Origin of the sequence: Bacillus sp. EKM206B (genome assembly GCF_011066015.1) — a bacterium.
In the GTDB taxonomy this organism is placed as follows: Bacteria; Bacillota; Bacilli; order Bacillales; family Bacillaceae; genus Bacillus; species Bacillus velezensis.
Window position 1 is genome coordinate 1 of record NZ_JAAMNL010000006.1, and the last position, 56,273, is coordinate 56,273.

The 56,273-nt window shown below is 45.4% G+C and carries 64 protein-coding genes, 1 tRNA gene, 2 riboswitches and 1 other annotated feature (1 of these 68 running past the window's edge); of the genes, 22 read left to right on the forward strand and 43 right to left on the reverse strand.

Annotated elements, in window-relative coordinates; all coding sequences use genetic code 11:
• A partial coding sequence (locus G9F50_RS12305) for an EndoU domain-containing protein (protein ID WP_260398087.1) occupies positions 1-486 on the forward strand: 486 nt, incomplete at its 5' end.
• Positions 487-507: 21 nt separating this feature from the next.
• Positions 508-843, forward strand: coding sequence for a hypothetical protein (locus G9F50_RS12310; RefSeq protein ID WP_060562175.1), 336 nt, complete (start codon positions 508-510; stop codon positions 841-843).
• A 514-nt stretch (positions 844-1,357) separates the two neighbouring features.
• Here G9F50_RS12310 and G9F50_RS12315 read toward each other — a convergent pair.
• From G9F50_RS12315 to G9F50_RS12325, 3 genes are all read right to left on the reverse strand, one after another.
• Positions 1,358-1,430 (reverse strand) — tRNA-Val (locus tag G9F50_RS12315).
• A gap of 138 nt (positions 1,431-1,568) precedes the next feature.
• Positions 1,569-2,744 (reverse strand): cystathionine beta-lyase, encoded by a 1,176-nt coding sequence (metC, locus tag G9F50_RS12320; RefSeq protein ID WP_025649595.1) that lies wholly within the window; start codon positions 2,742-2,744, stop codon positions 1,569-1,571.
• Complete coding sequence (locus G9F50_RS12325) at positions 2,737-3,858, reverse strand: methionine biosynthesis PLP-dependent protein (protein ID WP_060562174.1); 1,122 nt, start codon at positions 3,856-3,858, stop codon at positions 2,737-2,739. The genes metC and G9F50_RS12325 overlap by 8 nt, the downstream gene beginning before the upstream one ends.
• 69 nt (positions 3,859-3,927) lie before the next feature.
• A riboswitch (SAM riboswitch) is annotated at positions 3,928-4,053 on the reverse strand.
• A 174-nt stretch (positions 4,054-4,227) separates the two neighbouring features.
• Here G9F50_RS12325 and G9F50_RS12330 point away from each other — a divergent pair.
• The 6 genes from G9F50_RS12330 to G9F50_RS12355 all read left to right on the forward strand — a co-directional run bounded on the left by G9F50_RS12330 (position 4,228) and on the right by G9F50_RS12355 (position 7,774).
• On the forward strand, positions 4,228-4,950 hold the full coding sequence (locus G9F50_RS12330; RefSeq protein WP_007409075.1) for an esterase family protein: 723 nt from the start codon (positions 4,228-4,230) through the stop codon (positions 4,948-4,950).
• 25 nt (positions 4,951-4,975) lie between these two features.
• Positions 4,976-5,491, forward strand: a complete 516-nt coding sequence (locus tag G9F50_RS12335) for a YjcG family protein (RefSeq protein ID WP_003154969.1) — start codon at positions 4,976-4,978, stop codon at positions 5,489-5,491.
• Between the two features lie 4 nt (positions 5,492-5,495).
• Positions 5,496-5,927 carry a GNAT family N-acetyltransferase gene (locus G9F50_RS12340; protein WP_060562173.1) on the forward strand — a complete coding sequence of 144 codons (432 nt, stop codon included), beginning with the start codon at positions 5,496-5,498 and terminating at the stop codon, positions 5,925-5,927.
• A 160-nt stretch (positions 5,928-6,087) separates the two neighbouring features.
• Positions 6,088-6,321 carry an AbrB/MazE/SpoVT family DNA-binding domain-containing protein gene (locus tag G9F50_RS12345; protein ID WP_007409078.1) on the forward strand — a complete coding sequence of 78 codons (234 nt, stop codon included), beginning with the start codon at positions 6,088-6,090 and terminating at the stop codon, positions 6,319-6,321.
• Positions 6,322-7,059 carry an ABC transporter ATP-binding protein gene (locus tag G9F50_RS12350; RefSeq protein WP_007409079.1) on the forward strand — a complete coding sequence of 246 codons (738 nt, stop codon included), beginning with the start codon at positions 6,322-6,324 and terminating at the stop codon, positions 7,057-7,059.
• Entirely contained in the window at positions 7,052-7,774 is a 723-nt protein-coding gene (locus G9F50_RS12355; RefSeq protein ID WP_060562172.1) for an ABC transporter permease, read from the forward strand. Before G9F50_RS12350 ends, G9F50_RS12355 begins: the two co-directional genes overlap by 8 nt.
• Before the next feature lie 41 nt (positions 7,775-7,815).
• Here G9F50_RS12355 and bla read toward each other — a convergent pair whose 3' ends face one another.
• Complete coding sequence (gene bla / locus G9F50_RS12360; protein WP_060562171.1) at positions 7,816-8,565, reverse strand: subclass B1 metallo-beta-lactamase; 750 nt, start codon at positions 8,563-8,565, stop codon at positions 7,816-7,818.
• A gap of 67 nt (positions 8,566-8,632) precedes the next feature.
• A complete protein-coding gene (locus G9F50_RS12365; RefSeq protein ID WP_060562170.1) occupies positions 8,633-8,887 on the reverse strand; it encodes a hypothetical protein in 255 nt (84 codons plus the stop codon).
• A gap of 119 nt (positions 8,888-9,006) precedes the next feature.
• On the opposite strand from G9F50_RS12365, the gene G9F50_RS12370 reads away from it, so the two are divergent.
• On the forward strand, positions 9,007-11,292 hold the full coding sequence (locus G9F50_RS12370; protein WP_032874483.1) for an ATP-dependent helicase: 2,286 nt from the start codon (positions 9,007-9,009) through the stop codon (positions 11,290-11,292).
• 68 nt (positions 11,293-11,360) lie between these two features.
• On the opposite strand, the gene spoVIF is transcribed toward G9F50_RS12370, so the two are convergent.
• The 4 genes from spoVIF to G9F50_RS12390 form a co-directional block, all read right to left on the reverse strand.
• On the reverse strand, positions 11,361-11,615 hold the full coding sequence (spoVIF, locus tag G9F50_RS12375) for a sporulation-specific transcription regulator SpoVIF (protein WP_003154986.1): 255 nt from the start codon (positions 11,613-11,615) through the stop codon (positions 11,361-11,363).
• A 166-nt stretch (positions 11,616-11,781) separates the two neighbouring features.
• A complete protein-coding gene (locus G9F50_RS12380) occupies positions 11,782-11,943 on the reverse strand; it encodes a YjcZ family sporulation protein (RefSeq protein WP_007610678.1) in 162 nt (53 codons plus the stop codon).
• A 91-nt stretch (positions 11,944-12,034) separates the two neighbouring features.
• Entirely contained in the window at positions 12,035-12,232 is a 198-nt protein-coding gene (locus tag G9F50_RS12385) for a hypothetical protein (RefSeq protein WP_012117306.1), read from the reverse strand.
• 286 nt (positions 12,233-12,518) lie between these two features.
• The gene (locus G9F50_RS12390) at positions 12,519-12,875 is read right to left on the reverse strand and encodes a DUF1360 domain-containing protein (RefSeq protein ID WP_015239585.1); all 357 of its coding nucleotides are present in this window, start codon (positions 12,873-12,875) and stop codon (positions 12,519-12,521) included.
• A 170-nt stretch (positions 12,876-13,045) separates the two neighbouring features.
• Here G9F50_RS12390 and G9F50_RS12395 point away from each other — a divergent pair, with 170 nt between their 5' ends.
• The 5 genes from G9F50_RS12395 to cotZ all read left to right on the forward strand — a co-directional run bounded on the left by G9F50_RS12395 (position 13,046) and on the right by cotZ (position 15,599).
• Complete coding sequence (locus G9F50_RS12395) at positions 13,046-13,432, forward strand: spore coat protein (RefSeq protein WP_003154992.1); 387 nt, start codon at positions 13,046-13,048, stop codon at positions 13,430-13,432.
• A gap of 37 nt (positions 13,433-13,469) precedes the next feature.
• On the forward strand, positions 13,470-13,784 hold the full coding sequence (locus tag G9F50_RS12400; RefSeq protein ID WP_015239584.1) for a hypothetical protein: 315 nt from the start codon (positions 13,470-13,472) through the stop codon (positions 13,782-13,784).
• Between the two features lie 92 nt (positions 13,785-13,876).
• Positions 13,877-14,377 carry a spore coat protein gene (locus tag G9F50_RS12405; RefSeq protein ID WP_015239583.1) on the forward strand — a complete coding sequence of 167 codons (501 nt, stop codon included), beginning with the start codon at positions 13,877-13,879 and terminating at the stop codon, positions 14,375-14,377.
• 150 nt (positions 14,378-14,527) lie between these two features.
• Positions 14,528-15,010 (forward strand): CotY/CotZ family spore coat protein, encoded by a 483-nt coding sequence (locus G9F50_RS12410; RefSeq protein ID WP_060562169.1) that lies wholly within the window; start codon positions 14,528-14,530, stop codon positions 15,008-15,010.
• Between the two features lie 145 nt (positions 15,011-15,155).
• A complete protein-coding gene (gene cotZ, locus G9F50_RS12415) occupies positions 15,156-15,599 on the forward strand; it encodes a spore coat protein CotZ (RefSeq protein ID WP_003154997.1) in 444 nt (147 codons plus the stop codon).
• A 57-nt stretch (positions 15,600-15,656) separates the two neighbouring features.
• Here cotZ and G9F50_RS12420 read toward each other — a convergent pair whose 3' ends face one another.
• From G9F50_RS12420 to G9F50_RS12465, 10 genes are all read right to left on the reverse strand, one after another.
• Positions 15,657-16,265 carry a CotO family spore coat protein gene (locus G9F50_RS12420; RefSeq protein WP_060562168.1) on the reverse strand — a complete coding sequence of 203 codons (609 nt, stop codon included), beginning with the start codon at positions 16,263-16,265 and terminating at the stop codon, positions 15,657-15,659.
• Positions 16,266-16,362: 97 nt separating this feature from the next.
• The gene (gene fabI, locus G9F50_RS12425) at positions 16,363-17,139 is read right to left on the reverse strand and encodes an enoyl-ACP reductase FabI (RefSeq protein ID WP_003155001.1); all 777 of its coding nucleotides are present in this window, start codon (positions 17,137-17,139) and stop codon (positions 16,363-16,365) included.
• Positions 17,140-17,269: 130 nt separating this feature from the next.
• Positions 17,270-18,082 carry a bifunctional hydroxymethylpyrimidine kinase/phosphomethylpyrimidine kinase gene (gene thiD / locus G9F50_RS12430; RefSeq protein WP_052827264.1) on the reverse strand — a complete coding sequence of 271 codons (813 nt, stop codon included), beginning with the start codon at positions 18,080-18,082 and terminating at the stop codon, positions 17,270-17,272.
• Between the two features lie 22 nt (positions 18,083-18,104).
• Positions 18,105-19,115: a thiazole biosynthesis adenylyltransferase ThiF gene (gene thiF, locus G9F50_RS12435; RefSeq protein ID WP_060562167.1), complete on the reverse strand. Its 1,011-nt coding sequence runs from the start codon at positions 19,113-19,115 to the stop codon at positions 18,105-18,107.
• Entirely contained in the window at positions 19,112-19,882 is a 771-nt protein-coding gene (thiG, locus tag G9F50_RS12440) for a thiazole synthase (RefSeq protein WP_007610655.1), read from the reverse strand. The genes thiF and thiG overlap by 4 nt, the downstream gene beginning before the upstream one ends.
• Positions 19,879-20,082, reverse strand: coding sequence for a sulfur carrier protein ThiS (thiS, locus tag G9F50_RS12445; protein WP_060562166.1), 204 nt, complete (start codon positions 20,080-20,082; stop codon positions 19,879-19,881). The genes thiG and thiS overlap by 4 nt, the downstream gene beginning before the upstream one ends.
• The gene (gene thiO / locus G9F50_RS12450) at positions 20,079-21,188 is read right to left on the reverse strand and encodes a glycine oxidase ThiO (protein ID WP_060562165.1); all 1,110 of its coding nucleotides are present in this window, start codon (positions 21,186-21,188) and stop codon (positions 20,079-20,081) included. The genes thiS and thiO overlap by 4 nt, the downstream gene beginning before the upstream one ends.
• On the reverse strand, positions 21,172-21,789 hold the full coding sequence (tenI, locus tag G9F50_RS12455; RefSeq protein WP_060562183.1) for a thiazole tautomerase TenI: 618 nt from the start codon (positions 21,787-21,789) through the stop codon (positions 21,172-21,174). Before tenI ends, thiO begins: the two co-directional genes overlap by 17 nt.
• On the reverse strand, positions 21,767-22,474 hold the full coding sequence (tenA, locus tag G9F50_RS12460; protein ID WP_007409099.1) for a thiaminase II: 708 nt from the start codon (positions 22,472-22,474) through the stop codon (positions 21,767-21,769). Before tenA ends, tenI begins: the two co-directional genes overlap by 23 nt.
• Before the next feature lie 87 nt (positions 22,475-22,561).
• A riboswitch (TPP riboswitch) is annotated at positions 22,562-22,670 on the reverse strand.
• A 53-nt stretch (positions 22,671-22,723) separates the two neighbouring features.
• Positions 22,724-24,568: a monovalent cation:proton antiporter family protein gene (locus tag G9F50_RS12465; protein WP_060562164.1), complete on the reverse strand. Its 1,845-nt coding sequence runs from the start codon at positions 24,566-24,568 to the stop codon at positions 22,724-22,726.
• Positions 24,569-24,796: 228 nt separating this feature from the next.
• Between G9F50_RS12465 and prpE the strand changes: the two genes are divergently transcribed.
• Complete coding sequence (gene prpE / locus G9F50_RS12470; RefSeq protein ID WP_060562163.1) at positions 24,797-25,546, forward strand: bis(5'-nucleosyl)-tetraphosphatase PrpE; 750 nt, start codon at positions 24,797-24,799, stop codon at positions 25,544-25,546.
• A gap of 33 nt (positions 25,547-25,579) precedes the next feature.
• On the opposite strand, the gene G9F50_RS12475 is transcribed toward prpE, so the two are convergent.
• Genes G9F50_RS12475 through G9F50_RS12490 form a run of 4 tightly spaced genes read right to left on the reverse strand, consistent with a single transcriptional unit; the run spans position 25,580 to position 28,334 of the window.
• Complete coding sequence (locus tag G9F50_RS12475; protein WP_060562162.1) at positions 25,580-26,473, reverse strand: RluA family pseudouridine synthase; 894 nt, start codon at positions 26,471-26,473, stop codon at positions 25,580-25,582.
• Positions 26,474-26,487: 14 nt separating this feature from the next.
• Complete coding sequence (locus tag G9F50_RS12480; protein ID WP_003155018.1) at positions 26,488-27,288, reverse strand: NAD kinase; 801 nt, start codon at positions 27,286-27,288, stop codon at positions 26,488-26,490.
• A 17-nt stretch (positions 27,289-27,305) separates the two neighbouring features.
• Positions 27,306-27,941, reverse strand: a complete 636-nt coding sequence (yjbM, locus tag G9F50_RS12485) for a GTP diphosphokinase (RefSeq protein WP_007610625.1) — start codon at positions 27,939-27,941, stop codon at positions 27,306-27,308.
• Positions 27,942-27,968: 27 nt separating this feature from the next.
• Positions 27,969-28,334, reverse strand: a complete 366-nt coding sequence (locus G9F50_RS12490; protein WP_012117290.1) for a UPF0738 family protein — start codon at positions 28,332-28,334, stop codon at positions 27,969-27,971.
• A 124-nt stretch (positions 28,335-28,458) separates the two neighbouring features.
• Between G9F50_RS12490 and G9F50_RS12495 the strand changes: the two genes are divergently transcribed.
• From G9F50_RS12495 to G9F50_RS12515, 5 genes are all read left to right on the forward strand, one after another.
• Entirely contained in the window at positions 28,459-29,037 is a 579-nt protein-coding gene (locus tag G9F50_RS12495) for a CYTH domain-containing protein (protein ID WP_060562161.1), read from the forward strand.
• Complete coding sequence (locus G9F50_RS12500) at positions 29,034-29,720, forward strand: lytic transglycosylase domain-containing protein (protein ID WP_060562160.1); 687 nt, start codon at positions 29,034-29,036, stop codon at positions 29,718-29,720. The genes G9F50_RS12495 and G9F50_RS12500 overlap by 4 nt, the downstream gene beginning before the upstream one ends.
• 228 nt (positions 29,721-29,948) lie before the next feature.
• Positions 29,949-30,347 carry a globin domain-containing protein gene (locus tag G9F50_RS12505; RefSeq protein WP_003155023.1) on the forward strand — a complete coding sequence of 133 codons (399 nt, stop codon included), beginning with the start codon at positions 29,949-29,951 and terminating at the stop codon, positions 30,345-30,347.
• Positions 30,344-31,246 (forward strand): protease adaptor protein SpxH, encoded by a 903-nt coding sequence (gene spxH, locus G9F50_RS12510; protein WP_003155024.1) that lies wholly within the window; start codon positions 30,344-30,346, stop codon positions 31,244-31,246. The genes G9F50_RS12505 and spxH overlap by 4 nt, the downstream gene beginning before the upstream one ends.
• 285 nt (positions 31,247-31,531) lie before the next feature.
• Positions 31,532-31,699 (forward strand): hypothetical protein, encoded by a 168-nt coding sequence (locus tag G9F50_RS12515; RefSeq protein ID WP_003155026.1) that lies wholly within the window; start codon positions 31,532-31,534, stop codon positions 31,697-31,699.
• A 37-nt stretch (positions 31,700-31,736) separates the two neighbouring features.
• On the opposite strand, the gene pepF is transcribed toward G9F50_RS12515, so the two are convergent.
• The 3 genes from pepF to mecA all read right to left on the reverse strand — a co-directional run bounded on the left by pepF (position 31,737) and on the right by mecA (position 35,761).
• Positions 31,737-33,566, reverse strand: coding sequence for an oligoendopeptidase F (gene pepF, locus G9F50_RS12520; RefSeq protein WP_007409107.1), 1,830 nt, complete (start codon positions 33,564-33,566; stop codon positions 31,737-31,739).
• Between the two features lie 227 nt (positions 33,567-33,793).
• Positions 33,794-34,954: a competence protein CoiA family protein gene (locus G9F50_RS12525; protein WP_060562159.1), complete on the reverse strand. Its 1,161-nt coding sequence runs from the start codon at positions 34,952-34,954 to the stop codon at positions 33,794-33,796.
• Positions 34,955-35,104: 150 nt separating this feature from the next.
• A complete protein-coding gene (gene mecA, locus G9F50_RS12530; RefSeq protein WP_003155032.1) occupies positions 35,105-35,761 on the reverse strand; it encodes an adaptor protein MecA in 657 nt (218 codons plus the stop codon).
• A 275-nt stretch (positions 35,762-36,036) separates the two neighbouring features.
• On the opposite strand from mecA, the gene G9F50_RS12535 reads away from it, so the two are divergent.
• Positions 36,037-36,693: a TerC family protein gene (locus G9F50_RS12535; protein ID WP_060562158.1), complete on the forward strand. Its 657-nt coding sequence runs from the start codon at positions 36,037-36,039 to the stop codon at positions 36,691-36,693.
• Positions 36,694-36,749: 56 nt separating this feature from the next.
• Here G9F50_RS12535 and spx read toward each other — a convergent pair whose 3' ends face one another.
• The 8 genes from spx to G9F50_RS12575 all read right to left on the reverse strand — a co-directional run bounded on the left by spx (position 36,750) and on the right by G9F50_RS12575 (position 44,910).
• The gene (spx, locus tag G9F50_RS12540) at positions 36,750-37,145 is read right to left on the reverse strand and encodes a transcriptional regulator Spx (RefSeq protein ID WP_003155034.1); all 396 of its coding nucleotides are present in this window, start codon (positions 37,143-37,145) and stop codon (positions 36,750-36,752) included.
• Between the two features lie 178 nt (positions 37,146-37,323).
• Positions 37,324-37,902, reverse strand: a complete 579-nt coding sequence (locus tag G9F50_RS12545; protein WP_007409110.1) for a GNAT family N-acetyltransferase — start codon at positions 37,900-37,902, stop codon at positions 37,324-37,326.
• A 117-nt stretch (positions 37,903-38,019) separates the two neighbouring features.
• The gene (locus tag G9F50_RS12550; protein WP_079891086.1) at positions 38,020-39,207 is read right to left on the reverse strand and encodes a putative glycoside hydrolase; all 1,188 of its coding nucleotides are present in this window, start codon (positions 39,205-39,207) and stop codon (positions 38,020-38,022) included.
• A 106-nt stretch (positions 39,208-39,313) separates the two neighbouring features.
• Complete coding sequence (gene oppF, locus G9F50_RS12555; protein ID WP_012117283.1) at positions 39,314-40,231, reverse strand: oligopeptide ABC transporter ATP-binding protein OppF; 918 nt, start codon at positions 40,229-40,231, stop codon at positions 39,314-39,316.
• Positions 40,224-41,300: an ABC transporter ATP-binding protein gene (locus G9F50_RS12560; protein WP_003155039.1), complete on the reverse strand. Its 1,077-nt coding sequence runs from the start codon at positions 41,298-41,300 to the stop codon at positions 40,224-40,226. Before G9F50_RS12560 ends, oppF begins: the two co-directional genes overlap by 8 nt.
• Positions 41,301-41,312: 12 nt before the next feature.
• Positions 41,313-42,230 (reverse strand): oligopeptide ABC transporter permease OppC, encoded by a 918-nt coding sequence (oppC, locus tag G9F50_RS12565; RefSeq protein WP_033574516.1) that lies wholly within the window; start codon positions 42,228-42,230, stop codon positions 41,313-41,315.
• Positions 42,231-42,233: 3 nt separating this feature from the next.
• A complete protein-coding gene (locus G9F50_RS12570; RefSeq protein ID WP_003155043.1) occupies positions 42,234-43,169 on the reverse strand; it encodes an ABC transporter permease in 936 nt (311 codons plus the stop codon).
• A gap of 106 nt (positions 43,170-43,275) precedes the next feature.
• Positions 43,276-44,910, reverse strand: a complete 1,635-nt coding sequence (locus tag G9F50_RS12575) for a peptide ABC transporter substrate-binding protein (RefSeq protein ID WP_025284554.1) — start codon at positions 44,908-44,910, stop codon at positions 43,276-43,278.
• 476 nt (positions 44,911-45,386) lie between these two features.
• Positions 45,387-45,598, forward strand: a binding site (T-box leader).
• 55 nt (positions 45,599-45,653) lie between these two features.
• Here G9F50_RS12575 and trpS point away from each other — a divergent pair.
• Positions 45,654-46,646, forward strand: a complete 993-nt coding sequence (trpS, locus tag G9F50_RS12580) for a tryptophan--tRNA ligase (RefSeq protein WP_014304785.1) — start codon at positions 45,654-45,656, stop codon at positions 46,644-46,646.
• A 32-nt stretch (positions 46,647-46,678) separates the two neighbouring features.
• On the opposite strand, the gene G9F50_RS12585 is transcribed toward trpS, so the two are convergent.
• From G9F50_RS12585 to G9F50_RS12625, 9 genes are all read right to left on the reverse strand, one after another.
• Positions 46,679-47,431: a YjbA family protein gene (locus G9F50_RS12585; protein WP_007409116.1), complete on the reverse strand. Its 753-nt coding sequence runs from the start codon at positions 47,429-47,431 to the stop codon at positions 46,679-46,681.
• Positions 47,432-47,489: 58 nt separating this feature from the next.
• Positions 47,490-48,782: an MFS transporter gene (locus G9F50_RS12590; RefSeq protein WP_043021303.1), complete on the reverse strand. Its 1,293-nt coding sequence runs from the start codon at positions 48,780-48,782 to the stop codon at positions 47,490-47,492.
• Between the two features lie 192 nt (positions 48,783-48,974).
• Entirely contained in the window at positions 48,975-49,727 is a 753-nt protein-coding gene (locus G9F50_RS12595; protein WP_044053099.1) for a class I SAM-dependent methyltransferase, read from the reverse strand.
• Between the two features lie 165 nt (positions 49,728-49,892).
• Positions 49,893-50,804 (reverse strand): oligopeptide ABC transporter permease, encoded by a 912-nt coding sequence (gene opp4C / locus G9F50_RS12600; RefSeq protein ID WP_060562156.1) that lies wholly within the window; start codon positions 50,802-50,804, stop codon positions 49,893-49,895.
• Positions 50,805-50,818: 14 nt separating this feature from the next.
• Positions 50,819-51,769, reverse strand: coding sequence for an oligopeptide ABC transporter permease AppB (gene appB / locus G9F50_RS12605; RefSeq protein WP_043021305.1), 951 nt, complete (start codon positions 51,767-51,769; stop codon positions 50,819-50,821).
• 75 nt (positions 51,770-51,844) lie between these two features.
• Complete coding sequence (locus tag G9F50_RS12610) at positions 51,845-53,473, reverse strand: peptide-binding protein (RefSeq protein WP_043021306.1); 1,629 nt, start codon at positions 53,471-53,473, stop codon at positions 51,845-51,847.
• 77 nt (positions 53,474-53,550) lie between these two features.
• Positions 53,551-54,540, reverse strand: a complete 990-nt coding sequence (locus G9F50_RS12615) for an ABC transporter ATP-binding protein (protein WP_060562155.1) — start codon at positions 54,538-54,540, stop codon at positions 53,551-53,553.
• Positions 54,537-55,523, reverse strand: a complete 987-nt coding sequence (locus G9F50_RS12620) for an ABC transporter ATP-binding protein (protein WP_033574515.1) — start codon at positions 55,521-55,523, stop codon at positions 54,537-54,539. Before G9F50_RS12620 ends, G9F50_RS12615 begins: the two co-directional genes overlap by 4 nt.
• A gap of 173 nt (positions 55,524-55,696) precedes the next feature.
• A protein-coding gene (locus G9F50_RS12625; RefSeq protein ID WP_060562154.1) for a DUF2268 domain-containing putative Zn-dependent protease crosses the window boundary here: on the reverse strand, positions 55,697-56,273 show its 3' portion. It continues 209 nt past the right edge of the window; 577 of the gene's 786 nt are visible here — the last part of the coding sequence; its start codon lies off the right edge, out of view; it ends in the stop codon at positions 55,697-55,699.

A 56,273-nucleotide genomic window follows, 5' to 3' on the forward strand; every position in this document is an offset into this window, starting at 1 on the left:
ATTGAAAATACTCACAATGTGAAGAATACGCCTTTGTTGAAAAGTATTATTGAAGATCAGAAAGAGAGTGTTCTCAGAAAATCTGTGTCTTCAAATTTTAGTACAGGAAAAAGCAAGTATACCGCCGGTACAATGAAACATATTTATCATGGAGAAGTTAATAAACGCGGTAAAGCAGTTGGCTACCACCATGAAAGCATGATGGGTGGGAAGATTATACCAGGTACAGAAAAGAAACCTGACAAAAATGGAGTGTATATGGCGAAAGTTGAAGTCGGGTCTGTAAAAAAGATAGCGGATTCAAGTTTCTTTCCAAGAGAATGGAACCGCGCCGATGTTTTAAAAGCAATTGACGAAGCTTATCATACTAGAAAACAAGTACGTTCAAATAAGTATAGGGGAATCACTTCAACAGGAATTAAAATTGAAATGTATTTAAATAGTGACGGAACAATAGCAACTGCATATCCGTTATATAAAAAATAATCTTAAAGGTGACCGTGACACATGAAATATTCATACAGGTTTGATAAAGATCCATTTGGTGATATAAAAATAGTTTTACCAGAAGAAATCAGTCTTTTCTCTGACTTCATTGAAAATATTACAACAATAGAACAAACTGATGAGTATATAGAATACATTCAGAATGTTTTAAATGGGATACATGAGGATTTTGAAATTGATTTAAATGGCATAAATGTATTGATAAAAAAAGATGTTACCGATGTTGAAAACCCTTTTTTGATCGACGACCCTTATAAAAACTCAATAGAAACAGACCAATTTAAAGAGCTGTTATTAATATGGAGAAATAAAATTCCTGAGATATTCAAAGGTTAAGTACATTCATTATTCTACGCGGTGAAATTTGAGTGACATGTCAGACACCACTTGCCGAAAAGGTCGGAAAGTATAGTTCTGTTCTGAGTGATCCAAAAAACATTAGTAAAATAAAAAAATGGCTCTCTAATTCTGATAGTAGACCTCCTAATGCCTTAAACAAGTTACAGACAAATAAAACAACACATTGAATTCCTCAAGATAAAAGAAAGCCCTTCTCTTACGAGAAGGGCTTTATCTATGTTTTCAATAGGATAGACTGTCTTCAGTCCGTAGAAAAGCCATCGAGATTGCTCATAGTATTCCGTAAAGTACGTTCCTTTTTGACGCGTTTTCCTGTTCTATTTGCGGACATATTACCGCCTCCATTCGGTTAAGTACACCGAAATAAAAACCGCTACCTTGTCGTTGGTAGGACCGCTTCCCTGCGCCTTAATACGCCTAAGTCATCGACTAAGTCAACGCAATAAAAAACGGCTAGAAACGTTGATATAACGCCTCTAACCGCCGTGGATGATTCCGACTGGGCTCGAACCAGCGACCTCTACCCTGTCAAGGTAGCGCTCTCCCAGCTGAGCTACGGAATCATGATATGTATGTGTTGCTGGGTATGTTGTTGTCTCTCTGACATTTATAATTATATATCCTGATTTCTCATTCGTCAACACTTTTTTTATCTAAAATAAAAAAAGGGCGCGTCGCAAAATTGACGGCGCCCTTTTCGTTTATGATCTCACTTGGGCGGGGGTTATTTTTTTCAATGCCTGTTCGAAGTCCCGCTCTAAATCTTCGGCGTTTTCGACTCCGACGCTCAAGCGCAGAAGGCCGTCTGTGATGCCGCGTTTCTCCCTCTCTGCTTTTGGCATGGCGGCATGCGACATGGCTGCAGGGTATGAGAGAATGGATTCGACGGCGCCGAGGCTGACGGCAAATACCGGAAGCGATACGTTTTCGACCAGCTTTTTGACGGCTTCTTTGCTTTCCAATTCAAAGGACAGGACGGCGCCCGCTCCGCTCGCTTGCCGTTTATGGGTATCGGCTCCCGGGTGTCCGGCAAGGCCGGGATAGTAAACGTTTTTGATGGCGGGATGCCCGTCAAAATAGGCAGCCAGCCGCTCAGCCGTCCGGCTCGCTTTTTCCAGTCTGACCTGCAATGTTTTTAAGCCTCTCAATACGAGCCAGCAGTCCTGAACGCCGAGCACCGCTCCAAATGAGTTTTGCAGCTTATACAGCTGATTGCCGAGCTCTTCATCTTTTACGGCGGCAAGGCCTGACAGCACATCACTGTGTCCGCTCAGGAATTTTGTTGCGCTGTGAAGCACAATATCAACGCCGAGATCAAGCGGACGCTGCAGTGCAGGTGTCATGAATGTATTATCCAGAAAGGTCAGACAGCCGTTTTCTTTTGCAAGCTGGACAACCGCTTTAATATCAGTAATTCCAAGTGTCGGATTTGACGGTGTTTCCATATAAATGACCTTTGTGTTCGGCTGGATATTCCGCGCCACTTCGTTGATATCCGTCATATCAACAAAGGTATGTTCGATTCCGAAACGGGACAGAACCTCAGTCACCATGCGGAATGTTCCGCCGTACACATCCTCCGTGACGAGGACATGGTCGCCTTGGGATAAGAGCAGAAATGCCGTCGAAATCGCCGCCATACCGGAGCTGAAAGCAAAACCTCTCGTTCCGCCTTCAAGACCTGCGATCGTTTCCTCAAGCGCTGTTCTTGTCGGTGTGCCCGAGCGGCTGTAGTCATATGTCCCGAATTCTTCAAATGAAGACTGATGGAATGTGGAAGCATGCTGGATCGGGACGCTGACGGCTCCGGTGGCTCCGTCTGTTTTAAATGGATTGTGCACGAGCTGGGTTTCCAGCGTCCAATTTTGATTACTCATATGACACGGCCTCCTCTTTTACTTGCTGTAATGCCTGCTTGACATCCCGCTTCAAATCTTCTGCATGTTCAATGCCCACTGAAAATCTCAGCAGACGGTTGCAGACGCCGTTTGCGATACGGATGTCTTCCGGAATGTCCATGTGCGTCTGCGTCGCGGGATATGTAATAAAGCTTTCCACCCCGCCGAGACTTTCTGCGAAACAGATCGTTTTCAGCGCCTTTAAAAACGGATTGACCCATTCCTCTTTTTGCAGCCGGAAAGACAGCATCCCGCCTTTTCCGGGATATAACACGTCGGCGATTTCTTTTTCCTGTTCTAAAAATTCTGCAAGTTCACGGGCGTTTTCTTCATGACGGCGCATTCTGAGTCCGAGTGTTTTCATCCCTCTCATTAAAAGCCACGAATCAAACGGCGGGAGAACCGCGCCGATCGCATTTTGGTGATTAAACATGATCTCGCCGAGCTCTTCATCCTTAACGACAGCCAGACCGGCAAGGAGATCATTGTGCCCGGCTAAATATTTTGTGGCGCTGTGAATGACGATGTCCGCTCCCAGTTCAAGCGGGCGCTGGAGCACCGGGGTATAAAACGTATTATCCACAATTAAAAGCAGGCCGGCTTCTTTCGTAATCCGGGCAATTTTTTCAATGTCCGCCTCCTGCATTAACGGGTTTGTCGGCGTTTCAACAAATACCGCTTTCGTGTTTTCCGTTATTTTGGAGCGTAAACAGTCTTCATCGCTGAAATCATCGTAAATAAAGCTTAAGCCGTATTTTCTCCATTCGTTTTCAAACAAACGATACGTGCCTCCGTATAAATCGGAGGATACAATCAATTCATCCCCGCTTTTAAACAAAGCCATAATGGTTTGAATGGCTGCCATTCCCGAGCTGAAGGCAAATCCTCTCGCACCGTTTTCCAACACGGCGATGGCGTCTTCGACGAGCTGGCGTGTCGGGTTTTTCGTGCGCACGTAATCAAAACCTGTAGATTCTCCTATTCCTCTATGGCGGTAAGCGGTGGACAGATAAATCGGCGGACTGACCGTACCCGTTGCTTCTTCGCTTCTATTTCCGATTTGGGCTAATTTTGTATCAACATGCTGCGTCATCAGTAAGCACCATCCTTTTTCAAAAATAAAAAAGCCCCCTCTTCATAAGAAGAAGGAGCTTTTCTCTTCCTCTTATCTTCCAAGCATGTGAATCGCTTGCTGGATTTAGCACCTTGGCACTTTGCCTTCCCGCGGCAAAGCAAACCGGTTGCTGAGGTTTCAAAGGGCCAGTCCCTCCACCTCTCGTGATAAGAATATTGTTTTGTATTTTCTGATTGTTCTATATTAACGCACAATAAAATGGATTTCAACAACTTTTTATTTATCTGAACTCTCGCAAGAAGTGCATCTGAAGAAAGAAATTTCTAATAATTCATGGTACAATAGGAAAAAACCATCAAGACAAGAAGCGGCCTGGAGGAATGCGAAGTGGCATCAAAAAACGGAATCATTCATGAGAAAAAACTTTTCTCCCATGAGCTTGAAGAGGAAATGACCGTTTTGGTCTACCTGCCCGCCACCTTCTCCCCCCTGTATAAATATCATACGGTCATCGCTCAGGACGGCCATGATTATTTCAGATTAGGGAGAATCGGGCGGCAGGCGGAAGAGCTTATGTCAAAAGGGGAAATTGACCGCTGCATCATTATCGGCGTCCCTTATAAAAATGTGCGGGAGCGAAGAAACACATACCATCCAGAAGGCTCTAAGTTCGCCTCATATAAGCGGTTTATCGCCAATGAGCTCGTTCCTTTTATCGACAAAGAATACCCGACTTATCAAGTCGGATACGGCCGCACCATGATCGGGGATTCCCTCGGCGGAACCGTTTCGCTCATGACGGCGATTGACTATCCGAACATGTTTGGAAACGTCATCATGCAGTCTCCGTATGTTGACGGGCACGTGCTGGATGCCGTCCGGCAGTCGGAGGATCTCAAACAGATTTCCGTTTATCATCAAATCGGAGAAAAAGAAACCGGCGTTCACACGACGGACGGCCAGGTTCTTGATTTCACCGCGCCGAACGAAGAGCTCAAACAGCTGCTGGAAAGCAAACAGTCCGAATACACGTATGAAACCTTCGACGGGGATCATAAATGGACCTACTGGCAGCCGCTCATCACGCCGGCGCTGAAAAAAATGCTGTAACCATTCATTTAAGGAGGGAACTTTCATGAAATACGGTATTGTTTTATTTCCATCAAAAAAATTACAGGATCTCGCAAATTCGTACCGGAAACGCTACGACCCGAGCTACGCGCTCATTCCGCCGCATCTGACGGTAAGAGATCCGTTTGAAGCGACAGAACAGGAAATCGAGCAGGTCGTATCACAGCTGAGACAGACGGCGAAAGAGTCGCATCCGCTCGTTCTGAAAATCACAAAATACAGCTCGTTTTCTCCTGTGAATAATGTGATATATATGAAAGCAGAACCGACGGAGGAATTAAAATCTCTGAGTGAGAAATGCTACTCAGGAGCATTATCCGGCGAGCCGGAATACAGCTTCGTTCCGCATGTCACGGTCGGCCAGAAGCTGTCGTCAGATGAACATTCCGACGTACTCGGACAGCTGAAAATGCAGGACATTTCCCACGAAGAAGTCATCGACCGTTTTCACCTGCTCTATCAGCTGGATAACGGCTCATGGACTGTGTACGAAACATTTTTATTAGGCGGAGGAGAATAACTGCTTGGAATCCATCATCGCAAAAACTGAAAAACAGCTAAACGACGCTTTTTTCGTCAGAAAAGAGGTCTTTGTTAAAGAACAGCACGTTCCGGAAGAAGAAGAGATTGATCAATTCGAGGACACGTCAGAACATATAGTCATATATGACGGCGGCCAGCCGGTCGGAGCCGGCAGATGGCGCATAAAAGACGGGCATGGAAAATTAGAACGCATCTGCGTGATGAAAAGCCATCGTTCTTTAGGCGTCGGAGCCGTCATTATGCAGGCGCTTGAAAAAGCGGCGGCAGCCAAGGACGCCGACAGCTTTCTCTTACATGCGCAGACGCAGGCGGTTCCGTTTTACGAAAAACAAGGCTACCGCGTCACATCCGGCGAAGAATTTCTCGATGCGGGCATCCCCCATCTGGAAATGGTAAAGGAACACAAACGATAAAATCAAAAGCACTCCTGTTGATATGGCAGGAGTGCTTTTTTTATGAAAATAATACTATTTCATGAATTTTATTGAATTTTATGGAAGGTTAATGTATGTTTAGTATACGAAGTATTACAATTCATACAAAAAATACAATTCATATTTCGGAGGGATAAACATGACGGCACCAAAAGGAAAGCATATATTCGGGACTGTTAAAGTGGGCACAAAAGGACAGATTGTCATTCCTAAAGAAGCAAGAGATGTTTTCGATATAAATCCGGGGGACTCACTGCTTATGCTCGGGGATGACCAGCAAGGTATCGCACTTGTAAAACAAGAACTCTTTTTCGAATTTGCAAAAGATATTTTAAACGCTAAGCAAATCGATGAAGATAGCGAGGATGAGTAAATGCACGCGATTGAGCTGAAGCAATTAACGAAACATTATAAAGAAACCGCCGCCGTTGACCGTCTTGAGTTCTCAGTTGAGAAAGGAGAATTTTTCGCTTTACTCGGTGAGAACGGAGCCGGAAAAACGACATTAATCAGTATGCTTTGCGGACTCCTTTCTCCGGATGACGGTGATGCATCAGTGCTTGGACACAGTATTTTGACTGATTTGGATAAAATAAAACCGAAATTGAATATGTCCCCGCAGGAAACAGCCATCGCTCCTCATCTAACCGTACGGGAAAACTTAGAATTTATAGCGGGAGTCTACGGAATACCGAAAAAAGAAGCAAAAAAAAGAACGGATGAGATGCTCGAATTGTTTCAATTAAAAGAGAAAGAAAGAGCAAAAACAAAAACATTATCAGGAGGAATGCAGCGCCGCCTCAGCATCGCAATGGGAATGATCACCAAGCCGGATATTTATTTCTTAGATGAACCGACATTAGGGCTGGACGTCCGTTCACGCCGCGAGTTGTGGAAAAATCTTGAGGCATTAAAGGGAGACATGACGATTATATTAACGACACACTATTTAGAAGAGGCTGAAGCCCTGGCAGATCGTATTTGCATTTTAGAAAATGGGACTTTAAAAGCACTGGGCACGGCGGAGGCTCTGAAAAAGCAAACTCATTCAGCCACATTTGAAGATGCCTTTTTAGCGATTTGTGACGGGGAGGCGGGTCTTTATGCTTGATTTCGCCATTCGCAACCGCAAAGAAATTTTTCGTGACCCCCTGTCTATTATCCTTGGAATCGCACTGCCTGTTATTCTATTGTTTCTGTTTACGGCGATTGAAAAAAATGCGCCGCTTGATACCTTTAAAATTCAGCATTTAGCACCCGGACTCATTGTTTTCGGTTTCGCTTTCCTTACGATGTTCTCTGCATTGCTGATCGCAAAAGACAAACAGACCGCCCTTTTGACCCGTTTGTTTGCTTCCCCTTTAAAAACAGCCGATTATGTCATCGGTTATGCAATGCCGATGCTGCCGTTAGCCATTTTACAAATCGTCATTTGTTTTATCGCAGCAGCGGCTGCCGGTTTATCCGCCGAGTGGATGAATCTTCTCGCAGGTATCGCTGTCTTGCTGCCGATTGCGATGATGTCCGTTTTCTTCGGTTTATGTTTAGGGGCTGTGTTTACGGACAAACAAATTTCAGGTATCGGAACGATTTATATTACACTCGTGCAATTTCTGGGCGGGGCTTGGATGGAGGTGAGCCTGCTCGGTGACACATTCAAACATATCGCTTATGCCTTACCGTTTATTCACTCGATCGAGCTGGCCCAGGAAGTCATATCCGGAGAGTATTCTTCCTTTCATCAGCATATTTGGCCGATAGCGGGATATACCGTTTTGGCGCTTGCACTTGCTTTCCTCAGTTTTATGAAAATCAGGAAGAGATAAAAAAAGCCGGCACTCCGTAATGGGAGCGCCGGTCTTCTTTATTACGTTTCTTTCAGAAGGTTTATTGTATGCGGCAGAAGACGGGCATCCCCCGGACTGCCATGCCCCGGAACGACAATGCTGATGTCCTGATATCTTTTCATGACTTTGCGGACGGCGCGCGGCCACTGATCCGGATAAAAACCCCGAGTAGGCACGATTTCCTTTGTTTCTAAAGCCTTGATTAAGCAACCGCCGAATAAGAGCTTATCCTTAGGCAGCCAGACGGTAATATTGTCTTCCGTATGCCCTTTTCCCGGATAAAACGTTTCAATTTTCATATCGCCAAACTGCAGCTTTGTCACGTTTTTCAAATCTCCGAGCGGCCGATCATATCCCTGCTGTCGGGCGAAGTCGGCGGTCAGTTTCGTGCTGTGCACCTTTACCCCGTATTTGTACAGGGTGTTCAGACCGCCGATACGATCATCATGGGCGTGTGTCACAATGGCATCGGTCATCCTTTTGCCGGGAAACCGCTTTTTTATTTGTGTCATTAATTGCTCTGTGAGACTGTCATTCCACGGAGTATCAATCAGTACGATTCCTTTGGAAGTCTCAAGAAGCAATCCGTTCGCAGGGACGGGACTTCCGTCTGCCGTACCGGTGCTTGTATGCATCCAAACATGCGGCGCCAGCTGTGTAAGCGTGACATCTTTTGCGGCGGAGCCCTCCGCCGCGTGTGCCGGTTTCATTCCGGCAGTAAAGAGGCCGAATAGAAATAACCCCGCAATTAATAAAGAAATCCTTCTCAAATTGAACCATTCCTTTCCTCATCTTTCATATATACGCCTCAAAAAAACCCGGATATTTCCGGGCTTTTCACACGCATTGATTAATCAATCGTCCTTTTCCCATGATTTGCGGCAGACGGGAAAGAGAGCGCTTACGTTTTTCCTCATGTACTTTCTTTTCTGCGGCTGCGGTGTTTTCCTGGCGGCGCTCCACCTCTCTGTACACCCTGTCATTGGCGAGGGCGGCCGCTTTCGTAATGCCGGCGTAATCAGGCTTATAACCCGCTGCCCGGTTTGCGTATTGAGAATACTGCTGGTTTTGAATCCGTCCTGCATAAATCATATGTACCCTCCCCTTCGCTTTTCATTTCCCTTAATCTTACTTTTTGAAACGCGGTTCTTTTGTTATGATATTCTTTGTCTATCAAATGGATGAACACCTTTTAATGGGAGGACCCCTTTTTGAAATGCGCCCGACTGAATAACCGAACGATACATTTACATACATATTCTAGAGAACATTACCAATTCCTTTTTGAAGAAGCTCAGAAAGGAAATATTTTTTGCGCACATTGTGACCAGCCCGTCTTGATGCGGCTTTCGATTTTAGAGCAGCCGGCATTTTATCACCGGCAAAAGGGAGACTTCACCGCCTGTGAAAAAGCATGCGCTGCCGAGGAACCACAAGCGGAGAAAGAAAAAGAAGAGTATAAGGAAGCCGGCATGTTCCGCCTGCCGAAAGGAAAAGCGATTTCAGAGAATCCGAAACCGATCGTCTCAGAATGGAAAAGCCCGAAAAAAGTGCCTGCGGCCGAACCGTTTTCACCAACATCCGAGGCGGCTGATACATCTTTGTTCCCCGGCATCGGCCTGAACCGTGAACAGATGAAGGCAGTTACTGAAACGGACGGGCCTTTATTAGTGCTTGCCGGAGCGGGAAGCGGAAAAACAAGGGTGCTGACAGCACGCGCCGCCCATATGATTGAACACCTCGGCATTTCACCTGAAAATATGCTGCTTGTGACCTTTACGACAAAAGCCGTCGCCGAAATGAAAGAGCGGATGGCGAATGAGTACGGTCTGGCAGCCGGAAAAGTCTCCCGTCTCGTGACCGGAACATTCCACAGTTTTTTCTATAAAATACTCTATCATTATGATTCTTCAAAATGGAACGGCAGCCAGCTTTTAAAAATGGAGTGGCAAAAAGAGCAATATGTGAAAAAGGCGCTCTATGAAGAAAATTTGGATGAAAAAGAGTTTCCCGTCGACCAGGCGCTTCAGCTTATCGGCTGCTGGAAAAACACGTATCTCCCCCATGAGACCATTCCGCTTGCGGACGACTGGGAGAAAAAAGTGTACAGGCTCTACGAACATTACGAACGGCAGAAGCGGGAAAAACGGCAATTTGATTTTGATGACATGGCCCAAGGCTGTTATGAACTGTTTCAAAGCCGGCCTGATATTCTCGCGCAGTACCAAAACAGATTTTCTCATATTTTGATTGATGAATTTCAAGATATCAATCCTGTCCAGTACAACATTATGCAAATGATCGCAAGCCCAGAGAATAACCTGTGCTGCGTGGGTGATGACGACCAATCCATTTATGCGTTCCGCGGCAGCAGCCCGTCTTTCATTCTTGACTTTCAAAAGGATTATCCGGCAGCAAAGACCATTTACTTAACGGCAAATTACCGCTCGCCGCATCCAATCGTCTCAAGCGCTCATGCCGTCGTAAAGAAAAATAAAAAACGGTATGAAAAAACACTTTCTGCCGTCAAAGACGGCGTTCACAATCCCGTGATGTTTTATCCTTACGATGAAGAAGAAGAAGCGACCATGATCGTTTCGGATATGAAAGAGAAAATCCAAAACGGGGCGAGTCCTGACGATTTTGCCGTGCTTTACCGGACAAACAGCGCCGGACGGGCCATTTATGAAAGACTGCACCAATCATCGATTCCTTATCATGCCGACCGGGGCGTCCAGACGTTCTACAGCCGCAGAATCGTACGCCAGATCCTCGCCTACTTATATGCGAGTCAGAATGAAGATGATCCGGATGCGGTGAAAGACCTGCTGCCCGCCTTATTTTTAAAGCAATCCGCCCTGCAAACGTTAAAGGCGCTGTCAATTACGGAAGATTGCACGATGATTAAGGCACTGACGAAACTGCCTGACCTGAAGCCTTTTCAAATAGGGAAGATCAAGCAGATCGTTCCGTTTTTCGCAAGCATCCGGACAATGAAGCCGGTTGAAGCCATCACCTTTGCAGAAAGCAAAATGGGTTTTTCCGAGTATTTAAAAAAACGGGGCAATGAGGGAAACAAACTGGAAAAAGGCTCTGATGATCTCAGGGATGTCAAAGTGGCCGCCAAAAAATTCAAAACCATTCCCGATTTTCTTGCGCATGTCGATCATATGCGCGCCGCTGAGAATCTGAAAACCGATGAAAACGGCGTCGAACTGCTGACCATTCACCGCTCTAAAGGTCTTGAATTCAATACGGTCTATATTTTAGGCGCGGCTGACGGCTCGATCCCCCATGACTTCGCACTTGAGACGGCGAGACAGGGCGATCCCGCTCCGCTCGAAGAAGAAAGACGGCTTCTGTATGTCGCAATGACAAGGGCCATGCAGCATTTATATGTATCTTGTCCCGCGTACAGGCGGGGAAAAACAGCGCGCAGCTCAAGATTTCTCGAGCCCCTTCTTCGGACGGACAGACGAAGCGCACTCAGGATATAAAGAACCCGGCAGATCACTGCCGGGTTCTTCTCACATAAAAAGGCCTTTTTAGCAAGGCCGGCTGACGCCTATTTATTATTCAGCATTTTAGAAATGGTGCCAAAATCAAGTTTCTCTTTACCGCTTGTAATAGATTGAACGATTTTGTCTTCCAATTCTTTCGGAACACGCTTGTTAGCCAGCTGGGACACCTTCTGAATGACGCCTCTCACCGTGTTTTCATCTTTGAAATTGGCATTTTGCAATGATCCTGCAAGGTTCATGACATCCTTCATGCTGACGCCTGTTTTCTTCTCAATATTTTTGAAAAATTGATTATCCATGGTGTGCCTCCTTTTGTGGAGTAATACGATATTGTATGAATAAAGAGCGGAACATGTGCCCGTAAGACAAGGAAAAAATTCCGAGTGCCCCGTCTCTATACTCCTTCATACATCAGGGAAGCACGGGACTGAACGGTCCCGCGCTTATCCAAGGTCTTGCTAAGGTTTAGCCAAAAAAGGATGCACCGACAATGATCAGAAGGATGAACAATACGACAACAAGAACAAATGTTGAGCCGTATCCGCCTCCGACATAGCCGCCTCCGTATCCGCCGCAGCCGCCATAACCGCCGTAGCCGCCGCCGAATCCGCCATATCCGAATCCCATATCTAAGCACCTCCTTTACTCTCTATACTCTATGTGAGCGAACTTGTTTGGCTTGGATAAATGCATAGGGCCGGTGCGGATTTCATTCATTTTAGTGAGAATGCTCATTTTTCTTCAGTTTTGCTTCTGTTTCGGCGGCAAACACATCTATCCATTCCTCAAAGCGCGATCCCGCTTCATCAAACTCAGACAGCTGTTTTTCAATAGATAAGATATATTTGTCATGCTCCCGCTGGTTTTGATTGTGCCGGCGGTATTTACCGTTTATGAATGATTCAAATATATTCATAACATCCCCTCCTCCTATGATCTATGCCGAACAGAGGCCGGCGTTCGGCAAAAAACAAAAAAACCGGAAGCTCCGGTTTTTTAGAAAACGGCTATTTCGGTTTTTTCTTTTGGCCGCAGCCGCAGCCTTTTTTCTTGATTTTTTTTTCGTAAGGCTGATGCACAGTTGATTTGTATGGAGAATGTTGGGAAGGTTTGCTTGATTGACTCATGGTGATCCTTCCTTTCCTTATGTCATATATGCCAGTTTATGCCGAAGGTGACGGTAAGTTGCTGGTGGAACCGCCTTATTCCTGCAGAAGACGAGAAACCGCAGCTTCAATGATCCCGGCCGCGCCGGCTATGGCTAACAGCAAAATCAGCCATTGCGCAGCCTCGGGTACCACAATCTGGACCGCAATTAAAAAGGCGGCACACCACACGCCCGTACACCAGTAGCAGCTGAGAAGTTCACCGATAAATGCCCTGATGCCTTTTCCTTTTATGACAATGTAGGTTTCTGTCGTGCCGTCGGGTGCGGTTTCTGTTTTTTCCTCGTGAAAAAGGCTCCGAAGCGGCGCCATAATGGTGTCAAATACGAAAAGCCTGGCCAGCCGGAAAACGGCAAACGATAACAGAATAAATGAAAGCCAATTGATAACCACCTGTTCACTCCTTTTCAAAACTTGACCTCTTTATACATATGCGAAAACCCTGATCTTCATGAATCGCACCTTGTCCGGTAAAAAAATAGGTGCGGTTTAGTTGTTTTTCTTATTCCGCTCGGCGTTTCATTTGCATTATATAAAGTATGAATGAGAAAGGAGTGAAGGTTATGTCGTTTGAAGAAAAAGTCGAAACACTGCAACCGCAAATATACGAACAATTATCCAACGAATTCGAGCAGACGATCGAAGTGATTGATTGCGAAAATGTCACAATAGATACAACACATATAACGGCCGCTCTTTCTATACAAGCCTCAGTTACTACGGCGATTATCCTCGCGACACAGCTCGCGATCGCAGATGAAGACACAGCCGACCAAATAGCAACCGAACTGCTGATCCTGGATGATTGCCAAATAAAAAAGAGGACCGTCATTCAAGTCCTGAACAGCCGCAATATTAAAATCACACTGACTGCAGACGATATTATGGCCTTTGTACAAATTTTGTTTCAATTATTAAATATACTTTTTGCTGAACTAGACATCCTTTAACCTTTCTTTTCAAATATTTAAATAGAGGTGAGAACAAATGGCAGATAACGAAAAATTAAAAAAAGAACTCGAAAATCTACCAGAAGTGGATCCGCTTTTAAAGGTGCTTGTCAGCAATGTCTTCAAAAAACACGGCGTGACAAAAGATAAAATGCGGGAAATTCCTGATGAAGAAAAAGAAATGCTGATCGCATTAGTCAAAGACATGCAGGCAAAAACAGAAGCTTTTCTTGAAAGCCAAAAACAGAAAAAAGAGCAGGAAAAAGCGCAAGATCAGCAGACCAATCCGCAAACCCGCAGAGAACAATTAATCGAACAGCTCCGGCAAAGACGCCAAAATCCCGGTCAATAACTAAAAAATAGTGATTTTTATCAGGATAGATGCCTGAGTCAAAGTAAGGGGCCGGCTCATTTAATAATAGTAAAAGAAAAGGAGGAATAGATATGGAAAGCAGACCATACTCTTGGGTTGCACTTGATCCTGAATGCGAACATCCGCGAGAAGAAAAAGAAGAAAAAGAAGGCAGAAGATGTAATGTTTGCTGTAACGGACATGGATTTGGCGAAGATAATGCCTTCCTTGACCAAGACCTTGCTCAAGCGAATATTAACAAACAAGTTTCTGAAGAAGCGATTATTATCAGAGACTCTTGTGATATTAACGTAACGTCAACAGACGTTCAAGCAGTCGCTTCAGTCATGACAGCGATTAATGCAGCAGTCGTAACGGCCACTCTCACTTCAATTGCTGACGGAGTCATCGCTGAATTGGTCGCACAAGACTTATTGCAGCTAACAGCTAACAAACAAATCAACCGTCAAAAACTGCTCATCGAAAACTCCCGCGGCGTAAACGTGACAACAGTAGATGCCGATATCGCAGTTTTGATCTCAACAGCGACAAATTTACTGATTGCTGTCTTAGTCATCACCCTTGTCCTCTAAAAAGAAAAAGCAGAGCTAAAAATGCTCTGCTTTTTCTTATTTTCTCCGCATATGATGAATATATAGACGTTCACCCACACCAAGTGAGGCTCGCGTACATATGTTGTTAAAGACAAAAGTCAAATACCCTAAAAGAAGGAGCTGAAATCCATGAGCTGCGGAAAACACCATGGCCGAGATGAAAGTTGTGTATGCGATGCAGTCGAGAAGATTTTAGCAGAACAAGAGGCTGTTGAAGAACAATGCCCGACTGGATGCTATACCAATCTGTTAAGCCCGACGGTTACCGGTAAAGATACCATCCCGTTTCTCTTGTTTGATAAAAAAGGCGGTTTGTTCTCCACATTCGGGAACGTCGGAGGCTTTGCGGATGACAGCCAGTGCTTCGAGTCTATTTTCTTCCGGGCAGAAAGAGTTTGTGATTGCTGCGCAACGCTTTCAGTATTGCGCCCCGTAGATGTGCACGGCGACACCCTCAGCGTCTGCCATCCTTGTGACCCGGATTTCTTCGGTTTAGAAAAAACAGATTTTTGCATTGAAGTTGATCTGAGCTGCTTCAGCGCCATTCAATGCCTTTCACCGGATCTTGTTGACCGGCCTGAGCCGCACAAAGAGAAAAAGCATCACGGATAGTCATTGATTCGCATCTTTCCTAAAGAAGAATCCCCTTCCAACCTTCTATTACAGATGCAATCATCAGCCCGCCCGGACTTCCGGGCGGCTGACTCTCCGATATCGTTTAATCCGGTATATAAAACGTGAAGTCAGGAGGGATATTATGAGCAAGCATACAACATACTGTGTGCGTGAAGCGGTAGAAAATATTGAAGACCTGCAAAATGCGGTCGAGGAAGATTGCCCGGCCGGATGCTATTCCAACCTTTTATCGCCGGGTTTTTCATTAGGCGATACAGTGCCGTTTGTGCTTTTCACTTCTAAATCATCACCGTTTACCGCATTCGGAAATGTCGGCGAGCTGGATAACGGTCCGTGTTTTAACACCGTTTTTTTCAGAGTTGAAAGGGTCTGTGACGGCTGTGCCACATTAAGCCTGCTTATTGCTTTTGACGAGCATAAGCACATTCTTGATTTTACAGATAAAGACTCTCTCTGCGATGTATTCCGTTTAGAAAAAACGAACTATTGCGTTGAAGTCGATCTCCATAGCTTCTGCGCCATTAATTGCCTGAACCCGAGACTGATCAACCGCACACATTCTTAAATCAAAAAGCATAAAAATAAGCTGCCGGATTAAGAATTCAGGCAGCTTTTTGTATGGTTAAAATCCAAGCGGATGCAGCGAGGTAATATCGTCTATTGCGAGTTCTGCCGGCGCTCCGTTGCTTGTCGTCCGCAGGAAGATCGCATTATTTTTTCTGCCGACGATTACGCCTCTGTAGGTTTTCCCGTTGGCTTCTATCAGACAAAGGGTCCGCGGCATATTATGCGGCAGCTTCGTTAAGAAATCAATTTTTTCAAGAATGGACATTCTGCTCATCGGCTTTTTCACGCGCTTTGGCGGAACCTTTTCCTCTGGGGCGGCATTGTGAACCGCTTCAGGCTCTTTTTCAGCGGTATCAGACTCTTTTTTAGCGGCGTCGGGCTTGGCAGTGTCCTGCTCCGCTTGCGCCGGAACTTCTTGAACGGCTTCTTCTGCGCGGCTGTGCTGTTCAGGTACTTGCTTTTCTGGTTCGACAGCCACTGCTCCTTCAGGCTGAGTTTGACATTCTTCCTCCCGCTTTCCATGCATCGGCTCTTCTTCCGGCGGCTGAGGCGCTTTCCTTTTTTTGATTAATATGTCCTGCATTGATGATTGCGTGTCTGAATAATCCGCCTGAACAATATACATGAGCGGTTTTTTTTCCGCGTTTCTGTTTTGTTTTGACATCTTCATCCCTCCGATTCTGTCATGTTTTATTTATATGACGGAATGATTAAAATCAGAAGAAAGAAAAAAGCAATCCCTGAAAGGGACTGCTTGTTATTTAACGTGCGGTAATATGGAATCCTGAATCAACGTGAAGATTTTCGCCCGTGATGCCTCTTGACAGGTCACTGAACAAGAATGCAGCCGTGTCGCCCACTTCTTCAGGTGTTGTCGTGCGGCGCAGCGGCGCGCGCTCTTCAATTTCTTTCAGGATGGAGTTGAAATCACTGATTCCTTTTGCAGACAGCGTACGGATCGGTCCTGCTGAAATGCTGTTGACGCGGATGTTTTCTTTTCCTAGGTCAGCGGCTAAATATCTGACGCTCGCATCAAGAGACGCTTTTGCCACACCCATTACGTTATAGTTTGAAACGACGCGCTCTCCGCCGAGGTAAGTGAGTGTAACGATGCTTCCGCCTTCAGTCATAATCGGACGCGCCGCTTTTGCGACCGCTGTCAGAGAGTAAGAACTGATGTTATGCGCAAGCAGGAATCCTTCGCGGTTCGTATTTAAATATTCGCCGACAAGCTCTTCTTTGTTTGCGAACGCGATGCAGTGCGCGATGCCGTGAATCACGCCGACCTGCTCTTTAATGCTCGCAAAGCAAGTTTCAATCTCAGCGTCATTTGTCACATCACACGGAAGGATGATGGAATCATTTCTTTCTAATGTAGCCGCAAGGTCATGAACTGATTTTTCCAAGCGCTCTCCCGCGTAAGTGAAAATGAGGCGCGCTCCGGCTTCATGCAGCGAACGGGCGATTCCCCATGCGATACTGCGTTTATTGGCAACGCCCATCACAACGATGTTGCGGCCTTCAAGTGAGAAATTCATATGTATAAAGCCTCCTGTAATCGTCTTAAAGACATAGTTTTAGTACCTGATCTTAATTTTTATCATATCATAACCTTGTCCAGATTGAAAGCATGGGAAAAAGACCGCGGATATTGAAGCGGTCTCTTTTTTATCTCGTCTGCAGACTGTTCCTTTTAAAGGCAAAATGATTGGTCGGGCCGTGTCCCTCTCCAATGCCGAGCGTATGTTCCACGGCTTCCCGCACAAAATTGACGGCTGTCTCAAAGGCGGTCTGAATGTTTTTCCCCTTTGCCGTTTCCGCCGTCAGCGCGGCTGCGAACGTGCAGCCTGTTCCGTGGGTGTGTTTGGTGTCAATATAGGCGTGGCTGATTTGGGTAAAAGACGAACCGTCAAATAATAAATCAACGATCCTCCCTTGTTCAGGCTGGTGTCCGCCTTTTATGATGACATGCTTTGCACCAAGCTTGCAAAGGCGTTCGGCCGCTTTTTTCCGGTCCTCAAACGTGCGGATTTCCATTCCCGTCAATACCTCAGCTTCCGGAACATTCGGCGTCACCGCATAGCTGCGCGGAATTAACAGCTCTTTTAACGCGGCCTGAGATTCCTCACGCAGCAGGGAAGCGCCTCCTTTGGCAATCATGACGGGGTCCGTGATGAGATGATCAAGCCCGTACTGATCCGTTTTTTCCGCAATTTCCGCAATCATTTCTGCGCTCCACAGCATTCCCGTTTTTACAGCGTCAGGCCGCAAATCTTCCGCCACCGCGTCAATCTGGCTGCCCAGCGCTTCCCGGGTGAGCGGATAAATGCCGTGAACGCCCAAAGTGTTCTGGGCGGTTACCGCTGTAATGGCTGACATTCCGAAAACGCCGAGCTCCTGAAAGGTTTTGAGATCCGCCTGTATACCGGCGCCGCCTCCTGAATCTGATCCGGCAATCGTCAATGCTTTGCATATGCTCATGATGTTTTTCTCTCCTTTCGCATTATCCGATCCATTTATGATAAAAGGATTTCGCTCTGCTGATATCACTTGTGCCATGTATTAATGCTCTGCCGTCACGAAACAGTACCATCTTGAAATTGTCTGTGCAAAACGAAATTAAATACGGGTTGGCTGAAACATCAAGCCCTGTCCGTCTGAGCTGTCCCGCAAGTTTTTGCAGATCAAACTGTTCAGAGATCCCCGCTCTGATCTGCACCGTGTTCCGCCCGCACAGAACCGCCGCTTTTGTCTGATTTTCATAGGATAAAAACGGATAATCGTTCGTGCCGCAGCTTGGGCAATCAGCCGACCTAAGACGGGCGACGTTTATTTCTGACCGTTCATTTTTCCATAAATCAAAGGAACGGAGAACATGCTCGATAGATCCGCCCGTTAACAGTTTCAGCGCATCTGCTGCCTGAAAAACGGCCGTCTGCAATACAGCCGGGCTGATGATTCCCGCCGTATCGCATGTCATACCGCCTAAAGGCAATGTCTCAAGCAGACAATGAAGGCACGGCGTGACACCGGGAATGACGGTAAAAGAGAGCCCGTAGCTGCCGACACAGGCGCCATACAGAAAGGGAATCCCTTTCTGCACAGCCGCATCATTCACAATCAGCCTCGTTTCAAAGTTGTCGGCGGCATCCACGATGAGGGAGGCGTCACGAATCAATCCAGGTGCATTTTCCGCAGTGACATCCATGACAAATCCCTCGACCTCTACATCACTATTTATAGATCGAAGCCGTTTTTCAGCCGCCGCGGCTTTCGGCATTTCCTGTCTGACATCGTCTTCGGTATAAAGCTGCTGGCGCTGGAGATTACTCCACTCCACATAATCTCTGTCAGCGATCGTTACCTTCCCGACTCCTGCTCTGACAAGCATCTCCGCACTTGCCGTCCCAAGCGCACCCGCGCCGATAATCACGGCATGAGACGACCGGAGCTTCTCTTGGCCGGAGGGACCGATCGGCTGAAACAGCTCCTGTCTGGAATATCTGTCCGTCATACCGGAAGACCGTCTCGCGGACTGCTTGCAGTTCCGTAATCTTTCACCGGAATTCTCCCGGCTTCATAAGAAAGACGGCCCGCTTCTACGGCAAGCTTCATCGCCCGGGCCATCTTGACCGGATCATCAGCGCCTGACACAGCGGTATTTAACAGCACGCCGTCAGCTCCGAGCTCCATCGCGTAGGCGGCGTCTTTTGAAGATCCGACGCCGGCATCGACAATGACCGGCACCTTCGCCTGTTCAATGATAAAGGATAGATTCAGCGGATTTAAAATTCCCTGACCGGAACCGATCGGCGAAGCGCCCGGCATAATGGCATGCACTCCGAGCTCCTCAAGACGTCTTGCGAGCACAACATCATCTGACGTATACGGAAGCACGATAAATCCCTCTTCGAGCAGCTGTTCTGATGCTTTCAGCGTTTCAACCGGATCAGGCAAAAGTGACCGGCTGCATCCGATGACTTCTACTTTTATCATGTCACAAAGCCCTGAAGCTTTGGCAAGCCTTGCGATTCGGACCGCCTCTTCAGCCGTTGCGGCGCCGGCCGTATTCGGCAGAAGCGTGTATTTAGACAAATCAAGCTGTTCAAGAAAGTTAGGCTGAGACTCTTCAAAGATGTTCATCCGCCTTACCGCAAAGGTTAAAATATCTGATTCCGAGACAGCCACCGCCTCTTTCTGAATCTCAAAACTCGGATATTTTCCCGTTCCTAACAGCAATCTTGACTGAAACTGTTTTCCGCCTATCGTTAACATCCTCATCCGCCTCCTACAAAATGGACAATTTCTATGACATCGCGGTCACACAAACTCGTATTTTCATAATTCTTTTTTTCAATGATTTCTTTATTTCTCTCCACAACTACGATTCTTTGATCAAGGTGGTACGATTCAAGCAAATCCTGAACCGTCCCCTCATTTCGATTCCAATCAATTTGTTTTCCGTTCAGCTGAAGGATCATATATGAACAGCCTCCTTGCGATCAATTCGAAACGCTTCTTCCCATTCCTTTTTAATCTGTCTTTCCAGGATCATATCCCGCACCATTTCAGCCGTTGCCGGCGCCAACAGGATGCCGTTCCGAAAATGGCCGGCAGCGAAGATGATGCCGCTGTCTTCAGGATGCCGCCCAATAAACGGTTTTCCGTCTCTTGTTCCCGGCCTGAGACCCGCCCAAAACCGGTCTATTTTCATATGTTCGATGGCGGGAAGCATGGTTTTCGCTTTTGCAATGACGGCCTCAATTCCTCCGATGTCAGGCGTATCGCTCCAGTCGTCCTGTTTCATCGTGGCGCCGATGACAAGCCGGCCGCTTTTTCTCGGGACGACATAACAATGATCATGGTAAAGGGTTTTGGTCAGCGGGATATCGTCATTCCACACGGAAAGGCATTCTCCTTTCACAGGAAAAAAAGGCTGTCTCAAGCCGAGCTGGCTGAAAAACCGGCCGCTCCATACCCCGCTTGCAACTGCGACTTTGTCAGCATAGACATCCCCGCCGGATGTTGTGATGCAATATTCTCCGTTCACCCGTTTTACGGAGGTGACTTGTGTATGCTCATTTATATCAGCGCCATAGCGCCGCGCCCCTTTTGCATACGCTTTGCAGACATAGTACGGTTCGACATGGACATCGTCTTTTATAAAACTTGCGCCGAGAATGTCTTTTGAAGCGTAAGGCTCTTTTTCAAGGGCATCTTCCGCTGAAAGCCAGGTGACGGAAGGCAGATCATCCATCTTCCGTAGACGGGCGATATCTTCTTCGGTATACGCCAGTTTAAGCATTCCGCCGTTATGGCGCCTGATGTCAATGCCGCAAGCTTCCTCAAGCTCTTGCCCCGCCGCTTCATACAGCCTTTGACTGTACATGGCAAAATCAAAAAACGCATCCCGGTTTTCACATTCCGCATGAGCGCCCAGCATTCCCGCGGCAGCGCTTGTCGTTTTTCGGCCGACTTCTCCGGCTTCAAGCAAGACAATGTTCTGCTGCGTCTTCGCCAGCTCATAAGAAATGGCGCACCCGATAATTCCGCCGCCGATCACCGCCGTATCATAGTGCTTCTTCATAATCGGCCTCCCTTACCGCGCGTGCATACCGCTTTGCCGCCTCCTCAGGATTTTCAGCTGAGAAAATACCTGACATGACGGCAATTCCGTCCGGTTTCGCCTGCTTTGTGTGTCCGATCGTCTGCAGTGTCATTCCGCCGATTGCGATGACGGGGATGGAAAGCGTGCGTTTGATCTCTGAAAGCAGGCTGATGCCTCTTGCTTCAAGTCCTTGTTTACATTCGGTTTCAAATACATGGCCGAACACCACATAATCCGCATCTTCCTTTTCAGCTTGGATGGCTTCTTTCAGCGAATGAACCGAACGTCCGATATGAAGATGGGGAAATCTGTTTCGCACCTGCTTTACGGAAAAGCTGCGGGACGGAAGCTGAACACGGTGTATATTGGCAAAAAGCGCGATATCCGCCCTGTCATTGATGATCAATTTGTCCTTATCCGCACCGCCCTTTTTCAAAAGGGTCAAAAGCTGCATGATCTCTCCCGCTGTTTTATCCCGCTCACGGATATGGATAAAGCTTACTTCGCGCTGAATCGAAAGAATATCTTCGGCCAGCTCGGCAACGGATTTGCGATTATCAGTTACCGCGTGCAGCTCCAAAAGATTCCACCTCTTTTCCGCCCTTCTCGGACCAGCCTTCTTTTTGATAGGCCATTCCCCAAAATTGATATTCATAATAGCTTGAAATTACAAAATTCTCTTTCATTTTCGCACGGATGTCCTCTGTGCTGTTTTCAGCAATCTCGTCAAAACGGCTGATCTGTTCTTCGACTTGCTGTCTGAACCAGTCTCCGCCGTATGTACCGATCCATTTTTCATAAATCGGATGCTCCGGTTTGCACTCCTTTAAGTGTTCGCCGACTTCATAATAAAGCCAATAACAGGGCAGAAGCGCAGCTAATATTTCTCCAAAATTGCCGCTCATCACCGATCTGTACATATGAGACGTATAAGAATAGGCGGTCGGTGCCGGTTTAAATGCCGCACGCTCTTCTTCCGTAATCCCTAAAAGCTCCGTAAACTCGCGGTGCAGCGCCATTTCCGCTTCATATGTCCCTTGAGCGTGGCCCGCCATCCTGCCCGTCGTAAACAAGTCTTCGGCATATGCGGCGCCGAACGCCTGAACTTTTGCAAAATGCGTCAAATAGTAGGAATCTTGCAGCACGTAATAGCTGAAACGGTCTATCGGCAGGCTTCCGTCACCGATTCCCGTTACAAACGGATGAACAAAACTTCCGTCCCACCATTCGGCAGCCGCCAGTCTGCATTCTTCAGAAAATGTCATCATGTCTTCCCCCCTGATAAAATAAAAAAACCACTTTCCCGCATCGGAAAAGTGGTTTGGAATTTAAATGGATAAAAGGAACCCCAAAAAAATACCGCTCCACTTCCCTACGCAGGTCTGAACCTGTTCAAGTTATGAGGGTCTAAAAGTCTCACTTTTATCTCAGCCCTTATGAAGGACACCCCTAGTGGTCATACGATTAATGATTTATTTGTTATGCCTTCTATATTATCACGAATTGCAATTTGGTCAAGCTTCAAGGATTTTTCTCAGTTCCGACACGTAGTTGCGCGAGCCCGTGACGATGAGACGGTCTCCTGTTTTCAGCCGTGTGTCTCCGTGCGGAACGATGCTGTCCACACCTCTGAAAATCCGGACGAAAATCACATCGCCCATCAGCGGAAATTCCCGCAGAATGATGCCGTTATACGCCGGGTTTTCCAGATTGATCTGATATAACGAAGACTCCTCATTCGTCAGGAGGCTCATCACGCCCGGCGCCTCAATTAATGCGCGCAAGAGCGTCTTTGTAGACAGAAGGATAGAAAAAATACTGATGCCCTCTTCTTTCAGTTTTGTTTCATGCTCAACCGAGCCGACGCTTGCGATGATACGCTCAGTCCCTTTCTCTTTCGCTATTAAGGCGATTTCGGCGTTCACATCTTCATTTCCCGTCGCCACGACAAGAATATCCGTTTTGAAAATACCGTGCGACTCAAGCGTGCCGGGCTCGTAATCAGAAATCGTGTCAACCGAAAAAACGGATTCCGCAAGCGTTTCCCCGGCATTTTCCTGATACACATGGACGACCCGTACTTCATATTCCTCATCGGGCAATTCCAGCGTAACCGGAAGTGTCATTTGGTTGGCGCCGATAAATGTAATGCGCTTTTTTTCCTGCGGCGCACTTTGCCGTTTGTATAATTTCTTAAAGCCGATCGGCGTGATGATGCTGGCAATAACCGCAACTAAAGTCAGCGCGCCGGACATATTGGCGCTGATAATGTGGAGCCTTTCTCCGATCGTAGCCGCCGCGATAACAAGCGACAGCGTGGACGTCAGCAAAAAGCCCGAAGCAAACACGGTTCTATTGTCATACCATTTCTTTAAATAAAACACCGGGAACATTTTGCTGATAAACAGCGCAATCAGAAGCAGCGGAATCATCGTTAATGTTTTCGGATCTTGGAAGAGCGTCCAAATGTCCAATTTCACCCCGACCATGACGAAAAAGATCGGAATTAAAAACCCGTAGCCGAAGGAATCCAGCTGTTCCACCATTTCTTTATTCGGAGACAGAAGCGATACCAGAACGCCTGCCAAAAACGCGCCGAGAATATTTTCCGCCCCGAGAGATTCCGATAAAGCGACAAGCACGATAATCAGTGTGAAAATGGCTCTCGTGCCGATCTGCACGGTGCCTTTAGACATCGACTGCACAAATGAACGGTGTTTAAAGATCCTGCCGAAGAAATACAGCACGACCCCCGCGGCAAAGAGAATCAACAGAAGCCACATATTTCCGCTGTCTTCTCCGTAAAGAGAAGAGAAGAAAGCGAGCAGAATCATCGTAGCCAAGTCCGCGATAACGGCGACAAGCAGGATGATCTGGCCGATATTGGAGTTCATGATCCGTTCTTCCTTTAAAGTCGGGACCACCACACCGAGTGATATCGTCGAAATAATAAGCGTCATTAAAAATGCGTTTTGAATAAAACCGGCTAATACAAAGGCATAGGACAGCAGCAATGATAAAATAAAGATGCCGAAAAAGATAATCAGTGCGGCAGAAAACGTGTTGGGCGCTTCCTTGCCATTCGGAAGGAATTGTTTTTTCTTCCCTTTCTCAAATGAAGAAAAATCAATTTCCAAGCCGCTTAAAAACATTAAAAAGATAAAGCCGAGAACAGACAGCGTCTCCAGCCACGTGTCTCCCTGAACGACAAGATTCAGGCCGCTTTTTCCGATGATAAGCCCCATGATGATCTCCGCGACGACGACGGGGATGCTGAGCTTAAACCGATGTAAAAGGAGCGGCGTCAAAAAAGCGACGATCAGAACGACGACTAAAGATGCGACTGATGTGTGTTCCATTCGTAAATACCTCCTTAAAACAAGGGTTATAAAAGCCCGCTTAAAGCGGGCGAAACCTTACTTTTTTTTAAAAACATAACGCATATTCTAACAAGGCTGAACGCGAAAAAAAAGTGATAAGGCTTTATTTCTTTAATTCTTTTTTTAATTTGTGCAAAAACAGCGTAATTAGGTATAGGAATTAGCCCCATAATAAATAAAAAACCGTTAATAAGGAGGCTGACACGAATGGCTTATGACATCATCAGCGATATACACGGATGTTATGACGAAATGATCGCGTTAATGCAAAAGCTCGGATATGAAGTCAAAGACGGAACGCCCGTTCATTCTGAAGGCAGGACGCTTGTCTTTGCGGGGGATTTAACGGACAGAGGCCCAAAATCCGTAGAAGTGATGCGTTTTGTGGCAAAAGCATATGAAAAAGGAGCCGTCCGTTATGTCCCGGGAAATCATTGCAACAAACTGTACCGTTACTTAAAAGGAAACCCCGTAAAAGTGATGCACGGACTGGAAACGACGGCAGCCGAACTGAAAGAGCTGTCTCCCGCCGACAGAACGGAAGTCTCCAGACAATTCATCCGCTTATATGAGTCAGCGCCGCTTTATGACATTATTCATAATGGCGATCTCGTTGTCGCCCACGCCGGCATAAAAGCTGACGATATCGGTAAATACTCGCGTAAGGTAAAAGAATTTGTTCTGTACGGCGATATCACGGGTGAAACGTATCCCGACGGCAGACCCGTCAGAAGAGACTGGGCCGCCGCTTATGAAGGCAAGGCATGGATTGTTTACGGCCATACCCCGGTAAAACGCCCACGGATCGTCAACCGTACAATCAACATTGATACAGGATGCGTCTTCGGCAATCAACTGACAGGCTTTCGCTTTCCGGAGCATGAAACCGTCTCTGTGGAAAGCTCAATGCCCTATGATGCTTCACGATTTCGCGAGGATCACGGAAGGCAGGCATGAAAAAAAGCCCGAAACCGGCAAACGGTTCGGGCTTTACATGTGTTCAATTAATGTTTTCATATCGTCAGGCACCGGAGCGTGAAAAACGAGCGTTTCTCCGGTCATGGGGTGTACGAATGAAAGCCGCTCACTGTGAAGAGCCTGCCGCGCAATTCCCTCATTTTTTCCGCCGTACAGTGTATCACCGACTAACGGATGGCCGAGGTAGCTCATGTGCACCCGGATTTGATGCGTCCGCCCCGTTTCCAGCCGCAGGGCTGCAAGCGTAAACGCATGTCCCTTTTTTTCCGTTTGAAAATGCGTCACCGCTCGTTGTCCCTCCGGCGTTACCATCCGCTCAATAATACTGTCGTGTTTTCTTCCGATGGGCGCGTCCACCGTTCCTTCCTTCTGTAGCATGATCCCGTGTACGACAGCGAGATACCGCCTGCTGATAAGCCCCTTCTTCTGCGCTGCCGACAAAAGAGAATGGGAAAGCCGATGTTTGGCGATGAGCATCGCCCCCGATGTATCCCTGTCAAGGCGGGTGACAAGATGAACCGTTGATTGCACACCGCTTTTTCGGTAGTGGCTGATCACTCCGTTAGCGATGCTCTCCGACGGGTGTTCTCTTGATGGAATTGAGGAGACATACGGCTGTTTATTGACCACAAGCACATGGTCATCTTCATAAAGAATATCAAGCGGAACCGGCTCAGGCAAAAGCGTTTCACTCACATGCTCCTTCGGAAATTCAATCTTAAGCACGTCTCCTTCCGCTAACACGGCGCGGACGGTTACATGCTCTCCGTTCACAAGCAGGTCTCCCCCGCCGAATTTAATGTCAGCGAGAAGCCGCTTTGAAATGCCGAGCAGAGCCGTATATTCTTTTACCGTCATGCCGGCTTCCCGGGCAGTCATGTTCTTTTGGATAAAAAAGTTGTCCAATCCGTTTCCTCTTTCTATTCGCCTTTTCCGATAAAGGAGTCCTGCACCCTTTTCCAAAACGGAAAAGGACGGAATCTTGCAAATCTGACTTTTTCATTTGCCACACGGCATAGAATGGACTTGACATCCTTATGCAGCAAGGTTAAATGATCAATTGTGACTTGAAAGTCGACGTCGTTTCTCGGTTTGATGACACAGTTATGATGATCGGGAAGCAAAAGCGGCGAGCCGACAGTCCTGAACACTCTGTTGTTGATGGATGCCATTTCCGCAAGCTGAATCGCTCTGATGGAAGGGTGGATGATCGCGCCGCCTAACGCCTTATTATAAGCCGTGCTTCCGGAAGGCGTGGACAGACATAAACCGTCCCCCCTGAACGTTTCAAACAGCTGGCCTTTAATTTCCACGTCAGCGACGAGACTGCCTTCTATGCTTTTGATCGTACATTCGTTCAAAGCCAGATACCGCTCCTCACGCTCTTCATCATGATAAGTGACAATCACCTCAAGAAGGGGATACTCCACGGTATGATACGGCGTTTTGGCAATGGCAAGAACGAGCTTTTCTATCTCCTGCGGAACCCAATCGGCATAAAAACCCAAATGCCCCGTGTGAACTCCGACAAACGCCGTTTTATCGAGACGGTCGCTGTACCTGTGAAATGCGTAAAGAAGCGTTCCGTCACCGCCGACGGAAATCACGATTTCCGGCTCTTTTTCATCCAAGGTCATATCAAAATCGAGTAAATACGCCTGTATTTTGCTTTTCAGTGTATCTGAAACCTCGTCTCCTTTTGAAGAAACGGCAAATTTCATGCCATTCCCCTCCTTTCCTACTGGTGGTCTCCCGCTTTTTTCTTTCGCGAGAACGCGGCTTGGGCTTCCTGGATTTCTCCGCGGATTTCTGACATTTCTTCATCGAGCCGGGATGCGGCTTCTGAGGCCCGCTGCAGCCTCAGCTTTACTTTTTCGGGAATGTTCCCGCTGTATTTGTAATTCAGTGAATGCTCAATGGTTGCCCAAAAGTTCATGGCGAGCGTCCGAATCTGTATTTCCACAAGAACGTGCTTTTCTCCGGACGTTGTTTGTAAAGGATATAAAACGACAAGGTGGTAAGACCGATATCCGCTTTCCTTATGCTCTGCTATGTAATCCCGCTTATCGACAACGGTAAAATCTTTTCTGGCAAACAGCATATTTTTGACGATCTGGATATCATCGACGAATTGGCACATAATACGCAGCCCCGCGATATCCTGCATCGTTTCAATCTGATGAAGCGGTATGCTTTTTCGTCTCGCTTTTTCAAGTATGCTCGCCACCGGCTTCACGCGGCCTGTCACAAACTCAATCGGTGAGTGGTCATCTTCATACTCATAAAGGGTTCTGACGCCTTTCAGCTTCACCTTTAATTCTTCAACAGCCTGGCGGTATGGCGCTAGAAATTGCTCCCATTGTTTGTCATCCATCGTACATCCCCCAATTCCGAACCTGTTCTAAAGAAATACGTTTTTCACTTTTTCTTCCATATCTCCGTAGTTTGCATTATCTTTAATATTTTCAAGAAGATAATCGAGTTCTTCATGCAGCCCTGAAAGTTCAACCGTTTTTCCGCCGGCCTCAAGGACCGCCGGTTTTCTTTGGTCTAAGGCTTCTTTCAGATCCGGCCAGATATGTTCTTTTATAATGACATATTCAAAAGAGTCAGCTGATTCAAGTATGTATACAAAAGCAAAGTGATCGGAATCAACAAGCATTTGACCTGATGCTTTGCGTTCCGCTCCGCTTAAGTCCTCTCCGCACTTCAAGCGGAGCGCGTCTTCTGTTAATGATGCATTTTGGATTTCAATTCTCTTTTGCATAATGTTCTCCTTTTTTAACAAAGTACAGCATTTATTTTATCATATCAAGGTCGATATTGATAAACGTAACCTCTAAAGAGATAATGGGAATTATACAATTTTTCGTCCTGAAAGGAAGACTGTCATGACCCAAGAAATAGAAATTGAATTCAAAAACCTGCTGACAAAATCAGAATTTCTGAAGCTGAGTGAAGCACTCTGCATGAAAGAACATGATTTTAAACAGCAGATCAATCATTATTTCGACACGAAAGATTTTTCCCTGAAACAAAAAAAATCAGCACTCCGCATCCGAGAAAAAGACGGCGCGTTCGTTCTGACGTTAAAAGAGCCTGCCGCGGTCGGTCTGCTGGAAACCCACCAAGAGCTTGCGGCACCTGATCTTGACGTCTTCAAGATCCCGGAAGGCCCCGTCAAACGTCAGCTGGAAGGTCTCGGAATCAACTCAGAACACATTTGCTATTTCGGAACGCTGTCGACCGCACGCGCGGAAAAAGAATCAGAAAAAGGCTTAATCATTTTAGATCACAGCCGATATTTAGAGAAAGAAGACTTTGAATTGGAATTCGAGGCTGCTGACTGGGATGAAGGAAAACGGGCGTTTGAACAATTGCTCAAGCAATTCGGCATCCCAGAGCGGATCACGAAAAATAAAATCCAGCGTTTTTATGAAGAAACAAAAAAAGGTGGAATGACACAGTGAATATCACGAATTGGGAGGCCCTTCTCCAGCTGCAATCAATGGCGCTGCAATCAATCTCTCATACAAGCACGGCTTCAGGCGGACAATCTTCAGAAAGCCCGCTTGCAAATTTCAGCGCGCTTCTCAGCCAGTATACGGACACAGCCGTCCGGCAGCAGCCGGAATCAGGAATTTTAAACGGTGTGCGGACCGCTCACGCTTCATATTCACCGAGAATTCCCGTTTCATCCGTCTCCGCGGCTGCTTCACAGACCGCTTCCCCGGGCATAAAGTCTCCGGATGCGGCTTCTGATATCAGCACCGGAAACTTTTCAATAGACAGCGCCATTCAGAAAGCGGCCGAAAAATACGGAGTGGACGAAAAGCTGATCCGCGCGGTTATTAAACAGGAATCAGGCTTTAATCCGAAAGCGGTCAGCGGTGCGGGGGCAATGGGACTGATGCAGCTCATGCCTTCCACGGCAGAATCACTCGGGGTGTCAAACCCGCTTGATCCCGTCCAGAACGCTGAGGGCGGCACAAAGTACCTAAAGCAGATGCTCACGAAATACGACGGAAATGTATCTCTGGCGTTAGCCGCCTACAACGCAGGCCCCGGCAACGTAGATCGGTACGGAGGCATTCCGCCGTTTAAGGAAACACAGCAATATGTCAAAAACATAACCAAACAGTATTACGCGTAAACCAGAGAGGCTTCCTTCGCCCTCTGGTTTTTTTGCGGAGTGAAATCTTACACATGAATGAAGGCGATGTGATATGATATGAAATACAAGCGCCTGACAGAAAGGCACTTTGTTTGTAGAAATAAAATGTTATTGCTAAAATATACAGTAACTGAAGATAGTAAAACTGAAAGATAAATTCGCAATGGGAATTATGATTCCTATTAGCCATATAAAGGAGTAGTCAACATGGGACAATCGTTTAACGCACCATATGAAGCGATTGGAGAGGAACTTCTATCGCAACTTGTTGATACTTTTTATGAGCGTGTCTCGTCTCATCCCTTGCTGAAGCCGATATTTCCAAGTGATTTGACTGAAACGGCCAGAAAACAAAAGCAATTTTTAACCCAGTATTTGGGCGGACCTCCTCTTTATACTGAAGAGCACGGACATCCCATGCTCAGGGCAAGGCATCTCCCCTTTCCGATTACGGACGAGAGGGCTGATGCGTGGCTAAGCTGTATGAGCAAAGCGATGGATCAGGTCGGGCTTGAGGGCGATATTCGTGAATTTCTGTACGGGCGTCTGGAACTGACGGCCAGGCATATGGTAAACCAGTCAGAAGCGGAGGATCGATCATATTGACGAATTATCAGCATGAGCAATACTTCGCCCATTGCCACGGACATCCAAAAAAACCGCTCGAAATTTACATGTTTGTCGACCCTTTATGTCCTGAATGCTGGTCGCTGGAGCCCGCCATAAAAAAATTAAAAATCAAATACGGACGTTTTTTTACGCTGCGGATCATTGTTTCCGCGAGCATTACATCGCTGAATAAGCAAAAGCGGAAAAAACACCTTCTTGCCGAAGCTTGGGAAAAAATTGCGAACCGTTCCGGGATGCCCTGTGATGGTAGCCTTTGGCTTGAGCAGGATCAGCCTCTTTCATCGCCCTACCTTGCCGCACTCGCTTTAAAAGCGGCTGAACTGCAGGGAAGAAAAGCGGGCATTCTGTTTCTCCGCAGCATGCAGGAAAGCCTGTTTGTTTCCAAGCAGAATATTACGGATGAAGACGTTCTTTTAGAGATTGCCGAAAAGACGAAATTGGATGTTGAAGAATTCAAGCGCGACCTCCATTCGCAAAGCGCGGTAAAAGCGCTTCAGTGCGATATGAAAATCGCGGCGGAAATGGACGTCACCGTCAACCCGACATTGACGTTCTTTAACAGCCTGCATGATGATGAAGGGCTGAAGGTTCCCGGGAACTATTCTTATGACGTATACGAAGAGATCTTATTCGAAATGCTCGGGGATGAACCAAAACCTTCTGAAACGCCGCCTTTGGAATGTTTCATTGAATATTTCCGGTTTGTCGCATCGAAAGAAATCGCACTCGTTTATGATTTGAGTCTAGAAGAAGTTGAAAAAGAAATGAAAAAACTGGCATTCGCCAAAAAGGTCGCCAGAGTGGAAGCAAAGCACGGTCTGTTTTGGAAATCTCTGGCCGGCACCCAGGAGGATGTCACCTGTTGTGATCATTAAAAAAAGCTGATTCCTTACGGAGCCGGCTTTTTTTGTGCAAATAAAGAAACCGCGCCGGGATAAGCGCGGTTTCATATGTCTTAACGACAACAAAGGGGATGGGAGAAATTTTTCACGGTCAAACAAAGGGGTAATGTTTGTTTGTGATCAATTTCACATCCTTATCATATCAAATCTTGTCGAGTTTTGACAAGCCATAAGATTAATGTTCATATTTTTGTCACAAAACATAACTGACTGCTTGTTTTCATAGAATATATCAAAGAAAAACAAGGAGGGAAATCAATGCTCCGCACCGTATTGATCATCGGAATGATTGTGTTTTTCTTCTTTTTAAACCTGCTGGCCATGATGCACATGCTGCCGATTTACATTACATCTCCCCTGCTGTTTCTGTCCATATTGTTTGCCCTGTATCGGCTGAATCACAGAAAAACGTTTAAAGGGTTTTAAAAAAAGCCTGCGCATCTTATGCACAGGCTTTTTTGAACTACGAAGGGTTCACTTTTGAAAGAAGCTCTTCCATTTCGTTCAGTTTCTCTTCAAACATTTTGCAGGCCGCCTCGATCGGTTCAGGCGATGTCATATCGACTCCCGCTTTTTTCAGTATGTCGATCGGATATTCCGAGCTTCCCGCTTTTAAGAATTCGGTATAGCGCTCCACCGCAGGCTTGCCTTCTTTTAAGATCTGGCTGCTCAGCGCTTGGGCCGCACTGTAGCCTGTCGCATATTGATACACATAATAATTGTAATAGAAATGCGGAATTCTTGACCATTCCAGACTGATTTCTTTATCAATCACCATGTTGTCACCGAAATACTTTTTATTCAGATCATAATAAAGTTCGTTCAGCAGTTCAGGCGTTAGCGGCTCGCCTTCCTGCGCTTTCGTATGAATCAGATGCTCAAATTCAGCGAACATCGTCTGTCTGAACACTGTGCCTCTGAATCCTTCAAGCATGTGGTTGAGCAGGTACAGACGCTGTTTTTCATCCTTTAAGCTGTTCAGCATATATTCACCGAGCAGCGCTTCATTGGTCGTTGAAGCGACTTCAGCGACAAAAATGCTGTAGTTACCGTACGGATACGGCTGATATTTTCTCGTATAGTAGCTGTGCACGGAATGGCCGAACTCGTGAACGAGCGTAAACAGATTATTGACATTGTCATGCCAGTTCATCAAGATGTACGGATTCGTGCCGTATGTACCGGACGAATAAGCACCGCTGCGTTTTCCTTTATTTTCGTATATATCGACCCAGCGGTTTTCAAGTCCTTCTTTTAAAATAGACGCGTATTCCTCGCCCAGCGGAGCAAGTCCTTTGAGCATATAATCTTTCGCTTCCTCATATGTGACCTTCATTCCCGAATCTTTTACGAGCGGTGTATAAAGGTCATAAATATGGACTTCATCAAGGCCGAGAACCTTTTTCCGCAGGTCAATGTAACGGTGTAATAACGGAAGATGTTTATTGATCGTTTTAATAAGGTTATCGTAAACTTCTTCAGGGATGCTGTTATTGGATAAAGCCGCTTCCCGTGCTGATTTATACTTTTTCACACGGGCGTAAAAATTATCTTTTTTCACAGTGCCGCTGAGTGTAGTCGCCATCGTGTTTTTATACTGTCCGTATGTTTTATATACGGCTTCAAATGCGTTTTTGCGGACTTCACGATTGCTGCTTTCCAGGAAATTAATAAAGTTGCCGTGTGTGATTTGAGTTTCCTTGCCGTTTTCATCTTTAATCGACGGAAACGTAATATCGGCGTTATTTAAAACGCTGAATGTATTGGAAGGCGACGACAGCGCTTCAGAGGCTTCCGCAAGCAGGGCCTCTTCTTGTTCGCTCAGCACGTGCGGACGCTGTTTTGTAATTTCTTCAATTGCATGGGAGTAAAGTTTAAGCTCCTCTTTTTCCAGAATAAACTGGTGCAGCTTGTCCTCCTGAATCGCCAGAATTTCCGGTTCAATGTAAGCAGTCGCGCTGGCAGCCTGAGAATACAGGCTTGCGGCTTTGTCGTTCAGCCCTTGGTAGAAAGAATTTCCCGTATCCTGGTCTGAGCGCATATGCGCGTATGCATAAAGTTTCCCAAGGCGGTTCGTCACTTCATCCTGTGCCGTAAGCGCCGCGTATAAATTATCAGCCGAATGAGCAAGCGTGCCTTTAAAAGAAGATAAATTCGGGATTAATTCTTTAACTGCTTGAAATTCTTTATTCCAGGCCTCATCACTAGGAAAAATATCCTCTAGTCTCCATGTATGCTCTGCCTTTACTTCACTTCTGTCAGGCAGCTGTGCTGCTTTATTTTCCTCAGTCATGGTGATCCCCCTCGTTTTCTTTACTTCAAGCCAATTGAAAAAACGATTGTTTCTCCAAAAACTTGTGTTGTGATTATCTTCCGGCTTTTCACTGCCTTTTGTCAAATCATATGCGGCATATAAGACCGAGCATACCAATAATACAGTGAAAAAACGAAAACAAACAGCTTGTACGCCCCTCACATTCGCCACCACCTTGACGTTAGGGTGAACGAAATGAAGCATTCTCATTCCCCAAAAAAGAGCAGATCCCGCCGGCGCAGCTCTTCTGCCGTTTGAGGGAGCTTCCGTTGAGATGAGGGCATATATACTTCATTCTCAATTTCCCTTAAAAAATCCTGCAAACATAAGAAATCAGCATATTGTTTTACCGCCATTCTGATAAGGCTATTTTGGGAACCATACCGCATCCGAATCTCCTTACGCCTGATTTTTTGCCGCAAATCATGAACCATGCCGGATAATCGGATCGGCGCGCCTTTTTTAGAAAGTTCCGCAAGCCGCAAGTATAAATGGCTCTGCCACACAAAAACGGGACTTGCAAACACAAAGCCCGCTGAAACGGGAATAAACACTTCAGAGGGGAGAAATGGAAATGCGACCTGATGTCTTTCGTAAAAAAGACGCCGGATAAGACCGGCATCTTCAGATAAAAACCGCCCGCTTTTGTTGCGGAAGCCGGCTACGGCACGTCCCCACGAGGGAAGTCTGACGCTGTGCCGCCCTTCCGGATGACAAATGTCTTTCAGGTTTGCTTTGTGAAGAGGGATTGTGGTTAAGCCGGCATAAGAATAGCCGGTGTAAAACGGAGTGATGGAATGCAGCCTGTAAAAGGAGCGGGCATCGGGACAGTAAAACATTAAAGAGGAAAATGAATGGACTTCAAAGAACTGCCAGTGAAAAGCAGAAAGCCGGAAAAATTGCGCGGCCATCCGTTTTAACCGTTTTGCCCCGATGATCCAGACCGGCCGGTACCCGGCGTTTTTCAGGCCTGCCGTCCGGCTCTTTAAAGAGTCCGCCGAAAGGTTCGCACATTGAAATTCAAAAGCCAGCCTCTCTTCTCCGCTTTCCGCCGTCAAGTCAGGCCGCTGTCCAGCGGAAGTCAGATACGGTTCCAGGCTGACGCTGCACCCTTGTGTCTTTAGCCAGAGAAAAAGCTGCCTTTTTCCTTCCAGATGGTATTCGCTTTCAGGTTCGGATTCCCCCGGACACAGCCTGCTTTTTTTATGAGCGAAGTGCGGCAGTTTCTCCCGTCCCAGTTTGATATCAAGCTCACTTTTGCAAACGGGGCAGAACCAGCGTTTCTTTCTCAGCTCCGCCGCTTTTTCCTTTGAATAGCTTCCGGCCAGCTGAATGAGCCGTCCGTCGGCAGTCACAGCACTGAACATGTTGCATCTTCTCCTTTCCTGAATCTTGTTGTATTCAGCAGGAAGAAGATATAATCCTGTTTGCGGATGAGAGCCGTTATACGGTTTTCAGCCGTTCATCCTGTCATTCAGAACAAAAAAAACCGATTTCTGCTGAGAGAAATCGGTTTGTTATGATGCAAAGTGTTTTTTTATTGTATATAACGCATGATCAGCGATCACCAATTTGCCGTATTCTTCAAGACGGTGAATGCTGACTGATGATTCGTGCGCGTACTCCAACAGGATGCTTAGCTGATTTTCAACCTCTTCATCAGTTTGCTCATAAAAATCTGCATATAAATAATATCGGTCTTCAAACGAATACAGGGTCGTTTTGATTCCGTTAAGATTCAATTTTGATAGCGAGATGAGATCCTCAAAATCATCGAACCGCAAAGTGAACTGAAGCTTTTGCTCCTTATCTTCCCGGCTCTCGGCCTGCTCTTCTTTCTGGAAATCATCAAGTAAAGCATCGAGATTTTCATCTGCCGGCTCTTGTTTTTTATCTTCCGGGATCGGCAGTTCGAGTTTTTGTCCGTCCTTGGAAAGCTGGGCTTTTGTTACGATTATTTCCAGTCCTTTGTCCAATGCCTGAACCTGAATCCAAAGAGGACCCTCGACAGCGAATTCCTCTTCATCATGCACTTCATCCATGACTTCCCAGAACAGTTCTTCACTGCGCTCGCGATTGTACCAGATTTCTTCTCTGTCAAAACCGCGATCTTCAATATCACCATAAGACATATAAAATTTTACAGTATGCTCATTAATTCTTTCTATTTCCATTTTGCCAACCTTCCCTTCTTTATAAGATGTTGAAGGGACATCTAAGCTCCCGATGAATAGTACTTTACTACACTTTACCCATTCCGTCCACATCTTAACCTTATAGAAGACAGCGCAAATTCTTTATATTTCTATTTTATGATAAAACAGTTATAAAAGAAATAAAAAAGCATTTTCACACCGAAAAACAGGCTTTCTCCCGGTTCCCCTCATAAATAGCGCACTGCTTCATATATTAGCTGTACAAGCAATCGATCTATAAGCGAGGTGTTACCATGCCGCACGATTACCTGCTGTCCCTTCTGCTCATTATCGGAATTGACCTTATTCTCGGCGGTGACAATGCCGTCGTCATCGCGATGGCCAGCCGGAATCTGGCCCATAAACAAAGACAGCAAGCGATCATCTTCGGAACGTTTATCGCAGTCGTCTTGAGAATCGTTCTGACGAGCGCTGCGGTCTATTTATTGAATGTTCCTTTTTTGCAATGCGCAGGCGGGGTATTTTTATTGTATCTCGGCTATCAGCTTCTGATTGAGAAGAAAGATGCGCAGCATGTGAAAAGCAGTTCTTCTCTTTGGAAAGCCATCCGCACAATCGTTATGGCTGATATCTTTATGTCGCTTGACAATGTCATCGCAGTAGCCGGCGCTTCTCACGGTGAGCTGACACTTGTAGTGATCGGTCTCTTCATCTCGGTGCCGATTATCATTTGGGGCAGCAAGCTCGTTCATGCCGCCATGGACAAAATGCCTTTATTGATGTACGCCGGGAGCGGCCTTCTCGCATTTACCGGCGGTGAAATGATTGCCAGAGACAGCAAGCTGTCATTTTTCATGGCAGAACACGGCATTATACAAATGACGCTGCCGATTTTGACCGTCGTATTTGTTATCCTCGCCAGTATGATTTACCAACAGACTGAAAAATAAAAAAAGCCCAAACCGCGATGGTTTTGGGCTTTTTCCATGCTTATCGTAAGCTTATATCAGTTGGCAAGACGCTGTGCTTCTCTTAATTGGAAAGAACGCACTTTTCTTGGCAGGAATCGTCTGATTTCATCTTCGTTATAGCCGACTTGCAGACGTTTTTCATCAATGATAATCGGACGGCGGAGCAGTCCCGGATGCTCATTGATCAAAGTATATAAGTCTTGAAGCGGCATAGATTCAACATTTACGTTCAGTTTCTGGAATACTTTAGAACGGGTAGAGATAATTTCATCCGTACCGTCTTCAGTCATACGCAGAATCTGCTTGATCTCATCAATTGATAACGGCTCGGAGAAAATGTTTCTCTCTACAAACGGAATCTCGTGCTCTTCAAGCCAAGCTCTTGCTTTTCTGCATGACGTACAGCTAGGTGATGTGTATAATGTAACCATTAATCTTCACTCCTCTAATTAGTAGGATGAACATGTTTGTATTCTCAAATTGAAATGACTTTAAAAAAGGAATCTTTATAGGTATTATACTATAAAAAAGTAAGTGTGAACAGTCTCCTGAGAAAAAAATGTGTCAATCCGGCAAATTTACGGCTGGCGGATGTTTCCCCATTCTCAATTAGCTCAGCTGATCGAAAATGTTTTTTCGTTTTTTCTCATCAATGACTTTGAGAACTTCATCCGTTTTTTCGTATGATTCTCCGTACCATTTTTCATCTTTATAAGTGTGAATGTTTTCATATGTCTGTTTCATTGCTTCAAACATTTCTTCTTCTGATTCCGTCTTAGGTGACCAGTACAGAATCTCCATTTTGTTCACTTCATTCGTAGCCAATGACCGGCGCCGATACCCGATTGACTGCGCGTGCTTGAAATGCTCTCTTTGATAAAAACGCAAGCGTTTCTGTGTATCCGTGTCATCCTCGTCAACAGGCTCCACCTCAAGCAGAATCGGCTTGTTTTTCTTTTTCAGCCTGCCGATCAGCTTGCTTCCGAGGCCTTGTCCTCTGGATTTCTTTGACACAAACAGGTAATCAATAAAGATGAAAGAGTCAAATTCCGCATACATCAGCACGTGGTACTGCCCCTCTTCTTTATGATAAACATCGCTTTGCTCCTTTAACAGAGCTTCCATATGCGCTTTTGATTTCATTTCTTCAATCGGAAAATATTCACTCAGCTTTTCGTACCAGTTCATTCATTTGCTCCTTATGGGTTCGTTGTCTTCACACTTTTAGATATACCCCATTTCCGATTGTTTAAACAATCTTACATCTATTAAGACGTGTGATCCTTTAACATGGTTTCAATTTTTTTAAAATGGTGTGTAATCGACGTTTTTGGTATAGCGGTTTGCCGCGTCCCACAATAAAAATTCGTCAATTCCTTCATCATGCAGCGCTTTAACCTGGTCTTCCACCTGGCGTTTTCCGTACTTTTGATAATTTCCGCTGCCGAGATATGATGCCGTGAAGTCCTGAAGCCACGGACGCGATACAGGCGGGTGTTTCAGCTTAGACAGTTTTTTATTTTCCACCTTCGCGTATTCTTTGACGACTTTGTAAGGCTCAAGATCCGGTTTATCAATGCCGAAATAGCTTGTCCAATGGCTCGGATAAATCATGGATGAAATGACATCGACCTGTTCTGAAATTTTGCTGAAATTCTGGCCGATCCCAGGCGCTTCCGGCAGCGTGGCTGAATAGCCGAAAATATCAACCGACACATCCGCGCCGTACGGCTTGAGTTTTTTCTTCGCATAACCGACAAAATCGGTGACGGCGTGAACGCGTTTTTGCACATTGCTGTCTGCTGTTTTTCCGTAATCGCCGTGACCGTATGTCAGTTCGTCATCACGTTTTTCAAATCCTTCAGGAAAACGGACATAATCAAACTGAATTTCTTGAAAACCCATCTTTACGGCTTGTTTTGCAATCTTTACATTGTAATCCCATACTTCTTTCATAAACGGATTGACGAACGATTCGCCGCGGCCGTTTTTCCAGACACTTCCGTTTTTCTCTTTAAAAGACCACTCCGGCTTTTTGTTCGCGAGTTCGCTGTCTTTAAATACGACAATACGCGCGATCGGATAGATCTTTTTTTCCTCCAGCTTTTTCATCATCTTTTTTGGGTCTTTGATGTACGGCTTGGCGATTTTGGCATACTCAGAATGGCCGTCCGGCTTAAAGGTGAGGTTTCCGTTGTCGTCCTTGACATCAATCACCATTGTATTGAGCTCCGTTTTGTCTACAAAGTCTGTCAGCTCTCCGAATTTGCTTCCTCCCGCTGAATGCCCTGTGACGTAAATGCCCCGCACCTTATCAGGATGTGTAAAATGCAGCCCTGACGGATAAGCGAACCGTGCATTTGATTTCGGCAGTTCTTTTTCGGCCAGCGCTATTTTTACAAGCGGCTGCTCCTCTTTCGCAGCGGCGTGGGCCGGATAAGCGGCTGCACTGATAAACAGTCCCGCACAAATGGCGCACAAAATGGTTTTCATACTGATCTCCCCCTTTTTTTCCATTATAGAAAAACGGGAGCAGGCTTAATAAACTTGAATGTGCGCAAAAAAATCCTCCAAGACTGAGTCTTGGAGGATGATACGTTTATAGGTAGGTTTTAAATTCATCTTCAGTGCACATAACAAAGTGTCCCGGTTTCACTTCTCTGAATTCCATCTTTTCTCCGTCTTGCAGCTGATGAATGGACGGATCGTATTTCTTTCGCGTGCGATTTCTTTCATAGTCCGGATCAGGGAGCGGGATAGCGGACAGCAATGATTTCGTGTATGGGTGAAGCGGGTTTTCGTAAAGCTCATCCGCCGGCGCAAGCTCCACCAATTTTCCGAAATACATGACGCCGATGCGGTCGCTGATGTATTTGACCATTGATAAATCATGGGCGATAAACAGGTAAGTGAGCCCTTTTTCTTTCTGCAATTCTTTCATTAAATTGACGACTTGCGCCTGAATGGAGACATCAAGCGCCGAAATCGGTTCGTCCGCGATGATAAACTCCGGATCAACCGCCAGCGCTCTGGCGATTCCGATACGCTGGCGCTGTCCGCCCGAAAATTCATGCGGGTAGCGGTTGGCGTGCTCTTTATTTAAACCGACCGTTTCCAGCAGTTCGTGAACCCGCTGCATCCGCTCTTTTTTCGTTTTTGCCAGGCGGTGAATATCTATTCCCTCGGCAATAATGTCGGCGACTGTCATTCTCGGATTTAAAGATGCGTACGGATCCTGGAAAATCATCTGCATTTTCCGGTTAAACTCCAGCAGCTTCTTGCGGGATTTTTTCCCGTGGACATTTTCCCCGTTAAAGAGAACTTCCCCGCCGGTTGCCTCATACAGCCGGATAATACTGCGGCCCGTCGTTGATTTACCGCAGCCCGATTCTCCGACAAGGCCGAGCGTTTCGCCTTTATAAATATCAAATGACAAATCATCTACGGCTTTTACCGTTCCTTTCTGCGTGAAAAAATGCTGTTTTAAGTGTTTAATTTCGAGAAGTTTCTCAGTCATTTTTTTCACCTTCCTTCATTAAAACAGGATGCTGATACGTATTCGGAAGCTGACGGATTTTAGCCTTCACCGCTTCAGGGGGCTCGACCTTAGGCGCATCAGGATGCAGAAGCCACGATTTCACGAAATGCGTGTCAGACACTTTATACATCGGCGGCTCCTGTTCAAAGTCAATTTTCATCGCATATGAGCTGCGGAGCGCAAATGCATCCCCTTTCGGAGGATTCGTCAGATCAGGCGGCGTGCCCGGGATAGCCGTCAGTTTTTCCTGATCGGTGCTGTCCAGGCTAGGCATTGAGGCAAGCAGCCCCCACGTATACGGATGGCGCGGATCATAAAAGATTTCATCCACCGTGCCCGATTCGACGACCTGACCCGCGTACATGACAGCGACCCGGTCGGCGACATTGGCGACAACGCCGAGATCATGCGTGATAAAAATGATAGACGTATCAATTTTCTTTTGCAGATCTTTCATCAGCTCAAGGATCTGTGCCTGAATCGTTACATCAAGCGCTGTTGTCGGTTCATCGGCAATTAACAGTTTCGGATTTGCCGCAAGCGCCATCGCGATGACGACACGCTGTCTCATCCCGCCTGAAAATTCATGAGGGAATTGGCCGATCCGTTTTTCGGGCATCGGAATCCCGACGAGATCAAGCAGCTCTATGGCGCGCTTTTTCGCCGCTTCACTTGAGATTTTTTCATGTTTGAAAAGCACTTCCGTAATTTGTTTGCCGACTCTCATCGTCGGGTTCAGAGAGGTCATCGGATCTTGGAAAATCATTCCGATGTCCTTTCCCCTGATGGCCTGCATTTCTTTTTCAGACATCGGCACGATATCGCGTCCGTCAAAAAGAATCTGTCCTCTTTTAAAGTAGCCCGGCGGCATCGGGATCAGCTTCATAATCGCTTGGGAGGTCACACTTTTTCCGGAACCTGACTCCCCCACGATCGCAAGCGTCTCTCCTTTATTCAAATGGAAATTCACGCCGCGGATTGCCTGTACCTCTCCGCCGTATGTTTTAAATGAAATGGCTAAGTCTTTTACTTCTAGCAAACGTGTCACTCATATCACTCCTTATTTGCGTAACTTAGGATCCAGCGCGTCTCTTAACCCGTCGCCGACAACGTTAAAGCCGAACATCGCCAGGCAGATAAAGCCGGCAGGGAAGAACAGACGCCAAGGGTAATAGGTTAATGCAGGCAATCCGTCTGAGGCCATCGTTCCCCAGCTCGCAAGCGGCGCAGGTACGCCGAGGCCCAAATAACTTAAAAACGCTTCTGTAAAAATCGCAGTCGGAACCGTCAGTGTCATCGTTACGAGGATAGAGCCCATCGCGTTCGGGACGATATGCTTAAACAAAAGCCGGCCGGTTTTGGCGCCGAGTGTCTGTGAAGCAAGCACATACTCCTGATTCTTTAATTGCAGCACCTGTCCGCGGACGATCCTCGCCATATTGATCCAGCCCGTGATCGTCATGGCGACGATAATGGTCAGCAATCCTTTCGGCAGAACAACCATCAGCAAAATAACCATTAATAATGAAGGAACAGCCCACAGAATGTCGGCGATGCGCATCATCACTTCATCTGTGCGTCCGCCGCGGAATCCGGAAATGCTGCCCCAGATTACGCCGATTAATAAATCAAGCACGGCAGCTGCGACACCGATAAAGATGGAAATCCTAGCGCCCACCCATGTCCGGACGAATATATCCCTTCCAAGGTCATCCGTGCCGAACCAATGATCTTTCGACGGCGCTTTATCCGCATTTAATAGATTGGTAGTGGCATAATCATACCTTGAAAAGACAGGCGCAAAAATCGCCATCAGAATAATAAGAACGATCAGTACGAACCCGACCATCGCAAGCTTATTGCTGCGGAAGCGGAGCATGGCGTCTTTCCAGAGGGAAAGGCTTTTTTTATTTATTTTTTCGGCATCGCCGGCATTAGCTGAAGCTGGTTCAAACATATTTTCAGGAATGTTCTGCATGGTCTAGGCTCCTTTCTTTGCTTTGGAAAGCTTGATTCTCGGATCGATTAATCCGTACAGCACGTCTACAATTAATACGCATAAAAGCAGCAGCACGCTGAAGAACACGGTAACTCCCATAATGACCGTATAATCACGGTTTGTAATGCTGTTTACAAAATGCGCGCCTAAACCGGGAATTCCGAAAATGGATTCAATGATGAAACTTCCCGTTAAAATGGATGCCGCCATCGGCCCCATATATGTCACGACCGGCAAAAGCGCGTTTCGAAGCGCATGGCGCACGGTGACTGACGGACGGGAAAGTCCTTTAGCTTTTGCAGTCCGTATGTAATCGCTGTTTAACACTTCAATCATGCTTGAACGGGAGAGTCTGGCAATGAACGCCATCGGCATGGAAGCGAGCGCAATAGAGGGCAGAAAGGTGTATGCCCAGGATTCCCACCCTGCGACCGGGAACAGTTCTAATTTAATTGAGAAAATATATTGCAAAATCGTCGCCAATATAAAGCTCGGAACTGAGATCCCAAAGATCGTTAAAATCGCAATGGTATAATCCTGCCATTTATTATGGTACAGGGCAGCAAGCACCCCGAAAAGCACACCGAACGCTAAAGCGAGGAGAATAGCTTCTGCACCGAGAGTGAATGAGACGGGGAAGCCTGAATTGATTAAATCATTAACACTTTGGCCTTTATATTTAAAAGAAGGTCCGAAGTCCCACATCGCCACAGATTTTAAGTAACTGACATATTGAACGAAAAGAGGCTTGTCCAGGCCATAGTGTTCGTTTAAGTTTGCCTCAATTTCAGGCGGCAGCTTTCTTTCGCCGGAAAATGGTCCGCCCGGCGCTGCCTGCATTAAGAAGAATGTGGCGGTCACAATCACAAACAGCGTGATGATCATGTAAATGAATCGTTTACCGATATATTTCAGCAAGGTGAACACCTCCATGTTTTTTACAATTTTATACTTAATCAGTAAGAAAGGTATATGGGGACATCCTCCCCATATACCTTGGGTCTTTTGTTTTCAGAACCGTCTTTTATTCAAAAGAAGCATTTCTGAAGTAAACTTCGCCTGTTCCTGTCAAGATCACATTTTTGAGGTTTTTATCCTGCACCCAAGGATCCGTATAGAAATAAACTGGCGCGACCGGCATTGCGTCAATAAAGATCTTTTCTGCTTTTTTCAGCTCTTCGATACGTTTATCCGGATCCGTTTCAAGCTGAGATTGGTTCAGCAGCTTTTTAAACTCAGGATCTTCCCATCCGGTATCATTGTTTCCGCCTTCTTTATCACGGAACAATTCTAGGAAGTTGATCGGATCGTTGAAATCGCCGAGCCAGCCCATACGCCCGATTTGGTAGTTCTGGCTGTGCAGCTTGTCGATGTAAACATTCCATTCGGAGTTATCAAGCTCAACTTTGACGCCCAAGTTCTTTTTCCACATTTCCTGTACGGCCTGCGCAATTTTCGCATGCGCGTCATCCGTATTGTAGGACAGTTTGATCGCCGGAAGGTCAGAGGCATTCTTGACGCCTAATTCCTTCAGTCCTTTATTTAAGAATTCTTTAGCTGATTTGACGTCATTGTCTTTGAAATAACCTTTTGTGTTATCCTTGAATCCCTTCATTGACGGCGGCACCGCAGCCATGGCCGGGATCTGTTCGCCCTGCGTTACATTTTTTACGATGGACGAGCGGTCGATCGCATAAGCAAGGGCTTTACGGATGTTGACATTGTTCAGCGGTTTCTCTTCTGTGTTGAATTTGTACCAATACACGCCTGCGATCGGTTCAACGTGAAGAGATCCGTCTTTTTTCAATGTCGGCAGAGATTCAGTCGGAAGCTGGCCGAGCGGCATTCCTGCCCAGTCAAGCTCACCGGCCTGGAATTTTTTCAGTTCGGTGTTGTTATTGTTAATCATCACCATGTTGATTTTCTTCAATTTCACAGCGTCTTTATCCCAATATTGATCGTTCTTTTCGAGCGTGATGGAACCGCTGTGTTTCCAGGCCGTCATTTTGAACGGGCCGTTTGACACATAATTTTCGCCCGCGTTTGTGTTCCAGTTTTTATGTTTTTCCGCGATTTTCTTGTTGATCGGCATATACGTATAGAATGAAGTTAATTGCGTGAAATAAGGTGTCGGGTTATTCAGTTCAACCTTTAATGTTTTGTCATTTACGGCTTTTACGCCTACATCATCAATCTTGCCTTTTCCTGTATTGGCAGCTTCAGCGCCTTTAATGTAGTAGAGCTGATAAGCGTATTGTGATTCGTTGTTCGGGTCAAGCGCCCATTTCCACGCATATTCAAAATCCTGCGCCGTCACAGGGTCGCCGTTAGACCATTTCGCACCGTCACGAATCGTAAATGTATAGGTCTTTCCGTCTTTGCTTGTTTCAATTTTAGATGCCATTCCTTCTTCAGGCTCACCTTTGGAGTTTACGCGTGTCAATCCTTCAAAAGTCTGGCGGATTACGCCTCCTGAAACGGAATCATTCGCTAAACCCGGATGCAGTGAGAACGGCTCGGTTTTAATATTGATATTAAGTGAAGTCTGTCCTTTGGTGTCTTTTTTACCGCCGCCTGATCCGCCGCTGAATCCGCCGCACGCACTTAATACAAGCGAGAAGATAAGCATCAAACCTACAATAGACCAACGCTTTTTCATGCACTAACCCCCTAATCAAATTTTTCAGCCTTTACTACTAAATACTCAGAAATATCAGACAAAATAACTTAATATTTTTCTAAACTTTAATTGTGTTCCGTCTTTTCTGATTATTTTATGTAAAGAAGCTGTAACAATAGAGTGAACAAGTTCATTATAATGAAATGAATAATTTATTGCAATACTATTTTCTCAATTTAAAATATTTAAATTTGGTCAGTTTTTCTGTCAAAAAGGTGATACACTTCTATAGTTTAAAGCATGACCTAACTAAATTTTTTTATCGTAATTTCCAGTTCATATTGCTTTTTACATATAATATTCGTTATACGAAATGTTGATATGCGTTATCATTTAAGCATTTTCAGTTCTTTTTGAGGATTTCCAGCCCTTAAGCAAACTGGAAATAAGCTTGTATTCCTCTGATGACATTTGGCTATAATTGATTTATAATAGATCAATCAAATACATTTGTTGTGATTGCGATGATGAAGAGTAGTACACATTTTCACCCGTTTAAAGAGAGTCTGCGGTGCTGGGAGCAGGTAACGGGCGATGTGGAATGGACTTCTGAGCAGCTGACCGAACGTTAGTAGGCCCAGCCGGAGCAGCCTCCGTTACCAACGTCTCGAGCGATTCCATTGTAATGGAATAATCAGGGTGGCACCACGGTTCATTCGTCCCTTTTTTCTACGGGAAGAATGGGCTTTTTTTATTATGTTTTAAGAAATGAGGTAAGAACTATGAAGAAAACGATTTTTTCTGGCATTCAGCCGAGCGGTTCCGTTACTCTCGGCAACTACATCGGCGCAATGAAGCAATTTGTCGATTTGCAGCATGACTACAACGGCTACTTCTGTATTGTCGATCAGCATGCGATTACGGTTCCGCAGGATCGGCTTGAGCTGCGGAAGAACATCCGCAATCTCGCGGCTCTTTACCTGGCCGTCGGACTTGATCCCGAGAAAGCGACCCTCTTTATCCAGTCGGAGGTTCCCGCTCATGCCCAGGCGGGGTGGATGCTCCAATGCGTCGCATATATCGGCGAGCTTGAGCGGATGACGCAATTTAAAGATAAGTCAAAGGGCAAAGAAGCCGTCGTGTCAGGACTGTTAACCTATCCGCCGCTGATGGCCGGCGATATTTTACTGTACGGAACGGATCTTGTTCCGGTCGGAGAAGATCAAAAACAGCATCTTGAACTGACCCGCAACCTGGCGGAACGCTTCAATAAAAAATACAATGACATCTTCACGATTCCTGAGGTGAAAATTCCTGAATCAGGCGCGCGCATCATGTCACTGGCTGATCCGCTCAAAAAAATGAGCAAATCAGATCCGAACCAAAAGGCATTCATCACGCTGCTTGATGAGCCGAAGCAGCTCGAGAAGAAAATCAAGAGCGCCGTGACTGATTCTGAAGGCATTGTAAAGTATGATAAAGAAAACAAACCGGGCGTTTCTAATCTTTTGACGATCTATTCTATTTTAGGAAACACATCAATTGAAGAATTAGAAGCTAAATATGAAGGCAAAGGGTACGGTGAATTCAAAAGCGATTTAGCCGAAGTCGTTATCGGCGCATTGACACCGATCCAAGAGCGCTACCGTGAATTAATTGAGAGCGACGAACTTGACCGCATTCTCGACGAAGGAGCGGCGCGCGCAAACAAAACGGCCGGCAAAATGGTGAAGAAAATGGAAAACGCCATGGGTCTCGGACGGAAAAGAAGATAAAGAAAAGAGGCGGGAGAATCCCCGCCTCTTTTTTAGTTCACTTTTGATTCCTGCTCCATTTCCCAGAGCTTTTCGAAAAACGGCTGCCCTTTAATCAAATTTTCACAGAACGCAAGATGTTTATCTGACCAGCCTTCAATTGTTTCATTGTAAAGCATGTCCCAAATCTCTTCAAAGCTCATCCGTTTGATCTGCTCGTACATATGCGGATTCCATTCCGTGTACCAATACACAATTTCCGCACGGTTTTTCAGCCCTTTCAGCTGGTCGAGCGCCATAAACATCAGCTGCTTGATCTGCCGCTCTTTTCTCGTCAGCCCTCTGACGTGCTCCGGCGCCAATGACAAAATGTGATATTCCTTTGAAGACTCCAATTGCGCCGGCTCAAATTGAAACGATTCCGGTTCTACATCCTTTACCATTTCATAAACAAGCTGCTCCTGTCTCGGAATCAGGCGGCTCTTTCTGACCGGAATCGTATACCCGATCGTATCCACGGCAATGATGCCGATCCCGTCTGTCACGACAAAACAATACTCCAGCTTTGTCCGCTCATGATTTTTTCGCACGTATGACTTTTGGTGGACTTGGTCAAGCAGCTCTTTCGGAAGCTCTGATAAGTCGTTTTCTATGTAATGAAATAATACCGACGGCACTCTGAGCAGCGGCGTCTGATCCAAAAGCTCAACCGTGTCTTCCTTCCGCCATTCGTGAAAATGGCATACATTGTAGCCGTTTTCTTCCCCTTCAAACCAATTGACCCATACATCATGAAGAAATAACATATTCGACCCCTCACTTTACAAAAACTGTTGTCCACAGTATAGGCAAGGGGTAGATAAATTATTCCATTTTAATATGAGATTTCCGCTTTGTCCTCAATTGAGCCATATTGCTGGGCTTTTTTTCAATTGATAATAAGGCTTTGTATCCTTTCATTTTAATAGTAAACAGTGAAACAAGCACCAACAATCCGCCCGACAGTGCTGTGATGAGGACGACACCAAAATACTTTGATAGCAGACCAGCAATTAGAATCCCCATTACAAGACCAAAATTTGAAGACATCTGCAACATTGCCATAGCACGGCCTCTATATTCGGAAGGCGTTAATCCTAGAAATAGACTGCTTATTGGTACATTTAGAAAAGCGTTCATCAACCCTATTCCCAATACCCATAGGTAAACCGGAAGTAAACCGGCCCATTCTTCTGCACGTTCTAAAGGAATCACCGTGAGCATCCATATTCCCATCAAAACTGTGGTGACTAAAAGCAAATAACCAGGCTTCAAATATCTTAAAAGCAAAGGGCCCATCATTGCACCTATGACTGCACCGATTCCAGCAACTGCTTCAATCATTCCAAAATGAAAACCAGGCACTTGAAATATATGTAGCAGCAATGAATTAGAAGTCGTATTGAAAATTCCAGCCGCAAACATTACTTGCGCCAATAGCAGGATTAAAAAGGAAAGCGGAGCAGTTTTAAGAATGACTTGAACACCTTCTTTAATGGAACTGCTCATAGGTTTTATAACTGATGGATTCTCAGTGTTCGCTAACTGCTGTTTTTTTAATGTCACTACTGTTACTGAGATGAACAAAGCTGAAAAGAAATAGGTAGCGGCGTCTATGACTAAGAGATATGATGGTGATAAAAACATCAACAAGATTCCCGCAAAACCCGGTCCTGCAATCTGCATAATAGAATATATGCTTTGTGACACAGCCATGGCTTCAGAAATATATTTCTCACCTGCTACAATCGGTACAAAAGATGAACGTGCAGGGTAAAATAAAGCACTGCCTACCCCTGATAAAAAGACCAAAACGATCAGTGCGTAAGGATACTGTACTGTAAAAACCATAAGAATTAAAATAACGGCACGATATAAATCAGCGCCAATCATAACAAAATGTTTTTTAAATCGATCTGCAATTGATCCAGCAAATAAGCCGAATAAAATCATCGGAGAGTATTGACAAAAAAGCACAAATCCAATTAGCAAAGGGTCTTGCGAAGCCGTACCGATGATATATAAAATTGCAATGGTTGTCAGCCCGTCCCCGAAACGTGACAGAAGCTGGGCCAGACAAAAAGTAATAAATGATGTGTTTTTAAAAAGAGGAACCATTCATTTGACCCTTTCCGTCTTTTTTTTCTAAAATATATTATTCACCCACTGTCTAAGTATATGGGATCTTATTCTACCCATGAAAAATGCGTGCTATTAAAATAACACGCATTTTCTGTGCAATCATAAATTATTAATCTTCAATAATAATTTTTATTCCTCTCTTCAACTTTTTCACCCCCTTTCAAGTTTTCACTTAGAACAGATAACCAATATACTAGGAGATTCAATAGTATACTCACTTCCATTAAAATCCCCGTAAATATGTTCAATGTTAAAACCCGTTTGTTCTAATGCGTTTTTTATTTCAGTAACAGTATATAACCTCATTGTTATAACATGATGACTTGTTTTATTATTGATCAATCTTGTTTGGTTTATTTTCAGTGTGCCATTTAATAAATCAAGACTTCTTTTCTCTAATGCATAACCTGATTCATCATTACCAAACCAAATGATAGGGTTAAAATGTTTAATTAAATACTCTCTATTTGCAAGATGCAACAATAATTTACCACCAGTTTCTAAGCATAAATACATTGTTTCCAGCATCTTTTTGTTTTCTTTATCGCTCATATATACAATAGATGTTTCCATATTCAAGACAACATGATATCTATGTTTTGGTACAAAACACCTCCCATCCGCTAAAAAAGTGGGAACATGAGCATTAGATTTATCACTTATATGTTTCAGGAAGTTTTCATTAATATCTAATCCGTGAATATTGTAGCCTTCTTCCCACAGCTTTAGTAAATGTCTTCCATGACCGCAGCAAAAATCCATGATTTTAGGGTTTTCAAAATGCTTTAAAATCCTATTCTTAATGAAGTTAATTTCATCATCCAGATCTCTAGCAAGCAAATTTGAATAGACTTCTTGATAAGCTGAATTAAAAAATTCAGTGCCTTCATCTGAAATAGCATTCTTAGAGTCATGAATCAAACTGTTCCCTCTTCCCTTTTTATATTAAATATGTATTATTTTGTAATTATATTATAACTATGTTCTTCGTCTATTTCAATGAATAAATTTATTTTTCTGATTATTTTGATTCAAAAGAAGACTCTAGTTAGCATAATTTTCACTTAACGTAGAGTCCAAAAGGGATCATTTCACATTTTTCGGATCAAGCGCATCACGCAGCCCGTCACCGACAAAGTTGAAACACAATACAGTAAGAAGGATGAACAATCCCGGAAATAACGGGTACCACCAAGCCTGAATCATAATCGTAAAGTTCTGTGCATCCTGAAGCATATTGCCCCAGCTTGCGATCGGCGGCTGGATACCGAAACCGAGATAACTCAGCGCCGATTCGGCCAGAATAACCGATCCGACTTTTAAAGTGGCTGACACAATAATTGGTCCCAGCGCATTGGGCAGGATATGTGAAAAAATAATTTTATGTGTTTTTGTTCCGATTGTTTTAGCGGCTAATACATATTCTCTCGATCGCAGGGATAAAAATTCTCCCCTGACCAAACGAGCGGTTGTCGTCCAGCCTGTCAGGCAGAAAATTAAAATTAATTTGTCCACGCCTGGCTTAAAGATTGTAACAAGCGTAATCAATAAGAAAATATCAGGAATGGAAAGAACAATATCCACTAACCGCATAATAACAGCATCTGCGAAACCTTTAAAATAGCCCGCTACCGCTCCTAAAATCGTCCCGATAAAAATAGAGCCGACAACAGAGGCAAATCCGACTAGTAAAGAGATTCGCGCGCCGTACAGAATCCGGCTGAAGATGTCACGTCCGAATTTATCCGTTCCCATCAAATGTTCTAGACCCGGCGCTATAAATTTATCAAGCAGGTTTTGCTGCTCTTGAGAATAAGGAGCAATCACCGGCGCAAAAATCGCTGACATAATAATCACGAACAGAATAACAGCACCTGCAACCGCCAGTTTATTTTTCGAAAACTTTTCCCAAAAGATTTTTGTCATGGTTTCCGGTTTCTCAGCAATATTTTCTTTCAGCCCGATCTCCGGTGACGGAGATGTGTTCAGCTCAGCCATCGATGTCCCCCCTTTTAATATTCAATTCTCGGATCAACCACTGCGTATAAAATATCAGCGACAAGGTTGCCGATGACCACAAGGACAGCTGAAATGACGGTCATCGCCATAATGACGGGATAATCACGCTGAAACGCTGAATCAACAAACAGCTTTCCTAACCCCGGCCATGTGAAAATTTGTTCGACAACGACAGATCCTCCGATAAACGAGGGAATCATCAAACCGAAAATTGTAATGACGGGTAATAATGCATTTCTCAATCCGTGTTTAAATAATACACGGTTCTCTTTGAACCCTTTCGCTCTCGCTGTACGGATATAATCCTGATTTAATACATCAAGCATATTGGATCTCGTGTATCTCGTCAGTCCGGCCATGTCAGCTGTAGCTAATACGAATGCAGGCAGAATTAAATGATGAATCCGGTCAAATATATTGAAATCGGAATTCAGCGTCTCGACACCGCCGGTCGGAAACCAGCCGAGATTTACTGATAAAATCATAATCAAAATTAATCCAAACCAAAAGTTTGGAATGGCCAGACCTATAAATGAGGTAAACGTAATGCCATAGTCGAGCTTTGAATAAGGCCGCTTTGCCGACAGGACACCAAACGGAATAGAAATCATAAGAGCCAAAATCGTTGAAACGAGCATCAGCAGCAGCGTATTGGGCATTCGGGCCATAATCAATTCTGAAACAGGCGTTCCTTTTCTGACAATTGACGTTCCGAAATCGCCCTGCACCATGTTGCCGAGCCACTTTAAATATTGAACGTACTGAGGATCATTCAAACCGTATTTTTCAATAAACTGCTCTCTGTCAGCCTGGCTGATTTTCGGGTCCATCATTAATGTCATCGGATCTCCGGGCGCGGCTTTCATAATAACAAATGATAAAATTGTAATTCCCAATAAAATCGGGATAGACATTAAGGTTCTTCTGATAATATATGCAGCCATATACTTGTCCCCCTTTACTTTCCTTATTAAAAACAGAAGAGGGAGAACACGCTCTCCCTCCCCTTTAAGGGATAATTATTTTGCAAGCCACCATTTTTCGATATTATATAAATCACGTTTCGGATGGTATTTGTATCCTTCAAGATTTTGCGGCATTGCCATATGGTTGTTAGGGTAATACAAGAACGTATACGGCTGATCTTCCGCAATTTTTTGATAAATCTGCTCATATTCTTTGGAATATTGCTTTCTGTCACTGATTGATTTTGCATCTTTCATGAGTTTATCCGCTTCGGCATTTTTATACCAAACGTAGTTTAAGCCCTTTTTAATCTGGCTTGAATGGAAGATGTCATATTGATCCGGGAATGTGGATAAACTCCATCCCATGACCATTGCATCAAAATCCCAATTCGGAGGGTTCATTTGTTCAACGAGAGCGCTCCATTCAACGATCTGGGTCTTCACTTCAATGCCGATTTTTTTCAGCTGTTCCTGGACGACGACAGCGATGTCTTCACGGACTTTGTTTCCTTGGTTCGTTTTAAGGGTAAACGAGAATTTCTTTCCGTCTTTATCCAGGATGCCGTCACCGTTTGTATCTTTCCAGCCGGCTTCTGCAAGCATCTGTTTCGCTTTTTTCTCGTTGTACGCAAATTTCGGAACTTCTATATCTTTAGGATAGTTCCAAGATAAAGGGGATTCTGGAATGTAGGCTACCTTGCCGTCTCCGTCTAATACTTGGCTGACGATTGACTCGCGGTCAAGAGCGGTTGTCAGCGCCTGACGGACCTTTTTATCTTTAAATAATTCATTTTTTTCATTCCACCCGATGTACACGTAACTTAATGCCAAATCAGTAACGACTTTCAGATTATTAAATTTTTCAGCCGTTTTGTAGTCAGTGGCGGGCACATTAAAGAAATTAATATCGCCTGCCTGCAGCTGAGCAACGGCAGCATTTGCGTCGGGAATGACTTTATACGTTACAGTATCTAAATACGGTCTTCCTTTAAAATAATCATTATTCGCTTCGAGTTTAATATATTGGCCCTGCTTCCATTCTTTAAACTTAAATGGTCCTGAACCGATCGGTTTCTTTCTGTTAAACTCATTTTCTTCTAAATCAGCAATCGGAACATTACCGAGAATGTGCTTCGGCAGAATGGCTGTGCTGTCTAACGCATTATTGTAAAAATTACCGTCTTTATATTTCAGCTTGAACAAGACTTCGTAATCGCCTTTTTTCTCTACGGATTTCAGCATTTCATATGTTGATCCTCGTTCTCCCTTGTAATCTTTGCTTAAAGGGACACTGTACGTAAATACGACGTCATCTGCAGTCAGTTCTTTTCCGTCATGAAACTTAACGCCTTTTTTAATTTTCACATCATATGCTAGGCCGCCGTCTAATTCTTTAATATTTTCAGCGAGTGATAATTTCACGTTCAGTTTTTCATCCGTTTTCGTTAAAAAGCTGTACAGCATATTTTCAATATCCGTACTTGCGTCATCCGTAGAATACAGAGAGTTAAAAAGTGTGGGTTCCCCGATTGACCCGACAACCAAATCTCCGCCTTTTTGCGGTTTTCCTGCCGGTTTGGATTCGGTGCTTGTGGATTTTGAGCCGGAGCAGGCTGACAGGAAGATGGCAAACGCCATAAAAACACTTAGCATCATCAGTGCGCTTTTACGTAATTTCATATCAATTCCCCCTTTGTGATATATATGCAGCAAACTGGTTATGTAATCCGGCATACCCCCTCTCGATGCTTGTCATTTCAGGCATATAAATGGCAAGCGACGTAATGGCCGGGAGCGGCTTCTTCAAATGCCGGGATTTGTTCCTTGCAGATCGGTTTGGCCATCGGGCACCGCGTGTGGAACACGCAGCCTTTCGGCGGGTTTGCCGGACTTGGCAGTTCTCCTTTCAGGATGATTCGTTCCCGCTTGACGGCGTCTTTTTTTCTCGTGACGGGCACTGAAGACAAAAGCGCTTGCGTATAAGGGTGAAGCGGATTGCCGTACAGCTCGTGTTTATCGGTCAGCTCCATCATTTTTCCCAGATACATGACGCCGACTCTGTCGCTGATATGGCGGACAACACTCAAATCATGAGAAATAAACAAATAGGTCAGGTTGAATTCATCCTGCAGTTCTTCCATCAGATTGATGACCTGGGCCTGAATGGAGACATCGAGTGCGGAAACGGGTTCATCCGCAATAATCAGCTCGGGATTCAACGTCAGAGCCCGCGCAATCCCGATCCGCTGGCGCTGTCCCCCGGAAAATTCGTGCGGATAGCGGTTTGCAAAGCTCGGATGAAGGCCGACTTTCGCCAGCAGCTCCTCCACTCGCTCGTTCCGCTCGCTCATGCTGTACATATGGTGAGTCTGGAACGGTTCTTTAATAATGGAACGCAGCGTTTTCCTCGGATTAAGGGATGCGAAGGGATCTTGGAAGACCATCTGGATGTTTTTGCGGACGCTTTTTCTCAGCTTATCTTCAGATAAGCCGGAGATATCCTGACCCTTAAAAAGAATCCGGCCGTCTGTCGGCTTGTATAAACGGATCATCGTCCTTCCCGCCGTTGATTTGCCGCATCCTGATTCACCGACGATGCCGAGCGTCTCCCCGCGCTTCAGTGAAAAAGAAACGCCGTCAACAGCCTTTATATCACCGACTTTCCTTTGAAAAAAACCGGAGCGGATCGGGAAATATTTTTTTACGTCTTTCAGCTCTAAAATCGTTTCTTGGCCTGCAGCTGTCATTTTGATTGGGCACCCTCTTCCTCATATAAAAAACATCTTACAGAACGGCCGCTTTCATGCGTTATCAGCTCCGGCTGCCCTGTTTTGCATTTGTCCATCGCTTTTGAACACCTCGGGGCGAATCGGCAGCCTTCCGGAAGATTATCCGGTGTCGGGACACTGCCTTTGATCGCTTTTAATGTATCAATCTCTCCATCTATCACCGGTATGGAGTTTAACAGCCCCTCGGTATACGGATGAAGAGGGTTTAAAAATAAGTCCTCCACACTCGCGCTCTCTACGACTTGTCCGCAGTACATCACGATCACCCTGTCGGCGGCTTCGGAAACCACACCTAAATCGTGAGTGATCAGCAGAATGGAAGTATCGAATTTTTTGCAGAGGTCTTTCATCAGCTCCAATACTTGGGCTTGTATCGTCACATCAAGCGCCGTCGTCGGCTCATCAGCGATCAGAAGCTTCGGATTGCAGCTGAGCGCGATGGCGATCATCACCCTCTGTCTCATCCCTCCGGAAAGACGGTGCGGATATTCTTTCATCACTTGTTCCGCTCTGGAGAATCCGACGAGTTCCAGAAGCTCAACGGCTTTTTTAGCCGCTTCTCTTCTATTCATTTTTTTATGGTATTCAAGCACTTCGGTAATTTGTTCGCCGATGGTCAGCACCGGATTCAGGGAAGTCATGGGCTCCTGAAAGATCATAGAGACGTCATTTCCGCGGATTTTGCAATATTCGTTTTCGGTGAAGGAGGCCAGGTCCCTGCCTTCAAGCTTAATCGAGCCGTCCATAATTTTTCCGCCCGAGCTTTGGACAAGTCCCATAATAGAAAGCGAGGTGATGCTTTTGCCCGAGCCGGATTCTCCTACAAGAGCGACGGTTTCGCCTTTGTTAATGTGAAAATCAACCCCGTCGACTGCGGGGATCGGCTGTTTCTTTCTGAAAAAATAGGTCTTTAAATTATTCACTTCTAATAGTGTGCTCATGATACGCCCCTTTCTCATTCCGCTGAAGCAGAGGGAAACATACGTTTCGCTATCACAAAATATAGAATAGTCGAAAAATTTTATAGTTGTATATTATTACATCATTATTACAAAAGCAAGAATTTTTTAGGATAAATGTAATATCCTTAAATAATTTCCATTCTTTTAATCTATTAAAGCGTTGCCTCCAGAAAGGTTTTTGAAGGGATGGCCAATGCATCTTTTACTGTTTTTTGATGGTCGGTTAAATATTTTTTTACTATATTGAATCCGACGGCATAGCCGAGCATTGAGGGGAAGTATCCTTTTCCGTATAACAGCTGGGAAAACATTCTGCTGTCTCTCGTTAAGCGGAGGTTCGGCTTGACTCTTTTTTCAAACAGAAAATCAAGCTGCTCAGGCGTATAGTAGGACGTCCATTCAGCCGTAAGACTTGAGCCGAACCGCTCATATACAGCATATTCTGCCAGCCCCTCCATCATGATTGTATCAAGAAATGTCTCGTCTTTTTCGTCCTTTGTCACATGTTCTAACCGGCAGACGTGATTATATTCATGTGTCATAAGGGCGGATACAGCTGAATTGGAACTATCCGACGATAGAAAGAGGAACATTTTGTCCCGAAAGGCCAGACCGGATTTTGATCCGAATTCCTGACGGATTTTCCGGTTTCGTTCATCGACGGGCAAAACGACGATCGGCACGTCCGGCCCGTTCCACTTCTCCTTTAAATAAGCTTCCTCCTTTTGA

Coding starts and splice junctions, on each gene's coding strand:
- G9F50_RS12310 (WP_060562175.1), top strand. CDS start 508: ATGAAATATTCATACAGGTTTGATAAAGATCCATTTGGTGATATAAAA.
- metC (WP_025649595.1), bottom strand. CDS start 2,744: ATGAGTAATCAAAATTGGACGCTGGAAACCCAGCTCGTGCACAATCCA.
- G9F50_RS12325 (WP_060562174.1), bottom strand. CDS start 3,858: ATGACGCAGCATGTTGATACAAAATTAGCCCAAATCGGAAATAGAAGC.
- G9F50_RS12335 (WP_003154969.1), top strand. CDS start 4,976: ATGAAATACGGTATTGTTTTATTTCCATCAAAAAAATTACAGGATCTC.
- G9F50_RS12345 (WP_007409078.1), top strand. CDS start 6,088: ATGACGGCACCAAAAGGAAAGCATATATTCGGGACTGTTAAAGTGGGC.
- G9F50_RS12350 (WP_007409079.1), top strand. CDS start 6,322: ATGCACGCGATTGAGCTGAAGCAATTAACGAAACATTATAAAGAAACC.
- G9F50_RS12355 (WP_060562172.1), top strand. CDS start 7,052: ATGCTTGATTTCGCCATTCGCAACCGCAAAGAAATTTTTCGTGACCCC.
- G9F50_RS12365 (WP_060562170.1), bottom strand. CDS start 8,887: ATGATTTATGCAGGACGGATTCAAAACCAGCAGTATTCTCAATACGCA.
- spoVIF (WP_003154986.1), bottom strand. CDS start 11,615: ATGGATAATCAATTTTTCAAAAATATTGAGAAGAAAACAGGCGTCAGC.
- G9F50_RS12380 (WP_007610678.1), bottom strand. CDS start 11,943: ATGGGATTCGGATATGGCGGATTCGGCGGCGGCTACGGCGGTTATGGC.
- G9F50_RS12385 (WP_012117306.1), bottom strand. CDS start 12,232: ATGAATATATTTGAATCATTCATAAACGGTAAATACCGCCGGCACAAT.
- G9F50_RS12395 (WP_003154992.1), top strand. CDS start 13,046: ATGTCGTTTGAAGAAAAAGTCGAAACACTGCAACCGCAAATATACGAA.
- G9F50_RS12400 (WP_015239584.1), top strand. CDS start 13,470: ATGGCAGATAACGAAAAATTAAAAAAAGAACTCGAAAATCTACCAGAA.
- G9F50_RS12405 (WP_015239583.1), top strand. CDS start 13,877: ATGGAAAGCAGACCATACTCTTGGGTTGCACTTGATCCTGAATGCGAA.
- G9F50_RS12410 (WP_060562169.1), top strand. CDS start 14,528: ATGAGCTGCGGAAAACACCATGGCCGAGATGAAAGTTGTGTATGCGAT.
- cotZ (WP_003154997.1), top strand. CDS start 15,156: ATGAGCAAGCATACAACATACTGTGTGCGTGAAGCGGTAGAAAATATT.
- G9F50_RS12420 (WP_060562168.1), bottom strand. CDS start 16,265: ATGTCAAAACAAAACAGAAACGCGGAAAAAAAACCGCTCATGTATATT.
- fabI (WP_003155001.1), bottom strand. CDS start 17,139: ATGAATTTCTCACTTGAAGGCCGCAACATCGTTGTGATGGGCGTTGCC.
- thiD (WP_052827264.1), bottom strand. CDS start 18,082: ATGAGCATATGCAAAGCATTGACGATTGCCGGATCAGATTCAGGAGGC.
- thiF (WP_060562167.1), bottom strand. CDS start 19,115: ATGACGGACAGATATTCCAGACAGGAGCTGTTTCAGCCGATCGGTCCC.
- thiG (WP_007610655.1), bottom strand. CDS start 19,882: ATGAGGATGTTAACGATAGGCGGAAAACAGTTTCAGTCAAGATTGCTG.
- thiS (WP_060562166.1), bottom strand. CDS start 20,082: ATGATCCTTCAGCTGAACGGAAAACAAATTGATTGGAATCGAAATGAG.
- thiO (WP_060562165.1), bottom strand. CDS start 21,188: ATGAAGAAGCACTATGATACGGCGGTGATCGGCGGCGGAATTATCGGG.
- tenA (WP_007409099.1), bottom strand. CDS start 22,474: ATGACATTTTCTGAAGAATGCAGACTGGCGGCTGCCGAATGGTGGGAC.
- G9F50_RS12465 (WP_060562164.1), bottom strand. CDS start 24,568: ATGGAACACACATCAGTCGCATCTTTAGTCGTCGTTCTGATCGTCGCT.
- prpE (WP_060562163.1), top strand. CDS start 24,797: ATGGCTTATGACATCATCAGCGATATACACGGATGTTATGACGAAATG.
- G9F50_RS12480 (WP_003155018.1), bottom strand. CDS start 27,288: ATGAAATTTGCCGTTTCTTCAAAAGGAGACGAGGTTTCAGATACACTG.
- yjbM (WP_007610625.1), bottom strand. CDS start 27,941: ATGGATGACAAACAATGGGAGCAATTTCTAGCGCCATACCGCCAGGCT.
- G9F50_RS12490 (WP_012117290.1), bottom strand. CDS start 28,334: ATGCAAAAGAGAATTGAAATCCAAAATGCATCATTAACAGAAGACGCG.
- G9F50_RS12495 (WP_060562161.1), top strand. CDS start 28,459: ATGACCCAAGAAATAGAAATTGAATTCAAAAACCTGCTGACAAAATCA.
- G9F50_RS12505 (WP_003155023.1), top strand. CDS start 29,949: ATGGGACAATCGTTTAACGCACCATATGAAGCGATTGGAGAGGAACTT.
- G9F50_RS12515 (WP_003155026.1), top strand. CDS start 31,532: ATGCTCCGCACCGTATTGATCATCGGAATGATTGTGTTTTTCTTCTTT.
- pepF (WP_007409107.1), bottom strand. CDS start 33,566: ATGACTGAGGAAAATAAAGCAGCACAGCTGCCTGACAGAAGTGAAGTA.
- G9F50_RS12525 (WP_060562159.1), bottom strand. CDS start 34,954: ATGTTCAGTGCTGTGACTGCCGACGGACGGCTCATTCAGCTGGCCGGA.
- mecA (WP_003155032.1), bottom strand. CDS start 35,761: ATGGAAATAGAAAGAATTAATGAGCATACTGTAAAATTTTATATGTCT.
- G9F50_RS12535 (WP_060562158.1), top strand. CDS start 36,037: ATGCCGCACGATTACCTGCTGTCCCTTCTGCTCATTATCGGAATTGAC.
- spx (WP_003155034.1), bottom strand. CDS start 37,145: ATGGTTACATTATACACATCACCTAGCTGTACGTCATGCAGAAAAGCA.
- G9F50_RS12545 (WP_007409110.1), bottom strand. CDS start 37,902: ATGAACTGGTACGAAAAGCTGAGTGAATATTTTCCGATTGAAGAAATG.
- G9F50_RS12550 (WP_079891086.1), bottom strand. CDS start 39,207: ATGAAAACCATTTTGTGCGCCATTTGTGCGGGACTGTTTATCAGTGCA.
- oppF (WP_012117283.1), bottom strand. CDS start 40,231: ATGACTGAGAAACTTCTCGAAATTAAACACTTAAAACAGCATTTTTTC.
- oppC (WP_033574516.1), bottom strand. CDS start 42,230: ATGCAGAACATTCCTGAAAATATGTTTGAACCAGCTTCAGCTAATGCC.
- G9F50_RS12575 (WP_025284554.1), bottom strand. CDS start 44,910: ATGAAAAAGCGTTGGTCTATTGTAGGTTTGATGCTTATCTTCTCGCTT.
- trpS (WP_014304785.1), top strand. CDS start 45,654: ATGAAGAAAACGATTTTTTCTGGCATTCAGCCGAGCGGTTCCGTTACT.
- G9F50_RS12585 (WP_007409116.1), bottom strand. CDS start 47,431: ATGTTATTTCTTCATGATGTATGGGTCAATTGGTTTGAAGGGGAAGAA.
- G9F50_RS12590 (WP_043021303.1), bottom strand. CDS start 48,782: ATGGTTCCTCTTTTTAAAAACACATCATTTATTACTTTTTGTCTGGCC.
- opp4C (WP_060562156.1), bottom strand. CDS start 50,804: ATGGCTGAGCTGAACACATCTCCGTCACCGGAGATCGGGCTGAAAGAA.
- appB (WP_043021305.1), bottom strand. CDS start 51,769: ATGGCTGCATATATTATCAGAAGAACCTTAATGTCTATCCCGATTTTA.
- G9F50_RS12610 (WP_043021306.1), bottom strand. CDS start 53,473: ATGAAATTACGTAAAAGCGCACTGATGATGCTAAGTGTTTTTATGGCG.
- G9F50_RS12615 (WP_060562155.1), bottom strand. CDS start 54,540: ATGACAGCTGCAGGCCAAGAAACGATTTTAGAGCTGAAAGACGTAAAA.
- G9F50_RS12620 (WP_033574515.1), bottom strand. CDS start 55,523: ATGAGCACACTATTAGAAGTGAATAATTTAAAGACCTATTTTTTCAGA.